At 72.1% G+C, this 56,387-nt stretch carries 51 protein-coding genes and 2 pseudogenes (2 of these 53 only partly in view); 28 read left to right on the top strand and 25 right to left on the bottom strand.

Features of this window, described 5'->3' with window-relative positions:
• The 13 genes and pseudogenes from ACIQV3_RS09230 to ACIQV3_RS09170 all read left to right on the top strand — a co-directional run.
• Positions 1-412, top strand: partial view of an ABC transporter substrate-binding protein gene (locus tag ACIQV3_RS09230; protein ID WP_403711301.1) — the final stretch only. 563 nt of this gene lie to the left of the window's left edge; the window shows 412 of its 975 coding nt (coding positions 564-975); its start codon lies beyond the left edge, outside the window; its stop codon occupies positions 410-412.
• 91 nt (positions 413-503) lie between these two features.
• Entirely contained in the window at positions 504-2,051 is a 1,548-nt protein-coding gene (locus ACIQV3_RS09225) for a sugar ABC transporter ATP-binding protein (RefSeq protein WP_403711299.1), read from the top strand.
• Complete coding sequence (locus ACIQV3_RS09220; protein ID WP_267840963.1) at positions 2,048-3,055, top strand: ABC transporter permease; 1,008 nt, start codon at positions 2,048-2,050, stop codon at positions 3,053-3,055. Before ACIQV3_RS09225 ends, ACIQV3_RS09220 begins: the two co-directional genes overlap by 4 nt.
• Complete coding sequence (gene yjfF / locus ACIQV3_RS09215) at positions 3,052-4,029, top strand: galactofuranose ABC transporter, permease protein YjfF (protein ID WP_403711297.1); 978 nt, start codon at positions 3,052-3,054, stop codon at positions 4,027-4,029. The genes ACIQV3_RS09220 and yjfF overlap by 4 nt, the downstream gene beginning before the upstream one ends.
• A 224-nt stretch (positions 4,030-4,253) precedes the next feature.
• Positions 4,254-5,384 carry an aldose epimerase family protein gene (locus ACIQV3_RS09210; RefSeq protein WP_403711295.1) on the top strand — a complete coding sequence of 377 codons (1,131 nt, stop codon included), beginning with the start codon at positions 4,254-4,256 and terminating at the stop codon, positions 5,382-5,384.
• Between the two features lie 29 nt (positions 5,385-5,413).
• A pseudogene (locus ACIQV3_RS09205) lies at positions 5,414-5,500 on the top strand (IS5/IS1182 family transposase); the annotation flags it as partial.
• A gap of 337 nt (positions 5,501-5,837) precedes the next feature.
• Positions 5,838-6,365, top strand: coding sequence for a SigE family RNA polymerase sigma factor (locus ACIQV3_RS09200; protein ID WP_403711293.1), 528 nt, complete (start codon positions 5,838-5,840; stop codon positions 6,363-6,365).
• 590 nt (positions 6,366-6,955) lie between these two features.
• Positions 6,956-7,207 (top strand): hypothetical protein, encoded by a 252-nt coding sequence (locus ACIQV3_RS09195; protein ID WP_403711291.1) that lies wholly within the window; start codon positions 6,956-6,958, stop codon positions 7,205-7,207.
• Between the two features lie 215 nt (positions 7,208-7,422).
• The gene (locus ACIQV3_RS09190) at positions 7,423-8,763 is read left to right on the top strand and encodes a pectate lyase (RefSeq protein ID WP_403711289.1); all 1,341 of its coding nucleotides are present in this window, start codon (positions 7,423-7,425) and stop codon (positions 8,761-8,763) included.
• 254 nt (positions 8,764-9,017) lie between these two features.
• Entirely contained in the window at positions 9,018-10,190 is a 1,173-nt protein-coding gene (locus tag ACIQV3_RS09185) for a right-handed parallel beta-helix repeat-containing protein (protein WP_403711287.1), read from the top strand.
• 29 nt (positions 10,191-10,219) lie between these two features.
• A pseudogene (locus ACIQV3_RS09180) lies at positions 10,220-10,422 on the top strand (cation transporter); the annotation flags it as partial.
• A 1,949-nt stretch (positions 10,423-12,371) separates the two neighbouring features.
• Positions 12,372-13,544: an exonuclease SbcCD subunit D gene (locus ACIQV3_RS09175; protein ID WP_403711285.1), complete on the top strand. Its 1,173-nt coding sequence runs from the start codon at positions 12,372-12,374 to the stop codon at positions 13,542-13,544.
• Positions 13,541-16,552: an AAA family ATPase gene (locus ACIQV3_RS09170; RefSeq protein WP_403711283.1), complete on the top strand. Its 3,012-nt coding sequence runs from the start codon at positions 13,541-13,543 to the stop codon at positions 16,550-16,552. Before ACIQV3_RS09175 ends, ACIQV3_RS09170 begins: the two co-directional genes overlap by 4 nt.
• Before the next feature lie 91 nt (positions 16,553-16,643).
• Here ACIQV3_RS09170 and ACIQV3_RS09165 read toward each other — a convergent pair whose 3' ends face one another.
• Together ACIQV3_RS09165 and ACIQV3_RS09160 are read right to left on the bottom strand one after the other, a co-directional pair.
• The gene (locus ACIQV3_RS09165) at positions 16,644-18,362 is read right to left on the bottom strand and encodes a DUF885 domain-containing protein (RefSeq protein ID WP_403711281.1); all 1,719 of its coding nucleotides are present in this window, start codon (positions 18,360-18,362) and stop codon (positions 16,644-16,646) included.
• A gap of 94 nt (positions 18,363-18,456) precedes the next feature.
• The gene (locus tag ACIQV3_RS09160) at positions 18,457-18,939 is read right to left on the bottom strand and encodes an Lrp/AsnC family transcriptional regulator (RefSeq protein WP_399453712.1); all 483 of its coding nucleotides are present in this window, start codon (positions 18,937-18,939) and stop codon (positions 18,457-18,459) included.
• A gap of 60 nt (positions 18,940-18,999) precedes the next feature.
• On the opposite strand from ACIQV3_RS09160, the gene ACIQV3_RS09155 reads away from it, so the two are divergent.
• On the top strand, positions 19,000-20,226 hold the full coding sequence (locus tag ACIQV3_RS09155) for a trans-sulfuration enzyme family protein (RefSeq protein WP_403711279.1): 1,227 nt from the start codon (positions 19,000-19,002) through the stop codon (positions 20,224-20,226).
• Between the two features lie 10 nt (positions 20,227-20,236).
• Here the strand turns inward: ACIQV3_RS09155 and ACIQV3_RS09150 are convergent, their stop codons facing one another.
• The 3 genes from ACIQV3_RS09150 to ACIQV3_RS09140 form a co-directional block, all read right to left on the bottom strand.
• Entirely contained in the window at positions 20,237-21,724 is a 1,488-nt protein-coding gene (locus ACIQV3_RS09150; protein WP_403711277.1) for a GNAT family N-acetyltransferase, read from the bottom strand.
• Positions 21,725-21,839: 115 nt separating this feature from the next.
• On the bottom strand, positions 21,840-23,438 hold the full coding sequence (locus ACIQV3_RS09145) for an alkaline phosphatase D family protein (protein WP_403711275.1): 1,599 nt from the start codon (positions 23,436-23,438) through the stop codon (positions 21,840-21,842).
• A gap of 137 nt (positions 23,439-23,575) precedes the next feature.
• The gene (locus ACIQV3_RS09140; RefSeq protein ID WP_403711273.1) at positions 23,576-24,415 is read right to left on the bottom strand and encodes an alpha/beta fold hydrolase; all 840 of its coding nucleotides are present in this window, start codon (positions 24,413-24,415) and stop codon (positions 23,576-23,578) included.
• 306 nt (positions 24,416-24,721) lie between these two features.
• Between ACIQV3_RS09140 and ACIQV3_RS09135 the strand changes: the two genes are divergently transcribed.
• The gene (locus ACIQV3_RS09135) at positions 24,722-25,480 is read left to right on the top strand and encodes a GntR family transcriptional regulator (protein WP_403711271.1); all 759 of its coding nucleotides are present in this window, start codon (positions 24,722-24,724) and stop codon (positions 25,478-25,480) included.
• A gap of 404 nt (positions 25,481-25,884) precedes the next feature.
• Here ACIQV3_RS09135 and ACIQV3_RS09130 read toward each other — a convergent pair whose 3' ends face one another.
• From ACIQV3_RS09130 to ACIQV3_RS09120, 3 genes are all read right to left on the bottom strand, one after another.
• On the bottom strand, positions 25,885-27,042 hold the full coding sequence (locus ACIQV3_RS09130; RefSeq protein WP_403711270.1) for an ROK family transcriptional regulator: 1,158 nt from the start codon (positions 27,040-27,042) through the stop codon (positions 25,885-25,887).
• Positions 27,043-27,154: 112 nt separating this feature from the next.
• On the bottom strand, positions 27,155-27,805 hold the full coding sequence (locus ACIQV3_RS09125; protein WP_403711268.1) for a response regulator: 651 nt from the start codon (positions 27,803-27,805) through the stop codon (positions 27,155-27,157).
• A gap of 4 nt (positions 27,806-27,809) precedes the next feature.
• Complete coding sequence (locus ACIQV3_RS09120) at positions 27,810-29,006, bottom strand: sensor histidine kinase (RefSeq protein ID WP_403711266.1); 1,197 nt, start codon at positions 29,004-29,006, stop codon at positions 27,810-27,812.
• A gap of 108 nt (positions 29,007-29,114) precedes the next feature.
• Between ACIQV3_RS09120 and ACIQV3_RS09115 the strand changes: the two genes are divergently transcribed.
• Positions 29,115-30,056: an ABC transporter ATP-binding protein gene (locus ACIQV3_RS09115; RefSeq protein ID WP_403711264.1), complete on the top strand. Its 942-nt coding sequence runs from the start codon at positions 29,115-29,117 to the stop codon at positions 30,054-30,056.
• Positions 30,053-30,802, top strand: coding sequence for an ABC transporter permease (locus ACIQV3_RS09110; protein ID WP_403711262.1), 750 nt, complete (start codon positions 30,053-30,055; stop codon positions 30,800-30,802). Before ACIQV3_RS09115 ends, ACIQV3_RS09110 begins: the two co-directional genes overlap by 4 nt.
• A 137-nt stretch (positions 30,803-30,939) precedes the next feature.
• Here the strand turns inward: ACIQV3_RS09110 and ACIQV3_RS09105 are convergent, their stop codons facing one another.
• The 6 genes from ACIQV3_RS09105 to ACIQV3_RS09080 all read right to left on the bottom strand — a co-directional run bounded on the left by ACIQV3_RS09105 (position 30,940) and on the right by ACIQV3_RS09080 (position 36,613).
• Positions 30,940-31,191, bottom strand: a complete 252-nt coding sequence (locus tag ACIQV3_RS09105) for an HAD family hydrolase (protein ID WP_403711260.1) — start codon at positions 31,189-31,191, stop codon at positions 30,940-30,942.
• A 60-nt stretch (positions 31,192-31,251) separates the two neighbouring features.
• Positions 31,252-31,812, bottom strand: a complete 561-nt coding sequence (gene mug, locus ACIQV3_RS09100; RefSeq protein ID WP_403711633.1) for a G/U mismatch-specific DNA glycosylase — start codon at positions 31,810-31,812, stop codon at positions 31,252-31,254.
• Entirely contained in the window at positions 31,809-33,242 is a 1,434-nt protein-coding gene (gene purB / locus ACIQV3_RS09095; RefSeq protein WP_403711258.1) for an adenylosuccinate lyase, read from the bottom strand. The genes mug and purB overlap by 4 nt, the downstream gene beginning before the upstream one ends.
• Before the next feature lie 139 nt (positions 33,243-33,381).
• Positions 33,382-34,173, bottom strand: a complete 792-nt coding sequence (locus ACIQV3_RS09090; protein WP_403711256.1) for an SGNH/GDSL hydrolase family protein — start codon at positions 34,171-34,173, stop codon at positions 33,382-33,384.
• Between the two features lie 83 nt (positions 34,174-34,256).
• Positions 34,257-35,276: a hemolysin family protein gene (locus ACIQV3_RS09085; protein ID WP_403711254.1), complete on the bottom strand. Its 1,020-nt coding sequence runs from the start codon at positions 35,274-35,276 to the stop codon at positions 34,257-34,259.
• Positions 35,273-36,613, bottom strand: a complete 1,341-nt coding sequence (locus ACIQV3_RS09080; protein ID WP_403711252.1) for a hemolysin family protein — start codon at positions 36,611-36,613, stop codon at positions 35,273-35,275. Before ACIQV3_RS09080 ends, ACIQV3_RS09085 begins: the two co-directional genes overlap by 4 nt.
• Before the next feature lie 399 nt (positions 36,614-37,012).
• On the opposite strand from ACIQV3_RS09080, the gene ACIQV3_RS09075 reads away from it, so the two are divergent.
• Positions 37,013-37,444 carry a GNAT family N-acetyltransferase gene (locus ACIQV3_RS09075; protein WP_389437129.1) on the top strand — a complete coding sequence of 144 codons (432 nt, stop codon included), beginning with the start codon at positions 37,013-37,015 and terminating at the stop codon, positions 37,442-37,444.
• Positions 37,441-38,142: a hypothetical protein gene (locus ACIQV3_RS09070; protein ID WP_403711250.1), complete on the top strand. Its 702-nt coding sequence runs from the start codon at positions 37,441-37,443 to the stop codon at positions 38,140-38,142. The genes ACIQV3_RS09075 and ACIQV3_RS09070 overlap by 4 nt, the downstream gene beginning before the upstream one ends.
• 522 nt (positions 38,143-38,664) lie before the next feature.
• Here ACIQV3_RS09070 and ACIQV3_RS09065 read toward each other — a convergent pair.
• The 4 genes from ACIQV3_RS09065 to bioB form a co-directional block, all read right to left on the bottom strand.
• Positions 38,665-39,531 carry a DMT family transporter gene (locus ACIQV3_RS09065; RefSeq protein WP_403711248.1) on the bottom strand — a complete coding sequence of 289 codons (867 nt, stop codon included), beginning with the start codon at positions 39,529-39,531 and terminating at the stop codon, positions 38,665-38,667.
• Positions 39,532-39,669: 138 nt separating this feature from the next.
• Complete coding sequence (gene bioD, locus ACIQV3_RS09060; protein WP_403711246.1) at positions 39,670-40,371, bottom strand: dethiobiotin synthase; 702 nt, start codon at positions 40,369-40,371, stop codon at positions 39,670-39,672.
• Position 40,372: 1 nt separating this feature from the next.
• On the bottom strand, positions 40,373-41,731 hold the full coding sequence (locus tag ACIQV3_RS09055) for an adenosylmethionine--8-amino-7-oxononanoate transaminase (RefSeq protein WP_403711244.1): 1,359 nt from the start codon (positions 41,729-41,731) through the stop codon (positions 40,373-40,375).
• Positions 41,724-43,025 carry a biotin synthase BioB gene (gene bioB, locus ACIQV3_RS09050; protein ID WP_403711242.1) on the bottom strand — a complete coding sequence of 434 codons (1,302 nt, stop codon included), beginning with the start codon at positions 43,023-43,025 and terminating at the stop codon, positions 41,724-41,726. The genes ACIQV3_RS09055 and bioB overlap by 8 nt, the downstream gene beginning before the upstream one ends.
• A gap of 157 nt (positions 43,026-43,182) precedes the next feature.
• Here bioB and ACIQV3_RS09045 point away from each other — a divergent pair, with 157 nt between their 5' ends.
• On the top strand, positions 43,183-44,358 hold the full coding sequence (locus ACIQV3_RS09045) for an 8-amino-7-oxononanoate synthase (protein ID WP_403711240.1): 1,176 nt from the start codon (positions 43,183-43,185) through the stop codon (positions 44,356-44,358).
• 44 nt (positions 44,359-44,402) lie between these two features.
• On the opposite strand, the gene ACIQV3_RS09040 is transcribed toward ACIQV3_RS09045, so the two are convergent.
• The gene (locus ACIQV3_RS09040) at positions 44,403-44,624 is read right to left on the bottom strand and encodes a DUF397 domain-containing protein (protein WP_403711238.1); all 222 of its coding nucleotides are present in this window, start codon (positions 44,622-44,624) and stop codon (positions 44,403-44,405) included.
• Positions 44,625-44,637: 13 nt separating this feature from the next.
• On the bottom strand, positions 44,638-45,525 hold the full coding sequence (locus ACIQV3_RS09035) for a helix-turn-helix domain-containing protein (protein ID WP_403711236.1): 888 nt from the start codon (positions 45,523-45,525) through the stop codon (positions 44,638-44,640).
• Between the two features lie 197 nt (positions 45,526-45,722).
• Here ACIQV3_RS09035 and ACIQV3_RS09030 point away from each other — a divergent pair, with 197 nt between their 5' ends.
• Positions 45,723-46,181: an ATP-binding protein gene (locus ACIQV3_RS09030; RefSeq protein WP_403711234.1), complete on the top strand. Its 459-nt coding sequence runs from the start codon at positions 45,723-45,725 to the stop codon at positions 46,179-46,181.
• A gap of 6 nt (positions 46,182-46,187) precedes the next feature.
• Here the strand turns inward: ACIQV3_RS09030 and ACIQV3_RS09025 are convergent, their stop codons facing one another.
• On the bottom strand, positions 46,188-46,577 hold the full coding sequence (locus ACIQV3_RS09025; protein WP_403711232.1) for a VOC family protein: 390 nt from the start codon (positions 46,575-46,577) through the stop codon (positions 46,188-46,190).
• A gap of 304 nt (positions 46,578-46,881) precedes the next feature.
• On the opposite strand from ACIQV3_RS09025, the gene ACIQV3_RS09020 reads away from it, so the two are divergent.
• The 7 genes from ACIQV3_RS09020 to ACIQV3_RS08990 all read left to right on the top strand — a co-directional run bounded on the left by ACIQV3_RS09020 (position 46,882) and on the right by ACIQV3_RS08990 (position 53,582).
• Positions 46,882-47,184: an urease subunit gamma gene (locus tag ACIQV3_RS09020; protein WP_266876111.1), complete on the top strand. Its 303-nt coding sequence runs from the start codon at positions 46,882-46,884 to the stop codon at positions 47,182-47,184.
• A 14-nt stretch (positions 47,185-47,198) separates the two neighbouring features.
• The gene (locus tag ACIQV3_RS09015) at positions 47,199-47,510 is read left to right on the top strand and encodes an urease subunit beta (RefSeq protein ID WP_403711230.1); all 312 of its coding nucleotides are present in this window, start codon (positions 47,199-47,201) and stop codon (positions 47,508-47,510) included.
• On the top strand, positions 47,503-49,224 hold the full coding sequence (locus ACIQV3_RS09010) for an urease subunit alpha (RefSeq protein ID WP_403711228.1): 1,722 nt from the start codon (positions 47,503-47,505) through the stop codon (positions 49,222-49,224). The genes ACIQV3_RS09015 and ACIQV3_RS09010 overlap by 8 nt, the downstream gene beginning before the upstream one ends.
• A 31-nt stretch (positions 49,225-49,255) precedes the next feature.
• Positions 49,256-49,930 (top strand): urease accessory protein UreF, encoded by a 675-nt coding sequence (locus ACIQV3_RS09005; RefSeq protein WP_403711226.1) that lies wholly within the window; start codon positions 49,256-49,258, stop codon positions 49,928-49,930.
• Positions 49,931-50,036: 106 nt separating this feature from the next.
• The gene (gene ureG / locus ACIQV3_RS09000; protein WP_403711224.1) at positions 50,037-50,732 is read left to right on the top strand and encodes an urease accessory protein UreG; all 696 of its coding nucleotides are present in this window, start codon (positions 50,037-50,039) and stop codon (positions 50,730-50,732) included.
• A complete protein-coding gene (locus ACIQV3_RS08995; protein ID WP_403711222.1) occupies positions 50,729-51,583 on the top strand; it encodes an urease accessory protein UreD in 855 nt (284 codons plus the stop codon). The genes ureG and ACIQV3_RS08995 overlap by 4 nt, the downstream gene beginning before the upstream one ends.
• 310 nt (positions 51,584-51,893) lie before the next feature.
• A complete protein-coding gene (locus ACIQV3_RS08990) occupies positions 51,894-53,582 on the top strand; it encodes an alpha/beta hydrolase (RefSeq protein WP_403711220.1) in 1,689 nt (562 codons plus the stop codon).
• Positions 53,583-53,626: 44 nt separating this feature from the next.
• On the opposite strand, the gene ACIQV3_RS08985 is transcribed toward ACIQV3_RS08990, so the two are convergent.
• The 4 genes from ACIQV3_RS08985 to ACIQV3_RS08970 form a co-directional block, all read right to left on the bottom strand.
• Positions 53,627-54,337 carry a lysophospholipid acyltransferase family protein gene (locus tag ACIQV3_RS08985; RefSeq protein WP_403711218.1) on the bottom strand — a complete coding sequence of 237 codons (711 nt, stop codon included), beginning with the start codon at positions 54,335-54,337 and terminating at the stop codon, positions 53,627-53,629.
• A 121-nt stretch (positions 54,338-54,458) separates the two neighbouring features.
• On the bottom strand, positions 54,459-54,617 hold the full coding sequence (locus tag ACIQV3_RS08980; RefSeq protein ID WP_403711216.1) for a hypothetical protein: 159 nt from the start codon (positions 54,615-54,617) through the stop codon (positions 54,459-54,461).
• A gap of 32 nt (positions 54,618-54,649) precedes the next feature.
• Complete coding sequence (locus ACIQV3_RS08975) at positions 54,650-55,588, bottom strand: cytochrome c oxidase assembly protein (RefSeq protein WP_403711631.1); 939 nt, start codon at positions 55,586-55,588, stop codon at positions 54,650-54,652.
• A 131-nt stretch (positions 55,589-55,719) separates the two neighbouring features.
• Positions 55,720-56,387 carry the 3' portion of a 6-phosphofructokinase gene (locus ACIQV3_RS08970; RefSeq protein WP_327307928.1) on the bottom strand. It continues 361 nt past the right edge of the window, so the window shows 668 of its 1,029 coding nt (coding positions 362-1,029); its start codon lies beyond the right edge, outside the window — the gene reads right to left on this strand; it ends in the stop codon at positions 55,720-55,722.

The raw sequence follows: 56,387 nt of genomic DNA, 5'->3' as shown, positions 1-56,387 counted from the left end.
GGCCGCCCGGCAGGACATCAAGATCGTGGCCACCCAGAGCGGAGACTTCACCCGCGCGGGCGGTAAGCAGGTCATGGAGGCCTTGCTCCGCTCCACGCCCGACATCGATGTCGTCTACGCACACAACGACGACATGGGACTCGGCGCCATAGAAGCGATCAAGGCCGCCGGCAAGACACCCGGCAAGGACATCAAGATCATCACCGTCGACGCGGTCAAGGCCGGCATGGAGGCCCTCGCCGCGGGCGAGATCAACTACATCGTCGAGTGCAACCCGCTGCTCGGCGACCAGCTGATGGACCTGGCGAAGAAGGTCCTCGCGGGCGAGGAGGTGCCGAAGCGCGTCGTCACCGAGGAGACCACCTTCACGCCCGAGCAGGCTAAGGCCGCCCTGCCCACGCGTCAGTACTGATCCGTACTGACGCGAGCCGCAGCCCCCGCCCCCTCCGTCTCGCGACCACTCCGGGGCGGGGGTTGTACCTCCACCGACGAAAGCACTGGTCATGACCGATCCCACAGCGTGCCACAGCAGCCCAGTGGTACAGATGCGCGGCATCAGCGTCGAATTCCCTGGTGTCAAAGCGCTTTCCGATGTCGACTTCCGCCTCCTGCCCGGCGAAGTCCACGCACTCATGGGCGAGAACGGCGCGGGCAAGTCCACGCTCATCAAGGCTCTCACCGGCGTTCACTCCCCGAGCGCGGGCGTCATCCACCTGAGCGGCGAACGCGTGACCTTCACGGCTCCCGGGCAGGCCCAAGCGGCGGGCATCAGCACCGTCTACCAAGAAGTGAACCTCTGCACCAATCTCTCCGTGGCGGAAAACATCATGCTGGGCCGCGAGCCGCGTCGCCTGGGCAGGATCGACGGCCGCGCCACCCGAGCCGAGGCTGCCGGACTGCTCGCCCGCATCGGCCTGACCATCGACCCCGCCTCGATCCTCGCCAGCCACCCGATCGCCGTCCAGCAGCTGGTCGCGATCGCCCGCGCCCTCGCGGTGGAAGCGCAGGTCCTGGTTCTGGACGAGCCGACCTCCAGCCTCGACGCAGACGAGGTCGAGGAACTCTTCAGGATCATGCGCGTGCTCCGCGCCGAGGGCGTCGCCATCCTGTTCGTGTCCCACTTCCTCGACCAGGTCTACGAGATCGCCGACCGCATGACCGTGCTGCGCAACGGCACTCTCATCGGCGAGTACCTGCCCGCCGAGCTTTCCCGGATCGAGCTCGTCTCCGCCATGCTGGGCCGCGAACTCGGCACCCTGCACGAAGTCCAGCGCCGGTCCGACGCACGTCACCCCCGGGCGGAGCCCGTCCTGGTGGCCAGCGGCCTGGGCCGCACCGGAGCCATCGAACCCTTCGATCTGGACATACGGGCCGGCGAGGTCGTGGGTCTGGCCGGACTGCTCGGTTCGGGACGCACGGAACTCGCGCGCCTGCTGTTCGGGGCAGACCGAGCCGACACCGGAACCCTCACCGTCAACGGTCAATCCGGCCGCCCCCGAGGACCGCGGTCGGCGATCGCCCAGGGAATCGCCTTCTGTTCCGAGGACCGCAAGGCCGAGGGAGTGGTCGCCGACCTGACCGTGCGCGACAACCTGGTGCTGGCCATGCAGGCCGCGCGGGGCTGGGCACGCCCCGTTCCGCGGCGCACGGCCGAGGCGGTGGTCGCCGAGTACATCGAGAAGCTCGACATCCGCCCCGCCGACCCGGAGGCGATCATGAGCACTCTGTCCGGCGGCAACCAGCAGAAGGTGCTGCTCGCACGGTGGCTGATCACGCGCCCCCGGCTGCTCATCCTCGACGAGCCCACCCGCGGCATCGACATCGGAGCCAAGGCGCAGATCCAGAAAGTGGTGGCCGATCTGGCCGCCGAGGGCATGGCGGTGCTGTTCATCTCCGCCGAACTGGAGGAGGTGGTGCGCGTGTCCGACCGGGTCGTCGTCCTGCGCGACCGGCGCAAGGTGGCAGAACTCACCGGTGACGACGTGTCCGTCGATCACGTGATGTCCGTCTTCGCCGCCCCCCACGCCCACACCGGCGCGGTGGCCTCATGATGCGCTCACGCCTGCTCTGGCCCCTGGTCGCGCTGGCCGCCCTCCTCGTACTGAACGTCGCCGTCACCCCCTCGTTCCTGGAACTGCGCATCCAGGACGGGCACCTCTTCGGCAGCACCGTCGACATCCTCCGCAACGGAGCGCCGACGGTACTCATCGCCGTCGGCATGACCCTGGTCGTCGCCACCCGCGGCATCGACCTGTCGGTGGGAGCCGTGGCCGCGATCGCCGGCTCCATCGCGTGCACCTATATCGCGGGCGGCGGCAGCGCCGTCACCGCGGTCCTGCTGGCCCTGAGCGTGTGCGTCCTCCTCGGCCTGTGGAACGGATTCCTCGTCTCCGTCCTCGGCATCCAGCCGATCATCGCCACCCTGGTGCTGATGACGGCCGGCCGCGGCGGCGCCATGCTCCTGACCGAGGGGCAGATCATCACCGTCAAGAGCTCGCTGTACCGCGAGATCGGAGCCGGCTTCCTGATCCTGCCCATCGCCATTCTGATCAGCCTCGCCGTTCTGGTCGCAGTGGCGCTGCTGACCCGCCGCACCGCCCTCGGCATGCTCATCGAAGCGGTGGGCGTGAACCCCATGGCGAGCAGGCTCGCCGGCGTGCACTCCCGCACCATCATCTGGACGGTGTACGTCTTCGCCGCCCTGTGTGCCGGCGTGGCCGGCCTGATGATCAGTTCCAACGTCAGCGCCGCCGACGCGAACAACGCCGGCCTGTGGATCGAGATGGACGCGATCCTCGCGGTGGTCATAGGCGGAACGTCACTGGCCGGGGGACGCTACTCCCTGGCGGGAACCCTCCTCGGAGCGCTGGTGATCCAGACGCTGACCACCACCGTCTACACCATCGGAGTTCCGACCAACGTCACTCTGGTGTTCAAGGCGCTCGTCGTGATCGCCGTATGCCTGCTCCAGTCCCCTCGGACAGCGCAACTCCTCCAGAAGCGGCGCAAGTCCCCCCGTTCCACATCCCGTTCCCCGGAGGTGGCCGCCGGATGAGCACCTTGGCTCTTTCGCCCACACGTCTTCCCCAGCGGTTCCTTCCCGTGATGGCCACCTTCGTGGTCTTCGTGATCACTTTCGGGGTCGGCTCGTTCCGCTACGAGGGCTTCGCCTCCGGGCAGGTCGTCGCGAACCTCTTCGTCGACAACTCGTTCCTGATCGTCCTCGCGGTCGGAATGACCTTCGTGATCCTCACGGGGGGCATCGATCTGTCCGTGGGCGCCGTGGCCGCACTGTCGACGATGATCGCGGCAGCCGCTCTGGACGCCGGATGGCCGCCCTTGCTCGCAGTCCTCGCGGTGCTGGCCACCGGCACCGGACTCGGCCTGCTCATGGGCCTGGTCATCCACCACTTCGACGTCCAGCCCTTCATCGTCACGCTGGCCGGCATGTTCCTGGCCCGCGGACTGTGCTTCCTCATCAGCGTGGAGTCGGTGTCGATCGACGATCCCTCCTTCCGCGCCCTCGCGACCGGAACCATCGCGCTGCCCGGCGGCGTGACCCTCACCTACAGCGTGCTCATCGCCCTGGCCGTCGTCCTGGCGGCCGTGTACGTCCTCCACCTGACCCGCTTCGGCCGAACGGTCTACGCGATCGGCGGCAGCGAGTCCTCGGCGCGTCTGATGGGCCTGGCCACGACCAGGGCCAAGGTGGGCGTCTACATGGTCAGCGGCTTCTGCTCCGCGCTGGGCGGCTTGCTGTTCAGCCTGTACATGCTCTCCGGCTACGGCCTGCACGGGGTCGGCATGGAACTGGACGTCATCGCTGCCGTCGTGATCGGCGGAACCCTCCTCGCAGGTGGATCCGGCTACGTTGCCGGCTCGGTCGCCGGAGTACTCGTCCTCGGCACGGTGCAGACGCTCATCTCCTTCGAGGGCACGCTCAGCTCGTGGTGGACCAAGATCGTCATCGGGGTGCTCCTGCTCGCCTTCATCGCGCTCCAGCGACTCGTCGTACGACGACGGCCATGACCCGCCATCCGCTCCCCGTCCGTGAGGCGCGCCGATCCCGAGCGCCTGCCTCCTGACCGCCTGCCTCCGGAGTGCCCGCCTCCCGAGTGCCCGCCTCCCGATGGCCGGCCTGCTCCTCGCCCCGAGGAGCGGGCCGGGGCCGGGCAGTGGCATTCGGGCAGACCCCAACCGCGAGTGTCGCCGCCGTCGACGAAGACGCCCCCGCGACCCGCGGCCTCCTCGTCATGCTTTCGGTAGGAGAAGACGAAGTGACTCCCCGCACGCAACCGGCGTCCATGGCGGACGACGCTGCCCGCGCCACCCCCCGCGCGGAGCCCTTCGGCACCCTGCCCGACGGCACCGTGGTGGACCGCTGGACGCTGTCATCGGGTGGAATCACCCTCCGGGTGCTGTCCTACGGCGGGATCGTTCAAGCCCTGGAGGCTCCCGACCGCCAGGGTCGGCCGGCCAACATCGCCCTCGGCTTCGACAGCCTCGGCGCGTACGCAGCCTCCAGCACGTACTTCGGCGCGCTGGTGGGCCGCTGTGCCAACCGCGTCGCCGGTGGATCCTTCACGCTCGACGGAGTCACCCACCGCCTGGACGTGAACGAGGGCGAACACTGCCTGCACGGAGGAAGAGGCGGTTTCGGCACACGCCTGTGGAACGTCCAACCGAGCGGGTGCGACATCGGAACAGGGCTACGACTGCGTCACGTCAGCCCCGACGGCGACATGGGATTTCCCGGGGAACTCGATGTCACGGTCGATTACATCCTCACGTCCTCCCGTGAATTCATCATCGATTACCGGGCCACGACCGACAGGCCGACCATCGTCAATCTCACCAACCACACCTATTTCAATCTCGCGGGAGAAAATTCGGGAAGTGTCGATGGGCATCTTCTGGAAATAGCGGCCGGCCGTTTCACCCCCGTCGGTGAAGGGCTCATACCCAGTGGGCAGATCGATGCCGTAGCGGGTACCCCGCTGGACTTTCGGCGCGCCAAGGCGATCGGCAGGGATGTCCGTGCAGGGCATCCGCAGATCACCCGCGCGCAGGGCTTCGATCACAACTTCGTCCTTGACAAGGGTGCCACTGCCGACCCGCAGCCCGCCGCCACGCTCCACGATCCGGGCTCCGGCCGGACGATGGCCCTCAGCACGACGGAACCGGGGCTCCAGTTCTACAGCGGCAACTTCCTCGACGGCAGCCTGGCCGGTTCCTCGGGACGCGTCTACCGCCAGGGTGACGGTCTGTGCCTGGAGTCCCAGCACTTTCCCGACGCACCGAACCAGCCGTCGTTTCCCTCCGTCGTACTCAGGCCGGGACAGATGTACCGCTCGACGACCGTGCACGCATTCAGCGCGCAGTGACACCGGCCCCGGTCCGCGGGTCACGCCGCGGACGCGGACGGCACAAGCCCGGCAAACTCCACGCCGACAAGGGCTACGACCACGCCCACCTGCGGAGATGGTTACGTGGCGCGGCATCAAGCACCGCCAAGCCCGAAGGATCTCGTTCGATCTGGGCTCTCTCCCATCCCGATTGGCAACCTTGCGCCGTACTGCGGCAATTGGCTGCCGGGCGGAATGGTCCGACTGACCGTGCGCTCCAGGCCCACACCAAGGGACTTGGGGCGCGATCGTGGCATGTACGGGAAGGCGAACGGAGGGAGTCAGGCTGTTCCACGGCATACGCCGGACGGAAACGCCGAACGAGATGCGGGTACCCTACTGCCCGGTACGTGGATTGGCCGTGCGCCCTACGGTGCTCCCGCTGCCCGAAGGCGGGATGTTTCTGACCCGGCGAAAGGCTGTACGACACGCATGAGCGCAGACGATGCGTCTGCGGAGTTCCGCGACTTCTTCGAACGTCACCATGCCGGACTCTCGCGCCTCGCCTATCTCCTGACCGGCGAGCCCGACGCTGCCGACGACCTGGCCGCGGATGCCATGGTCGCCCTGTGGCATCGCTGGCCCGAAGTCCGCCAGGTCGACTCTCCGGTGGCCTACGCCCGGGGAACGGTGGCCAACCTGGCGCGTGAACGGGTCCGCGCCGCCGTGCGCGAGCGTAAGCGAATCCGGCTGTTCTGGTCGCGCGGCTCCGAACCCGCCCATGGCCCGGACGTCGCCGTCGTGGTCACCGTGCGCGCGGCGCTGGAGCGCCTGCCGTTCCGCAAGCGCGCCTGCGTTGTGCTGCGGTATGCCTTCGACCTGCCGGAGAAGGAGGTCGCGCAGGTCCTGGGCATAGCCGTGGGTACGGTGAAGAGCCAGACCTCGAAGGGTGTGGCGGAGCTTCGTCGGCTGCTCGGTCCCACGGCCGCGGAACAACTGGTGGTGAGGAGCAGCCGATGACGGACGATGTCCGCGATCTACTGCGGGAAGCAGGCCGGAACCACTGTCCCGACCGCGCCCGGATGCTGGCCCGGGTCGAACGAGGCATGTCTGCCCCATCCATCGCACCCCGCCGCGCACGGACCCCCGGTGGCCGGCCCAGAGTGGCGTTCGCCGCCCTGGCGGTGGCCGGGGTGATGACGGCGGCCACGATCGTAGTCGCGGCTGTGTCCACCTTGCCCGTGCCCGCACCCGCTCCGCCCGCTGCGGTGTCCCACTCGCCGGTCGCACTGCCGACTGCCCCGGGAACGGCAGCGGGCTCGGACAGGCCGCCGTCCGAGCCCTCGACGACGCCCGCTCCCGGCAGGAGCCGCACCGGCGTTGCTGTGCCGTCGCCCACGGTGCCGGGCGAGCCGTCAGCGTCTGCCGCCACCGGGGCCGCCGGTACTCCGGCCCCCAGCCGGCGCGCCGAGGACGGAACGCTGTGGTCGGATGGCTCGGTGTCCCCCCACAGTATTTCCTCGTGGTCGCAGAGCAACGTCACTCTCAAGACACGGGAACCACTGACGGCCCTCACAGTCGAACTGCGGATCGGACTCACTCCCGGAGTAATGGACACAGGCCACTGGCAGACGAGCCCCGCCGACGATTTCACGGTCACGGCCCGTGAGGCGGGCGGCTTCCTGGTCTACCGATGGGTGCTCCGGCCGGGCCGTACGATCCCTGCCGGCGAGCAGGTGTTCGCCGGCCAGTACAACCACGCCGACGGCGGACGCGACGCCGGCACCGATGCCTACCGCGCCGAAGCCGCCACATCGATCGGCAAGGCCTCGGTGTGGGGAGACTTCGCCCCGGCCCGCTGAGGCAGTCTCACCCGCTCGTACGGCGTGCTCTGCGCGATGCCGCATCCTGGCGACGAGGTTATCGAAGCGCGGCAACCTTTCGGGTCTCGGCGGCAACCAGTGAGCGGCACCGCGCCGAGAGATGGGGCAGGCCGAGCGGCACACCGCCGTCGCGGCCTGTCCGCCTTCTTGCGGCGAGGGGCCTTTCCCCCGCATCCGCCAAGGAGCCTTGAGACATGACCAAGAGAACCATCCGTGCCAAGCGCGGCCGGACCGCGGCCCTGGGCAGCGCGGTCGCACTGCTTGCGGCTGGTATCAGCGGCGGCCTCTGGGCCGGTGCGAACGCTGTCGCTCCGACACTGCAGCCCGGCGTCTACATCCTGGTCGGCGCGGCCGGCGGGCTGTGTCTGAGCGCTCCGGCCGACGACGACCGGGACGGCGTACAGCTGGAGCAGCAGCCTTGCGGGAAGGAGCGTCAGCGCTGGCGGCTGGCCGCCGCGGGCGACGGCTACACCCTCACGGCCGACGGCGGCGCCTGCGCCGGTGTGCAGGAGGCCCGGACCAGCGCAGGCGCCGCTGTACAGCGGGAGCCCTGCCGGAAAGGTGCTCCCTCACAGAGCTGGATCACGAAGGCCGTCGACGGCGGCCACCAGCTGGTGAACGCCGGCAGCGGAAAGTGCCTCGCCGTCGAGGACGGTTCGGGTGAACCGGGAGCGCGGGTGCAGCAGAACTCCTGTGACTCGGCGGCGGCCAAGCGGTGGACGCTCAAGGCCACGAACGCCGCGAGGCCGCCAACGCCCGGAGGAACGCCCACACCCACCGCGACCGCGAAGCCGACTCCGACCGTCAAGCCCACTGCCACCACTGCCCGCCCCCCGGGCAGCTTCCCGGACTGGCCCGATCCCAAGGGCGAAGACGTGCCGCTGACCGCGACCCAGAAGGTGACCACCGTCTTCGACGGCGGCGGCCGGCGTTTCGTCGGCAAGGGGGCGCTGGGCGGCTCCGGCCAGTCGGAGAAGCAGCCCGCCATGTTCGAACTCGCCCACGGGGCGGTGCTCCAGGACGTCATCCTGGGGAACACCGCGGCCGACGGCGTGCACTGCAAGGGCAGCTGCACCCTGCGCAACGTCTGGTGGGAGAACGTGGGCGAGGACGCCGCGACCTTCAAGTCGGACTCGCCGTCCCAGACCATGACCGTCAACGGCGGCGGCGCCCGCGACGCGGCCGACAAGGTCTTCCAGCACAACGGCCCCGGCACCTTCGTGATCAGGAACTTCCAGGTCGAGGACTTCGGAAAGCTCTACCGCTCCTGCGGAAACTGCAAGACCCAGCACAGCCGCCACCTGGAGATCGACAATGTGCGCGTGACCGCCCCGGGCAAGGCGGTCGCCGGCATCAACTCCAATTTCGGGGACACCGCCAAGATCTCCCGACTCGTCATCGAGGGCAGCGGCCATCCCATCACCGTGTGCCAGCGCTTCCAGGGTGTCACCAGGGGCGAGCCGAAGCCCATCGGCAGCGGCCCGGACGCTTCTCACTGCCTCTACACCCCGGCCGACGTCACCCACCGGCCCTGACGCAGGCCGCCCGCTCCCCGGGGCCTTCAGTGCCGAGCTGATCGTGGCCCAGGGCGGGCCAACACGGTTACGGATCCCGTTGAAGCGGTGACCCCGGCCGCGTCGGTGCGGGCGTCGCGGGCTCGCACGCTCCGTGATCGGCCTCAGTCTGTCCCACGCCGGCGGCAACCTTCTTGCCGCCGGCGGCAACTGATGTCCAGGAGCCACAGTCCGACCGGTTGTGCTTCTCGACCACGGAAGAAGGACCACTACACGTGAGCATGAACAACGGACGCCACCGAAGGACCCGTACGCTCTCAGTCACGGTCTCCGTTGCCTTGGCTGCAGGAGGTATCGGCATGTACATGGTCTTCGCACCCGACGACGCGGGCGCAGCCGTAGCCGGTCCGGTCGTGGTGGTCTCCACGACCGCGGCACTGGAAAAGGCATTCGCCGAAGCACGCCCGGGCACGACCATCCAGCTCAGGGCCGGCACGTACTACCCGGCGAAGAGCCTCAAGGGCCAGGCGAACGGCACCTCGAAGAGCCGGATCACCCTCACCGCCCATGGCAAGGAGAAGGCGACCGTCGATGGATCGAAGCTGCCGCAGGGAGAGTGGCTGGTCGCCCTCGGCGGTGACTACTGGACGCTGTCGAACCTGACGTTCCGCAACTCTCCCGCACAGGGCGTCGTCGCGACCTCATCGACTGGGGGCGTCTTCAGGAACCTCACCACCCACGGCAACGCCGACTCCGGCTTCACACTGCGCGGCGACGACACCAACGACAACCTGATCGAAAACCTGGACTCCTACAACAACTACGACCCCAAGAACCACGGTCAGAACGCGGACGGCCTGGCCATCAAGTTTGGTTCGGGCAGCAACAACCGGGTGATCGCCGCAAGACTGTTCAACAACGCGGACGACGGCGTGGACTTGTGGCAGTGGTCGAGCCCGGTCCGAATCGAGCGGAGTTGGGCGCATGGCAACGGCGTGAACCGGTGGAAGGATCCTGCCTTCGAGGGCAATGGCAACGGCTTCAAGCTCGGCGGCGGCGGTGCCAGCGCCGCGCACGTCATCACCGGCAACGCCGCGTGGAACAACACCCAGCACGGATTCACGGAGAACAGCAACCCGGGGGCGCTGCTGCTCCACCGCAATACCGCCTACGCCAACGGCGCCGATGGGTATTTCTTCCTTAAGTCTCCGTCCCGTATGTCGAGGAACCTCGCCGTTCAGAACGCCAGTGCCACCGCCAAACTCGGCGGCCGCGTCGTGAGTGCCGCGAACACCTGGGACACGGATCCCGAGGGGCGCAACGCCAGGTCCCTTCTGCGGAGCACCGACCCGGCCACGGCATACGGACCGCGGCGACCGGACGGCTCCCTGCCCGCAACACGTTTCCTCACCACCGGCACCACGGCCATCGGCGCGGCCATGCAGTGAGACACGTCGGCATACGGCGGCGGGAGCAGGCTAAGCAGACTCTGCTGTGCACCTACCTGTCCGGAGTCCTGCTGGCCGGTCTCGTTGTGAACTCGGTGCTCGGCTGGGCTTGGGCCGACCCCATCGCGGGCCCTCGATCGCCGCCGTCGCCGTCAAGGAGGGCCGCGACGCCTGGCGTGGCGACGCCTGCTGCACGGTGCCCGCAGCCCCTGCCCCAGCCGTCACGGACGGGGTAGGGGGTGCGGCCCTCACCTGGGTCAGCGCGGTTCTCTGGCCCCCTCACGGAGCTCGGCGCTTGCCTCCGCCCAAGACTGGCTTCCCGTACGACATGGGGCCCTGTTCGCCCGACCGGGGGCGGGCAAACGTCAGCGTGCTGTACATACCGCCCTTTCACGGCTGGCGGGTGGCCTTTCGGCACTGCTCGATTGAGGTAGGGCAGCGCGGCATGGGCGCAGCCTGTGTGCTGGGGGTCACCTGGATCGAACGGCGGCACGGCGTCCCGGGCACCCTGTTGCTCGAACCTGGTGTCAAGTGGCTGGCGTTCGGCCGATGCGATGCGGGATCGTTGGCTCCTGATGATCGACGACGAATCTACGGTCGCCGACGGCGTAGAGCCAACGGAGCCTGCCAAAAACTCGGTCGCCCTATAGCGAGCGGCCCATCGCGCGCGCCCGGCAGGTCAAGGCGCAGGAACTGATCGAGCGGCTCGTCGCGGAGGGGCGCGTCCGGATTGCTGATCCCGCTGATGACGAGGTCGCTGAGTGGCGGCGCGTCGTCAATTACGCGAAGCGCCACGGCCTGGAGCCGGCGGGCAAGCGCATCGAGAAGGTCCCTTATGGCGGGCCGGGGTTGGAGCTGTTCCTTGCGGAGGGCCCGCATCCTAACGCGCGGAGCCAGCGGCCGCAGGTGGGCGGGGGCCCGTTCCTGCCCCGCTCGGCTGGGTCACCTGCATCCGGTGGTGGCTGTGCTCAAAGACGACGGGCGTCGGTTAGTGCTGCCGCCTGCGCTGCGCCGTAGGTCGCTTCTGCTGTTACAGGGTCTGGCGGCTGAGGCGGTTCGGCGAGGGTATGAGGTGCGCCGGGCAGAGTCGTTCTTCTCCCGGCGCGAGGGCGGAGTGGACGTCACTGTCGATGGCTTTGCGTACACCGTCTCCGTCAGGCAGGAGTTCCCGGAGTCCACGCATCCGGAGCGCTCCGCTCGTCTCGTAGTGGAGCTTGCCCATGGTCTGACCGGTCTCAGTGCGTACTGCATGGAGTCACACCTAAGGGGATGGAACCCCCACGAACCGGAACCGCGTCGCTGAGGGTGGCGGCGCAGTGGGCCCGGGCCAGGCGGGGTCCTGCTTCAGGGCCAGCGTGATGCTGACCGTCCTTTCGTAGGTGCCGGACGCGATGGCCTCCTGAGCGGACGGCCCGATTTCCAGCGGCATGGAGATGGACGCGCCGGGCAGGGGTCCGTCGAACAGGTCATCCGCGGCGAAGACGGTCTCCTTCCCGGACAGCTCGCAACCGGCACTCGCAGCGGCGCGGCGGTGGCAGCCTGCTTGGCCGCGAGCGGTGCCAGCTTCGGAAGGTCGGCCAGCCCTACGGCGATGTCCTGGTCCGCGCTGTCTGGCAGGTTCCCGAGCAGGCACCCCGTGCCGTCCTTCCTGCGGCGGAGATCGCCTCGTGCGGGACATCGGCGCGGGGCGCCGGCGGTTGTCGTTCGAGGCACGTTGACGCGGAGCAGTTCGCCGCGCGCGGCTGCGCCATCGACTGGGGGAGCGGCCCCTGTGGTGACTGTTGCTGGATAGTCACCTACTGAGCGAAGATCACAGCGACCTGTGAAGTGATCACCGGTAGTGAGCACCGTCTTCCTACTTCGAGCCGATGTGGGGCGAGGGGCGTGCGCCGGGTCGCAGAGGCCACCAAGCGTGGTGCGCACCCGGACACCGTTCCACTGGGGAGGACTGCGGAAGCGTGTAGGACCCGGGCGTGCTGCTGCTGCCGGCCTCTTGTCGGTAGTAGCAGGGGATCGACGGCTCGAAGAATTGTCCTTCAATTTTTCGGGGTGATCTGAGGTGAGTGGCGGATCAAGGGGCGCCATGAGTTAGCGTGGCAAGCGTTGATGGCGAGCCCCCGTGCTGGTTCGTGCTGGTTTTTGAGGCGCAGTAGGGGTAAACGTGCAGGTCAGGGCGATTTCATGAGATTCCTGCACACCTCCGACTGGCACCTCGGCCGGTCCTTCCACCGGGTGAACCTGCTCGGGGCCCAGGCCGCCTTCATCGATCACCTCGTCGAGACCGTGCGGGAGCACGAGGTCGACGCCGTCCTCGTCGCCGGTGACGTGTACGACCGTGCCGTGCCCCCGCTGCCCGCCGTGGAGCTGTACGACCGGGCCCTGCACCGGCTCGCCGACCTCGGCGTGCCCACCGTGATGATCTCCGGGAACCACGACTCCGCCCGCCGCCTCGGCGTCGGGGCCGGGCTGATCGGGCGGGCCGGGATCCACCTGCGGACCGACCCCGCCGGATGCGCCGACCCCGTGGTGCTGGCCGACGTACACGGTGACGTGGCGCTGTACGGGCTGCCGTACCTGGAGCCCGCCCTGGTCAGGGACGAGTTCGGCGCCGGCAAGGTGAGCCACGAGGCCGTGCTGGGCGCGGCCATGGACCGGATCCGGGCGGACCTGGCGGGCCGCGCGCCCGGGACCCGCTCCGTCGTCCTCGCGCACGCCTTCGTCACCGGCGGGCAGGCCAGCGACAGCGAGCGCGACATCACCGTCGGCGGGGTCGAGGCGGTGCCGGCCTCCGTCTTCGACGGAGTCGACTACGCCGCACTCGGCCACCTCCACGGCTGCCAGACGATCAACGAACGGGTCCGCTACTCCGGTTCCCCGCTCGCCTACTCCTTCTCCGAAGCCGACCACCGCAAGAGCATGTGGCTCGTGGAGCTGGGCGCGGAGGGGGAGATCCAGAGCGCCGAGCGCGTCGACACCCCCGTGCCGCGCCGCCTCGCCCGGGTCCGGGGACCGCTGGAGGAGCTGCTCTCCGATGGCGCGTACGCCCGGTACGAGGACTCCTGGCTGGAGGCCACCCTCACCGACCCCGTCCGGCCGGAGGACCCCATGGCCCGGCTCGCCGTCCGCTTCCCGCACACCCTCAGCCTGGCCTTCGATCCCGAGGGCCGCACCGAGGACGGCGCGGGCTCGTACGCCCAGCGGCTCAGGGGCCGCAGCGACCAGGAGATCGCCGAGGACTTCGTCGCCCACGTCCGCGGGAGCGGTGGTTTCTCCGACGAGGCCGAACGGGCCGTGCTCCAGGGCGCCTTCGACGAAGTGCGGACCGAGGACAGCCGGCAGGAGACCCACCGATGAGGCTGCACCGGCTGCGCATCACCGCCTTCGGGCCCTTCGCCGAAACCCAGGAGATCGACTTCGACGCCCTCTCCGGCGCCGGGATCTTCCTGCTGCACGGTCCCACCGGCGCGGGCAAGACCTCCGTCCTGGACGCCGTCTGCTACGCCCTGTACGGGTCCGTGCCGGGCTCCCGGCAGGCCCCGGGGACCAGTCTGCGCAGCGACCACGCGGCCTCGGACACCCCGACCGAGATCACCCTCGAACTCACCGCGGGCGGGCGGCGCCTGGAGATCACCCGGCGCCCCGAACAGGACCGGCCCAAGAAGCGCGGGACCGGGACGACGAAGGACAAGGCGCAGAGTTGGCTGCGTGAGTACGACGGGGAGAAGTGGAGCGCGCTGAGCCGGTCCCATCAGGAGATCGGCGAGGAGATCGAGCAGCTGCTCGGCATGAGCCGCGAGCAGTTCTGCCAGGTGGTGCTGCTGCCCCAGGGGGAGTTCGCGCGCTTCCTGAGGGCCGACGAGGCGGCGCGCGGCCGGCTGCTGGGCCGGCTCTTCGACACCCGCCGCTTCGCCGCCGTCGAAACCCTCCTCGGCGAGCGCCGCCGCGCCGCCGAGGCCAAGGTCCGCGCCGGAGACGAGCAGGTGCTGCACACTGCCCAGCGGCTCGCCCAGGCCGCCGGGGACGCCGCCGACCTGCGCGCCTGGCCGCTGCCCCGGCACCAGCCGGGCGACCCCGGGCTGGCCGGGGCGATCCGTGCCTGGGCCGCCGTCGCGCGCTGCTCCGCCCGGGAGCGGCTCACCGTCGCCGAGTACGCCCTGGCCGCCGTCGAGGGGCGCTACCACGCCGCCCGCCGGGCCGCCGAGGAGGCGCGGGAGCTCGACCGGTTGCAGCACCGGCACGCGGAGACCACCCGGCGGGCGGCCCTGCTCACCGAGGCCGGTCCGGAGCGGGAGCGGGTGCGGGCCCTGCTCGACCGGGCCCGGCGCGGCGCTCTGGTCGCCCCCGCCCTGGAGCTGCGCGGAGCCGCCGCCGGCGCCCACATGGCCGCCGCGCACGCGGAGTCGGTGGCCCGGGCGGAGCTGCCGCCGCAGCTCGCCGAGGCGGGGACCGAGCAGCTGGCCGCGGTGGAGCAGCGGCTGCGCGAGGATCTGGGAGCCCTCGGAGCCGCCCGCCGCGCCGAGCAGCGCAGCGCCGAGATCGGTCGCGAACGGGCCGACCTGGAACGGGAGTCCCGGGCCGCCGAGGAGCAGCAGCACGAGACCGCCGAGTGGCTCGGCCGCTGGGACGCCACCCGGACCGAGCTCACCGGGCGTGCGGAAGCCGCCCAGCAGGCCGCGACCCTGGCCGAGCAGCTCGCCGGCAAGCTGGAGCCCGCCCGGCTGCACCTGCACGCCGCCCGGAGGCGCGACGCCCTCGACGCCGACGCGGAGCGGGCCTCGGGCGAACTGCTCACCGCCCGCGAGGAGTCGGCCGTCGCCCGGGAGCGCTGGCTGGAGCTCAAGGAGACCCGGCTGCGCGGGATCGCCGCGGAGCTCGCCGCCGCCCTGGTGGCCGGGGAGCCCTGCACCGTGTGCGGGGCCGCGGAGCACCCCGCTCCCGCCCGGCCCGCCCCCGGTCACGTGGACCGGGCCGCCGAGGAGGCGGCGCACGCCCGCTTCGAGGCGGCGGAGGAGCGCAGGGCCGGCGTCGAGCGCAGGCTGGCCGCCGTCCGGGAGGCCCGCGCCGAGGCCGAGGCCGCCGCGGGGGAGGCCACCACCGCCGAACTCCTGGAACTGACCTCCGCGCTGAGTTCCCGTCACGCCGAGGCGCACGCCGCGGCCGCCGGACTGCACACCGCCCGGGAGCGGCTGGCCCGCGCCGAGCGGGAGCACGCCGTGCGCAGCGCCGAGCGGAGCGAAGCCGAGGCACGGGCCGCGGCGAGGGCTTCGCGCCGCGAGGCGCTCGACCGGGAACGGGCCTCGCTGGAAGCGGAGCTGGCCCTCGTGCGGGCGGACGCCCCCAGCGTCGCGGCCCGTGCCGGAGTCCTGGAGGACCGGGTCCGCATGGTCACGGCGGCGGCGGCCTCGCTGCGCCGGGCCGAGACCACCGCTGCCCGGCTGAAGGAGGCCGACGACCAGCTCGCCGACGCCTCCTTCAAGGCCGGCTTCGACACCACCGAGGAGGCGGCCGAGGCCGTGCTCCCCGAGTACGAACGCAGCGCGCTCCAACGCCGCACCGACGCCTGGCAGGCGGAGGAGGCCATGCTGGCCGACCGCCTCGGCGAGGCCGACACCGCCGCGGCGGCGGCCCTGCCCCCGGCCGCGCCTGAGGCGGCCGAGGCGTACGCGGCGCTGGCCGCCGCGAAGCTTCGTACGGCCGGGTCCGCCGTGGACGCGGCCCGGGTCCGGTGCAAGGACCTCGACGGGCTCTCCCTCCAGGCCGAGCGGGAGCTGCGCTCCCTGGGACCGCTGCGCGAGGCCTACGAACGGGTGGCCCGGCTGGCCGGACTCACCGCGGGCACCTCCGCCGACAACGAGCGCAAGATGCGGCTGGAGGCCTACGTGCTCGCGGCCCGGCTGGAGCAGGTCGCCGCCGCGGCGACCGTACGGCTGCTGCGCATGTCCGGCGGCCGCTACACCCTGCTGCACTCCGATGCCAGGGCGAGCGGACGCGGGCGTTCCGGGCTCGGGCTGCACGTGGTCGACGCCTGGACCGGCAGCGAGCGGGACACCGCCACGCTCTCCGGCGGCGAGACATTCTTCGCCTCGCTCGCCCTCGCGCTGGGCCTGGCCGACGTGGTCACCGACGAGGCGGGCGGCATGCGGCTCGACACCCTCTTCATCGACGAGGGTTTCGGCAGCCTCGACGACCAGGCGCTGGACGAGGTGCTCGACGTCCTGGACTCGCTGCGCGAACGCGACCGCAGCGTCGGCATCGTGAGTCACGTCGCCGACCTGCGGACCCGGGTGCAGGCCCAGTTGGAGATCGTGAAGCAGCGCGGAGGTTCGGTGGTGCGGCACCGCACGGCGGGCGCGCCGGGCTGACCTGCCACGACCGGCCACACCCCCCCGCATGGACGGAGGGGCCGGCTCCCTCGTGGAGCCGGCCCGTCCGTGCGTCAGGGGATCCTGCCGGTCAGAGCTTGGAGAGCTCGTCCACCAGGTCGTCCAGGCCCAGCGAACCCTGGGACAGGGCCGCCATGTGCCAGGTCTTCAGGTCGAAGGAATCACCGTGCGCGGCGCGCGCGTTGTCACGGCCCTGCAGCCAGGCGCGCTCGCCCAGCTTGTAGCCGATCGCCTGCCCCGGCATCGACAGGTAGCGGGTCAGCTCGCTCTCGACGAAGTCGCCCGGACGGCCGCTGTGCAGGCCGAAGAACTCCTGCGCCAGGTCCACCGTCCAGCGCTCGCCCGGGTGGAACGGCGAATCCGCCGGGATCTCCAGACCCAGGTGCATGCCGATGTCCACGATGACGCGCGCGGCGCGCATCATCTGGGCGTCCAAGTACCCGAGGCGCTGCTCGGCGTCCTTGAGGTAGCCCAGCTCGTCCATCAGCCGCTCCGCGTACAGCGCCCAGCCCTCGCAGTTGGCGCTGACGAGACCGATGCTGGCCTGGTAGCGGGAGAGCTGGTCCGCCACGTGCGCCCACTGCGCCAGCTGGAGGTGGTGGCCCGGAACGCCCTCGTGGTACCAGGTGGACACCAGGTCGTAGACGGGGAAGCGGGTCTCGCCCATCGTCGGCAGCCAGGTGCGCCCCGGACGGGAGAAGTCCTCCGAGGGGCTCGTGTAGTAGGGGGCCGCGGCGCCGCCCGGCGGGGCGATCCGCGACTCCACGCGCTTGACCCGCTCGGCGAGTTCGAAGTGGGTGCCGTCGAGGTTCTCGATGGCCTCGTCCATCAGGCCCTGCAGCCAGGCCTGGACCTCGTCCACGCCCTCGATGTGGGTGCCGTGCTCGTCGAGGTGCTTGAGGGCCTCCCACGGACCGGCGCCCGGGAGGATCTTGGCGGCTTCGGTCTTCATCTCCGCCAGCAGCCGGTGGTACTCCGACCAGCCGTAGGCGTACGCCTCGTCCAGGTCCAGGTCGGCGCCGTTGAAGTAGCGCGACCAGAGGGCGTAGCGCTCGCGGCCCACCGGGTCGGGCTTCCCCTCGACCGCGGGGGCGTACACGTCCCGCATCCAGTCGCGGAGTTCCACGACGGCGGCGGTCGCGCCGGCGGCTGCCTCGTCGAGCTCGGCGCGCAGCGCCTGGGGGCCGGTGGCGGCGAACTCCGCGAAGTAGCCGTCCTTGCCCTCGCTCTCGGAGCCCTCGCCCTCGCCCGCCCACGCGGTGAGCTGCTCGATGAAGGTGGCGGTGGGGCGCGGGCTCCCGAACAGGCCGCGGTCCAGGCCGAGCGCGAGGGACTCGCGGTAGCCCGCGTACGCGGCCGGTACGGCGCGCAGCCGTTCGGCGATCGCGGCCCAGTCCTCGTCGGTCTCGGCCGGGGTCAGGGAGAAGATCTCGCGGACCGAGTGCGCGGGGGAGTGGATGTTGCTGACCGTGCGCAGGGCCTCGTCGGCTTCGAGGACGGCGAGTTCGGCGTTGAGCCGCTCGCGCAGCAGCCGGGCGCAGCGGCGCTCGATCTCGCTGTCGGCGCCCGGCAGCAGCTCGGCGGCGTCGAGCTTGGCGAGGGTGGTGCGGCAGAGCTCGGCGGTCGCCGCCTGGCCGGCCGGGGAGAGGTCCGGGAGCTTGCCGGAGCTCGCGGCGACACCGAGATAGGTGCCCGTGATCGGGTCGAGGGCGATGAGGTCGTCGACGTAGGCATCGGCGATCTGACGGGGCAGCCGCGCGATGCTGTCACTGGTGATGGTGTCTGACATGTGGACATCTTCGTATGCGGGAAGGGCCCGCGTCATCACCAAAGATCTTCAGCCTGCTGACAGGAAGATCTTCAGCCTGCTGACAGGAAGGTCATCAGCCCGCTGCCGTAGGGGGCAGCAGCGGCCCGCAGTCCCATTCCTGGAAGATCAGTCTGGTCTCCACCCGGGCCACTTCGCGGCGCGAGGTGAACTCGTCGAGGACCAGTCGCTGGAGTTCGCCGGGATCGGAAACGGCCACGTGGACGAGGTAGTCGTCCGGGCCCGTCAGATGGAAGACGGCCCGCGACGCCGGCAGCGAGCGCACGCGCTCGACGAAGGGACCGATCAGCTCGCGCCGGTGCGGGCGCACCTGCACGAGGAGCAGCGCCTCCAGCCCGCGCCCGAGTTTGGCCGGATCGAGCCGGAGCCGGTTGCCGAGGATGATTCCGGAGCGGCGCATCCGGGCCACCCGGTCCAGACAGGTGGACGCGGCGATCCCGACCTCGGCGGCGAGATCGCGGTACGTGGTCCGGGCGTCGTTCTGCAGGAGGCGCAGAATCTGCAGATCGACCGGGTCCAGAGCGACGGATTCGGACATTGACCGAACGTAGCACGGAGATTTCCCGCCGGAGCCGTCGCGCTGCGCACAGTACGGCGCATGGAGACGAACGCCCCGACCGTACGACGGTCACTGGCCACAGAAGCGGTTCATGCCGGACGCGAGGACCTCGCCGGGCTCGGACTGCACGCGCCTCCGCTCGATCTGTCGACGACCTACCCGTCGTACGACAGCCGGGCGGAGGCCGCCCGCATCGACGCGTTCGCCACGACGGGAGCCCGGCCCGAGGGCCCGCCGGTCTACGCCCGGCTGGACAATCCGACCACCGCCCGGTTCGAGACGGCCCTGGCCCGGCTCGAAGGCACCGAGAGCGCCGTCGCCTTCGCGAGCGGGATGGCCGCGTTGTCGGCGTGCCTGCTGGTGCGGGGGATGAAGGAGCTGCGTCACGTGGTCGCCGTACGGCCGTTGTACGGGTGCAGTGACCACCTGCTGAGCAGCGGCCTGCTGGGATCCACCGTGACCTGGGTGGACCCGGAGGGCATCGCCGACGCCATCCGGCCCGACACCGGTCTCGTCATGATCGAGTCGCCCGCCAATCCGACGCTCGCGGAGATCGATCTGCGCGCCGCCGCCGAGGCCTGCGGGGAGGTGCCGCTGCTGGTCGACAACACCTTCGCGACGCCCGTCCTGCAGCGCCCGGCCGAGAGCGGGGCCCGGCTGGTGCTGCACAGCGCCACCAAGTACCTCGGCGGCCACGGGGACGTGCTCGGCGGGGTCGTCGCCTGCGACGAGGAGTTCGCCCGGCAGCTGCGCCAGGTGCGGTTCGCCACCGGCGGAGTCCTGCACCCGCTGGCCGCCTATCTGCTGCTACGAGGGCTCTCGACGCTCCCCGTACGGGTCCGGGCGGCCTCCGCGAGCGCCGCGGAGCTCGCCGGGCGGCTCGCTGCCGACCCTCGGGTGCTGCGCGTGCACTACCCGAAGATCGGCGGAGCCATGGTGGCCTTCGAGACGGCCGGCGACCCGCACGAGGTGATCGCCTCCGTACGGTTGATCACCCCGGCGGTCAGCCTGGGCAGTGTCGACACCCTCATCCAGCACCCGGCCTCCATCAGCCACCGCATCGTGGCCGAGGGGGACCGCCACGCCTCGGGCGTGAGCGACCGGCTGCTGCGCATGTCGGTCGGGCTGGAGGACGTGGACGACCTGTGGGCCGATCTGGACCAGGCGCTGGACCGGGCGATGGCTCGGGAGGGGGCTCGTGAGGAGGCTCGGGCGACGGCCCGGGAGGGGGCGGGCGTCGGCGCGGCGGTCGGCGCCGGGGTCTAGGCCGTCTCGGTCACTGCCGGCCGCGGGGCAGGCCGCGGGATTCGCCCGGGAGCTCGTACGGCAGCCGGGAGCTGACCGGGGTGGCGTCGAGCCGGGCCGTGATCACCAGGGTGCCCTCCTCGATCTGGTAGTCCAGGGGGAGGCCGAGACCGCGCATGGCGGCGACCATGCCGGTGTTGTGGGCCTGGGTGACGGCGTACACGCTGTCGCACCCGGCCTCGACGGCCATCCCGATGAGCCGCCCCAGCAGCTCGGAGCCGATGCCGCGGCGCTGCCAGTCGTCCTCGATGAGCAGCGCCACCTCGGTCTCGTCGCCGTCCCAGAGCAGGTGGCCGAGGGCGACGAGCTTGCCGGAGGCGGTGGTCGCGGCGAGGGTGCGGCCGAAGCGCGGGCTCAGCAGGTGGCCGAGGTAGCGGTCGGCGTCGGCGACGGGGCCGTGGTAGCGCAGGCCGAGGGTGCGTTCCGAGCAGCGGTCGTGCATGGCGCGGGCCGCGGGCAGGTCGGAGCCGTCGGCGCGGCGCACGGTGATCTCGTTGCCCTCGGGGAGGGTCAGTACGTCCCGGCTGCGCGGGACCCGCGGCCCGAGCCGGGCGTCCAGCTCGACGAGGGCGCGGGCGCGCGCGAACTCGGTCGGGGTGAAGGGCAGGTACGGCCGCTCGATGGTGATCGCACCGCCGGACGGGTCGCGCAGCCGCATGACCGTGGCCTCCAGGACGCCTTCGACCGGCGCGTCGGCGCCGGCGTTGGGACGCCCGGAGAGGGTGGTCGCCGGGATCGAGTGGATGGTGCAGCGGCCGAGCAGCTGGCGCAGGGCGAGCGGCAGCTCGGCGGCGTCCAGAGCGGTGCGGGTGGCCAGTCCCAGGACCCGGGTCGGGGTGTCGACCAGGTCGTGGGCGTCGGCGCGCTCGATCCAGGTGCTGTGGCCGCCGGCGCCGGCGATGGCCCGGGTGAGGTCGGCGGAGGGGAGTTGCTGCGGGGCGCGCAGGAGGAACTCGTCCACCGTGCCGCCCTCGGGCAGGGGGTGCGTCTGCAGGGTCAGGATGTCGACCCCGCGGCCGGCGAGTGCGGTGCAGAGCGCGGCGAGGCTGCCGGGTTCGTCGCGCACGGTCGTCCGCATCCGCCACAGGGCGGAGGCCAGCGCGCCGTCCGTGGCGGTCTTGTCCGTCGTACCGGCGGCCGTGCGGTCCGTCTCCGCGAAGGCGACGTCGACGGCGCCCGCGACCGTCCCGGTACCCGTGGCCGGGTCCGGGAGGCCGGTGTCCGCGGGCGGCGGCGCATGGCTGTGGCGGCGTGCCCACCAGGTGTGGAACGCCGCCGTGACCAGGAGCGCGACGGCCGAGGCGACGAGCAGGACCGGGCCGCGGGGGCCGTGCACGACGAGATTGGCGATGGCGTCGGCGACCGCGACGGCGCAGAAGAGAGCGGCGAGTTCGACGACGTCGCGGCGCCAGTGGTGGCGGTGGGGACGCTGGGCAGGGGCAGGAATACGCTCAGTCATGCAGACCACTGTGACGCAGGGGTGTTGCGTGATCACGAACGATCTGTGACCGACTGGTTAAGGATCAGTCTGGCCGATTTCGCCCTGTTTTCCGGCTGATTTCAGATTCCGGACCCTACTGACCCACCCGTCCGGGCTGCAGGGTCCGCGTGAAGAGTACGCCGCCTCCCTGGCGGCGCAGCCGGACCGTCAGCTCGCCGCACTCCCCGTCGATCTCGACCTCCCCGTAGTACGGGGGGTTCTCGGACGGGGACATGTTGGCGAAGGGCGCGGACTGGACGTAGACCATCTCCGGGCCGAAGGTGGCGTCCAGCCGGCCGGCCGGGAACCCGCCCGCGCCGATGGGGCCGGACACGAACTCCCAGAAGGGGGCGAAGTCGCTGAAGGCGGCCCGCTCGGGCGCGTAGTGGTTCGCGGCCGTGTAGTGGACGTCGGCGGTGAGCCAGAGGGTGCCGGTGATGCGCTGGTGCTTGATGTGGCGCAGCAGCTCGGCGATCTGCAGCTCCCGCCCGAGCGGCGCGCCGGGGTCGCCCTGGGCGACGGCCTCGAAGTTCGCGGCCCCGTCGGTCACCACGATGCCCAGCGGCATGTCGGCGGCGATGACCTTCCACGTGGCGCGGGAACGCGACAGCTCGCGCTTGATCCAGGCCAGCTGCTCGGGACCGAGGATGCCGACGGGGTCGTCGGTCTGGCGGCCGGGGGAGTTCGCGTCGCGGTAGGTGCGCATGTCGAGGACGAACACGTCGAGCAGCGGGCCGTAGCGCATGACGCGGTACATCCGGCCCTCGGCGCGGCCGCCGCGCAGGTCGGTGACCGGGAAGTACTCGCCGAAGGCCCGGCGGGCCCGGCCGGCGAGGGTGTCGACGTCCTTCACGGTGTAGCGGGGGTCGTCGAGGATCTGGCCCGGGTACCAGTTGTTGCGCACCTCGTGGTCGTCCCACTGGGCGAGGACCGGCACCTGGGCGTTGAAATCGCGCAGGTTGCGGTCGAGCAGGTTGTAGCGGAAGTTGCCCCGGTACTCGGCGAGGGTTTCGGCGACCTTCGCCTTCTCCTCGGTGGTCACGTTGTGCCACAGGGTTCCGTCGCGCAGCGGTACGGAGGCCTGGATCGGGCCGTCGGCGTAGATGGTGTCGCCGCTGAACAGGAAGAAGTCGGGGTCCCGCAGCCGCATTTCGTCGAAGACGCGGTAGCCGCCGAGCTCCGGGTTGATGCCCCATCCCTGGCCGGCGAGGTCCCCGGACCACAGGAAGCGCACGTCGCGGCGGCGGGAGGCGGGGGTGGTCCGGAAGGTGCCGTGGACCGGCTCGCCGCTGCGGCGCGGGTCGTCGGGGTCGGCGAGGGTCACCCGGTAGTGGATCTGCCGGCCGGGCGGGAGCTCGCGCAGCGTGGTGGTGCCCGTGAAGTCGGTGTCCGGGCCGAGCAGCGGGCCGCGGTGGCGGCGCACGGCGTAGCGGAACGACTCGCTGGGGGAGGTCTCGACGTACATCCGCGCGGGGCGGTCGGAACGCGTCCAGACGGTGGCGGAGTGGGCGGTGATCTCGCCGGACTGAACGCCCCAGAAGGCGTTCGGGCGGTCCGAGCGGACGAAGGCGGGCACCGCCGCGTGGGCGGGAGTGGTCAGGGCGCCCGTGAGGGCGCTGGACAGGGCGAGACCCACGGGAACGGCGAGGGAACCGCCGAGCAGGGAGCGTCGGGTGTACGGCAGAGGTGCCATCGGTGCGTCTCCAGAGGCCGGCGGGGACGGGCCGGACCAGTGTGCTGCCGTACACCGGCCGCACACCGGACCGCCCGCGTCGCGCACGCGAACCATGCGTGAACACTGATGCGCGTGGCTGACGGCTGGTCAGCACCTCACCGGGCGAGCTTGGTTGTGTCCAGGATGACGCGGGCGACCAGGGCCGGGTCGTCGTTCATGGGGACGTGGCCGCAGCCGGGGAGCGTGACGAGGCGCGCGCCGGGGATGGTGTGCTTCGCGCGGACGCCCTGGCGGCGCAGGAGCAGCCGGTCGCGACTGCCCCAGGCGATGGTGACGGGCAGGCCGGGCAGGTCCGCGGTGAACCGTACGGAGCCGCCCGCGGCCAGGGTCTGCTCGAAACCGGTGGCCTCGCGCAGGGCGACGGTCTCGGCGACCACGGAGCCGGGCGAACGCCGTCCCGGGCGCGCGTAGATGCTGCCGGTCAGTGCGGCGCGTCCGGCGGAGCTCCGGGCGAGCCTCTCCACGGCGGAGAGGGGCAGCGCGCCGGCTCCGGCGCGCATCGCGCGCAGCGCGGTGAAGGCGTAGCGGCGTTCGCCCTCCGACCAGAACCCGGCGGGGGAGAGGGCGGTGACCGAGCGTGCCAGGCCGGCGCGCCCCATCTCCAGGGCGAGCAGTCCGCCGAGGGAGTTGCCCGCGATGTGCGGCCGCTCCATGCCGAGCGCCGCGCAGAGCGCGTTCAGCGCCGAGGCGACGGTGTCCAGATCGTACGGAACCCCGTGCGGCAGCGGCTCCGAGACGCCGAAGCCGGGCAGGTCGACGGCGATCACGTCGTACTCGGCGGCCAGGATGTCGGTCACCGGGTGCCAGGCCTGGAGGTGGTGGCCGATGCCGTGGAGCAGCAGGAGCGGCTCGCCCGCGCCCTTGCGCTCGTAAGCGGCGGTGATGGTGCGGGGGCCCAGCGGCGAATCGATCGTGAAGGAGACCGTGGCGGTCATGCTGCTCCTCGTCGGGGTCGGGCGGCTTCGGCGGCCGTGTGAGACGGCTTGTCAGTAGTGTCTCTCGGCCGGTTACCGCCCGGTAGCCCCCGGGGCCCGGGAGTTCGTCTTTCGAGGTGCTCGCGAACATCCCGTGAACAGCTTGATGCATATGCCCGATCTGCCCGGTAAAGGGGCGAGCATTGGTCTTGACCAAGGGGGTGCGCCGTCCTATCGTCGCAGGCATAGTGCAGGAACCTTTAATAAACAAAGGCGCGGAACTCACGCTGGAACACGGCGAGTGCGGCGATTGCAGGAGGAGTCAGGGTGGGGACCATGCAGCTCGAATCGGTGCCGGAGCCGAAGTACTTGCACCTCAAGACCGTCCTCAGTGAGGCGCTCGACCAGGACTTCGCCGTGGGCGAGATCCTGCCGAACGAGCGCGAGCTCGCCGCCCGCTTCGGCGTCGCCCGGGCGACCCTGCGCCAGGCCCTGGAGCAGCTCGAACTCGAAGGCCGCCTCCAGCGCCGCCGAGGCGTCGGCACCACCGTCGCCCCGCCGCGCGTGGGCGTCGACGTCGGCGGGGCCCAGCACAGCTGGCCCGGCGAGAGCGTTGACGGGTGGGAGCCGGTCGACGCGGCGGAGGCCGTCGTGCCCGCCGGCGTCCTGAAGCTCCTCGGAACGGCCCCCGGCGAACTGGTGCTCGCGGTGCGCCGCAGCCGCGTCGAGCAGGGCCAGGTCCTCGCGGCCGAGCTGCTGTACGTGCCCGCCTCCTCGGTGCAGGGCCTCTCCGCGATCGACGCCCCGGCCGGTCCGGCCCGCGCCCGCGCCGTCATGCGCGAGCTGCAGAAGCTGGCCCTCGACGGACAGGACCGCTCGGTGGAGCTCGGCTCCGCCCGCGCCGACGACGCCAAGGAACTGGACCGGCTGCCCGGGGCCCCGGTCCTGCTGGTCACCACCCGCTACTTCACGGCGGCGGGCACGGCGGCCGTCTCGGTGGCCACCTACCGGGCGGACACCTGCCGGCTGACCTTCGGCGACTCGGGCGACGTACAGATCACGCACGACACGCGGGTCGCGTCCTGACCACCGGCTGACGGGCCCCGGGGCGGCGGAGCCCCGGGGCGGCGGAGCCCCGGGGCCCGTCAGCCGTCCGGCGTTTGAGACCCGGGTCCGGGGCGGAGCCCCAGGGTGGTCGGGCGCAGCCCGGTACCCCTCCAGCCCGTCCGGCGTTTGAGGGCCGGGGTCCGGGCAGCGCCCGGGGAACGGTGGAAGGGCGGGTAGGGGACTCCGCCCCGCAGGGACTCGCCGACGCCGCCCCGCAGGGACCCGCCGACGCCGCCCCGCAGGCTCGACCGGCGCCCGGGCCCTGAGCGGCAGCGCGTGCGCGGATCCGCAGCCGCGGCGCCGGCGGTGCGGAGCTGTCGGTACCGGGCCCCCGGGGGATCAGCGGCGGCGGACCCCGGTGTCCGTACCGACCCCGGAGGGGATCAGCGGCGCCGCGCGGTGACCGTCTTCTCCACCGCGAACAGTTCTTCCTCCACGTGGTCCAGCGCCAGCCGCAGCGCTCCGGTGGCCACCGCCGCCTCGCCCAGCAGGGACAGTGCCACGCGCGGCGGCCGCAGGCAGTACCGCTCCAGCTCCCGGCGCAGGGGATCCAGTACGCCGTCCAGCCCGGCGGCCCAGCCGCCGACCACGACCAGCTCCGGATCCATGGCCAGGACCAGCGCGGCCACGTCGTGGACCAGCCGCTGGATGAACCGCTCCACCGCCGCCACCGCGCCCACGTCCCCGCGCCTGGCCATCGCGAAGACCTCCGCGACCGCCCGCTCGTCCAGGGGGTGCAGCGGTTCGCCGGTCGTCGACAGCAGCTTCTCGGGCGTGGCCTCGCGCCCCAGCAGGTGCAGTGCGCCGATCTCCCCCGCCGCCCCGCCGAACCCGCGGTGCAGCCGGCCCCCGATCAGGGAGCCCGCTCCGGGGCTGAGCCCGGCCATCACGAAGACCATGTCGTCCGTGTCGGTCGCGGCGCCCTTCCAGTGCTCGGCGACCGCCGCGGCGTTGGCGTCGTTCTCCACCTGCACCGGGCAGCGGAACGAGCGCCGGAGCCGTTCCCCGAGCGGTAGCCCGGTCCAGCCGGGCAGGGCCGTGCCGAGGCGGACGGTGCCGTCGGCCTCCACGATCCCGGGGCTGCCCACGCCGACCGCCCGCAGCGAGTCCCGGGGTACCCCGGCGCGGCGCAGCAGGTCGGCCACCGCACCGCGGACCCGTTCGAGCCGTTCGTCGGCGGAGGCCGTCTCCGCGACATCCTTGGTGCCGGCGCCGATCACCCGGCCGTCCAGCCCGGACAGCAGCACCGCGATCCGGTGCGCGCCGATCTCCACGCCGAGCAGGTGCCCCGCCTCCGCGCGGAAGCGGAACCGTCTGGCCGGGCGCCCCTGGCGCCGGGCGCCCTCCTCCGCGTCCGCCTCGACGACCAGGCCCGTCCCGATGAGCCCTTCGACGACCCCCTCGACGGTGGGCCGCGAGAGGCCGGTGACCCGGGTGAGGTCAGTGAGCGTCGGCGATTCGGCCGCACGCAGGGCCCGCAGCACCACGGCGGAGTTGATCCGCCGCAGCAGAGAGGGGTCCCCGCCGGTCAGCTGCCCCAACGTGTGTCCTCCCAGCGAGCGAGCATGTCAGCCGGATCGTACTGCGCACCGGCCGCGGCGGCGAGAAGCGGCCCCCCATCGGCCGGAATCCGCCCTTCCCCTGGTGGGCCGGTCAGGCGGGAGCGACGAAGCCTGACTCGTACGCGGTGATCACGGCCTGGGTCCGGTCCCGCGCCCCCAGCTTCGCCAGGATCGCGCTGACGTGGGACTTCACCGTCTCCGTGCCCACGATCAGCTCGCGGGCGATCTCGATGTTGGTCAGCCCCTTCGCCATCAGCCGGAGCACGGCCTCCTCGCGCTCGGTCAGCGCCGCCCGCTCCAGTACCGTCCGTGCCTGCCGGTTGCCGTACTCGGCGGCCAGCGCGCGGACCGCCGAGGGAAAGAGCAGGGTCTCTCCCTCCGCCACCAGCCGGACCGCGTGAACGATCTCCGACGGACGGGCCCGCTTCAGCAGGAACCCGTCCGCGCCGGCCCGCAGCGCCTGGTAGACGTACTCGTCGTTCTCGAAGGTGGTGACCACGAGGATCTTCGGAGGCGAGTCCACGCTCCGAAGGACCGCCCGGGTCGCCTCGATCCCGTCGAGCAGCGGCATCCGCACGTCCATCGCCACCACATCGGGGCGCAGTTGCCGTACGAGCGGGACCACCGCGGCTCCGTCGGCGGCCTCTCCGATCACCTCGATGTCGGGCTGGGCGTCAAGGACGGCGCGCAGACCCGCGCGCACCAGGGGTTCGTCATCGACGAGCAGTACGGTAACCGGCATCCGGTCAGCGTATTCGCTCCAGCGGCAGCCGCGTACGCACCCGCCAACCGCCCTCGTACGGACCGGTCTCGGTGGTTCCGCCGAGCAGGGCTGCCCGCTCCCGCATCCCGCGCAGTCCGGTGCCGCCACCGGTGATGACGGAAGGCCGGTCCGGCAGCGGATTGGTCACCTCCAGGTCCAGCCGGTCGGCGACCATGCCGATCCGCACCTTCACCGGTACGGGGCCGCAGTGCCGCAGCACATTGGTGAGCGCCTCCTGCAGGATCCGGTACCCCTCCTGGCTCACCGGGTCGGGCAACTGGTCCAGGGGGCCGATCAGTTGCGCGTCGACGGTGGCGCCGGAGGCGCGCGCGGACTCGAACAGCCGGTCGGCCTCCACCAGGGTCGGCCGCTGGGACGGCCGCTGACCGGACTCGCGCAGGACGCGCAGCACCCGGTCCAGGTCCTCCAGCGCGGCCCGGCCCGTCTCCTCGATCGCGGTCAGCGCGCGGTCGGTGAACTCCGGATCTCCGGCCGCCCGCGCGGCGCCCGCCTGGACGACGGCCACGGTCAGGGCGTGGCCGATGGAGTCGTGCAGCTCCCGCGCGATGCGGGTGCGCTCCAAGAGCTGCTCGGTCCGCGCCTCCAGGGCGGTGACCCGCTCCGCGGCCGAGGGGCCCAGCAGCCGGCGGGCGACGGCCGTGATCATGTCGCCGAGCAGGACCACGACGACGATCAGGAGGACCGGCGGCAGCGGAGCCAGCGCCCACGCGGCCCAGACCGGGAATCCGGCGGGTATCACGTTCTCCTGGGTGACCCTGCCGCCGAGTCCGGCCGTGACCAGCTGGACCGTCAGCATCGGCAGCCACACCGTGGCCATCATCGCGGCCAGGGAGACGACGAGCCGTATCTCCAGCCACAGCAAGGTCCGCCAGCGGTCGCTCCAGGTCTGGGACCCCACGGTGCTGAAGCTGTGCTCCCCGGGCTCCTCCCGCGCGCCGCGGGCACCGCGCTCGGAGGGGGCGAGGAGGAACTGCGCCTGGAGCCCTTCCGCCACCCGCATCCAGGGCAGCAGGCCCAGCGGTATGACGAGGACGAGGGGTACCCACGGAGCAGCGGGCTCTATGAACATCCAGACGGCCAACATCAGCATGGGCACGCACAGATGCACCCAGCGCGAGTAGGTCACGGGGCGCAGCGCGGCGCGGAACAATCGGTGCATCTCCTCATCGTTGCAGCTGGGGGCGGTGCGGCTCCTCCCCCACGTGGGGGAGAAGGAACCCTCGCATGGGGGAGGAAGGAGGGTGGGGCCGGCGGCGAACCTTGAGACATGAACAGCATCGAGATCCGAGAACTGACCAAGGAGTTCGGCCGCACCCGGGCCGTGGACCACCTCACCTTCGATGTCATGCCCGGTCGTGTCACCGGCTTCCTCGGGCCCAACGGGGCCGGGAAGTCGACCACGATGAGGCTGCTGCTCGGCCTGGACCGGATCACCTCCGGGACGGCCACCATCGGCGGCCGGCGGTACGCCGAACTCCCCGACCCCCTCCACCAGGTCGGGGCCCTGCTGGACGCGCAGTCGGCGCACGGCGGCCGCACGGCCCGGGACCACCTGCGCTTCCTCGCCGCCGCCAACCGGATCCCGATGAGCCGGGTGGAGGCGGTCCTGGAGCAGTCCGGAATCGCCCCGGCGGCCAAGCGGCGGATCAAGACCTTCTCCCTGGGCATGCGTCAGCGCCTCGGCATAGCGGCCGCGCTGCTCGGAGACCCCGAAGTGCTGCTCCTGGACGAGCCCACCAACGGCCTCGACCCCGAGGGCATCATCTGGATCCGCGAGCTCATGCGCGGCCTCGCCGCCGAGGGACGTACGGTCCTCGTCTCCAGCCACCTGATGACCGAGACCGCGGCCCTCGTCGACCACCTGGTCGTGCTCGGGCAGGGCAGGCTGCTGGCCGACACCTCCATAGAGGAGTTCATCGACTCCCGCAGTACCCCGAGGGTGCGGCTGCGCACGACGGACCCCGTCCGGCTCCGGGCCGCCCTGGCCCGGGACGACTTCGAACTGGTCACCGCCGAGGGCGGGCGGTGGACCGTGGACGGCATGCAGGCCGAGCAGCTCGGTGTCATCGCCGCCCGCGAAGGCATCCCGATGCTGGAACTGATCGACGAGCGGGCCTCGCTGGAGCAGGCCTACCTCGATCTCACCGCGGCCAGCGCCCAGTTCGCCGCCACCCGCTGCCCCGTCCCTTCCCAGGAGGCCTCCCCATGAGCATCGCTCTGCCCACCGTCCCCGTCCTGCACTCGGAATGGATCAAGATACAGTCCCTGCGCGGCACCTTCGGGGCGCTGATAGCCGTCTTCGTCGCCACGGTGGGCATCCAGGTACTGACGGCCTCGCTCATCGGCGACGCAGAGGCCGGCAGCATGGGGGACGACCCGCTCCTCGCGGCCTTCTACAGCCTCAACTTCGGCCAGGTCGCCGCCTTCGCCTTCGGTGCGACCGCCCTGTCGTCCGAATTCCACAACGGCGCCCTGCGCACGTCACTCGCGGCGGTACCGAACAGAGCGCGGCTCTACCTCTCGAAGATGGCCGTGATCGGCGGGCTGGCCTTCGTGGTGGGACAGCTCACCGCACTGGCGACCTTCCTCGGCGGACAGGCGTTCATGGGCCCCTACACCCTGGAGCTCGGCAGCCCCGGCACCTACCGTGCCGTCTTCGGCTGCGGCGCCTACCTCGCGATGATGGCCCTGTTGTCGGCCGGACTGACGGCGGTGCTGCGCAGCGCTTCGGCCGTCCTGTGCCTTCTCATACCCTTCACGCTGATCGTGTCGTTCGTACTCGCGGCGCACGCCGGGGGCGTAGCCCAGTACCTGCCTGACCGTGCGGGCCAGATGACGATGCGGCTGGACACCTCGGTGGGCCTCGCCCCCTGGGCCGGGTTCGGGGTCATGGTCCTGTGGGCGCTGGTCGCGGTGGGCGGCGGCTGGCTGGCGGTCCGGCGGCGGGACGCCTGACGCCGGAGCGGCTCGGCGGATCGGCTCGACCGACCGGCTCGGCGGGGTGGACGAACTCCCCGCCGAGCCGAGCCGGTCCGTTCCGGCCGGCGGGCAGACGGGCAGGCCGCGCAGCCCCGGCGGGATCGGCCGGCGGGTCAGCGGCCCGTGAGGAGCGCGGGCAGTTGGCGCATGTCGTCGAAGACGACGGTTCCCGGGCCTTCGAGCTGATGGGCTGCGGTCAGACCACCGGCGTAGCCGAGGGCCCGCATTCCGGCGGCGCGGGCCGCCTGGACGCCGGGACGGCCGTCCTCGACGACCGCGCAGGCGGCGGGATCCACACCCATCCGCTGCGCGGCGTACAGGAAGAGGTCCGGAGCGGGCTCGCCGGTCGACGAGGCCCCCGTCACAGTCGAATCATCACGAGCTCTATCGGCTTGATGATCATCCCCGGAGGCCGGGACGGGGGTCTAGGCGTCGGCGTCGGCAGGGCCGGGGTGTTCGGCGGCCGCGCGGAGGCGGGCGTACTCCTGGGCCATGGAGGCGGCCGTCCAGTGGGCGTTGAGGCCGCTGGGGTTGGGCAGGGCCCAGACGCGGGTGGTGCCGATGGTGCGGTCCTGCGGGCCGATCTGGGCCTTTCGCTCGCCGAAGGCGGTGCGGTAGGCGGTGACCCCGACCACGGCCAGCCACTGGGGGCGCAGGAGCTCCACCTTGGCCGTCAGGAGGCGGCCTCCCTCGCGGAACTCCTCGGCGCTCAGCTCGTCGGCGCGGGCCGTGGCACGGGCCACGACGTTCGTGATGCCGAGGCGGTAGGTCAGCAACTCCTCCTGCTCGGCGGGCGAGAGGAGGCGCGGGGTGAAGCCCGACTTGTGGAGGACCGGCCAGAAGCGGTTGCCCGGGCGGGCGAAGTGGTGGCCCGTCGCCGCGGAGAGGAGGCCCGGGTTGATGCCGCAGAAGAGGACACGAAGACCGCCCGCGACCACGTCCGGGAGGACGCGGTTGCGGGCGGCGTTCAGCTCGTCGGGAGTCAGAGGATCGACCCGGGGGCGTAGCCCGCGGCCTCGGGGTGCTCCTTGGTGATCTTCTCGATGCGGGAGAGGACCGCTGCGACCTGGTCGCCCGCCGCACCGGTGAAGGACAGCTTGTCGGCCATCAGGGCGTCCAGCTGGGCCCGGTCCAGCGGCATGCGCTCGTCGGCGGCCAGCTTGTCCAGCAGCTCGTTGCGCTCGGCACCCTGCTCGCGCATGGCGAGGGCGGAGGCCACTGCGTGCTCCTTGATGACCTCGTGGGCGGACTCGCGGCCGACCCCGGCCCGCACGGCGCCCATCAGGACCTTGGTGGTCGCGAGGAACGGGAGGTAGCGGTCCAGTTCGCGGGCCACGACGGCGGGGAAGGCGCCGAACTCGTCGAGGACCGTCAGGAAGGTCTCCATCAGGCCGTCGAGAGCGAAGAACGCGTCGGGCAGGGCGACCCGGCGGACCACGGAGCAGGAGACGTCGCCCTCGTTCCACTGGTCGCCGGCCAGCTCGCCGGTCATCGACGCGTAGCCGCGCAGGATGACCATCAGGCCGTTCACGCGCTCGCAGGAGCGGGTGTTCATCTTGTGCGGCATCGCGGAGGAGCCGACCTGGCCCGGCTTGAAGCCCTCGGTCACCAGCTCGTGGCCGGCCATCAGACGGATCGTCTTGGCGATCGAGGAGGGGGCGGCGGCCAGCTGCACCAGGGCGGTGACCACGTCGTAGTCGAGCGAGCGCGGGTAGACCTGGCCGACCGAGGTGAAGGCCTGGCCGAAGCCGAGGTGGGCCGCGATCCGCTGCTCCAGGTCGGCCAGCTTCGCGGCGTCGCCGCCCAGCAGGTCGAGCATGTCCTGCGCGGTGCCGACCGGGCCCTTGATGCCGCGGAGCGGGTAGCGGGTGAGGAGGTCGTCCAGGCGGCCGTACGCGACCAGCAGCTCGTCGGCGGCGGTGGCGAAGCGCTTGCCCAGGGTGGTCGCCTGAGCGGCGACGTTGTGGGAGCGGCCGGCCATGACCAGCTCGGCGTGCTCACCGGCCAGCTTGCCGAGGCGGGCGAGGACGGCGACCGTGCGGTCCCGCGCCAGTTCCAGCGAGAGCCGGATCTGGAGCTGCTCGACGTTCTCGGTGAGGTCGCGGGACGTCATGCCCTTGTGGACGTGCTCGTGTCCGGCGAGGGCGTTGAACTCCTCGATGCGGGCCTTCACGTCGTGCCGGGTGATCTTCTCGCGCTCGGCGATGGAGGCGAGGTCGACGGTCTCCAGCACGCGCTCGTAGTCGGCGAGGGCCTCGTCGGGGACCTCGATGCCGAGATCCTTCTGGGCGCGGAGCACGGCGAGCCACAGCCGCCGCTCCAGCGTCACCTTGTACTCGGGGGACCACAGGACGGCGAGCTCCGCGGAGGCGTAGCGGCCGGCCAGGACATTGGGGATGCGGGGCTTGGCAGTCACGTGGAGGGATTCTACTTGGGCCGCGGCTGTGCGTTTACGCAGGTAGGGGACCCGGCCGGGATTGTGCCTTGCTACGAGAGCAGGCAGGGGGTGACGGGGGCCGGCGGGAGCGGGCGGTGGTGCGCCCCGGCCCCGCCGGCTATACGAGCCGGTCGCCCGCCGGAGCCCCGTACGGCAGCAGTTCCGGGCGCTTCGCGGGCCGGCCGTCCCCGCTGGAGCGGCCCGTCAGGCGGCGGCCGACCCAGGGGAGCAGGTGCTGCCGGGCGAAGCTGAGGTCCTGTGAGCGGCGCGCCGTCCAGCCGGGAGGGGCGGCGGGCGGCAGTTCGGCGTTCCAGTCCGCCTCGAGCGGCAGGCCCAGCGTCTGCCAGACCGCCTCCGCGACCCTGCGGTGGCCTTCGGCCGTCAGGTGCAGCCGGTCCACGTCCCACATCCGCGGATCGCCGAGCGCGGAGGACCCGTACAGGTCGACCACGAGGGCGCCGTGTCGCGCGGCGAGCTCCTCGATGATGACGAAGAGTTCCTCCATGCGCGGGCGGAAACGTTCCATCACGGGTCCGTTGCGGCCCGGCGAGCGCATCAGGACCAGCGTCCCGCAGGCGGGCGCCAGCAGGCCGACGGCCTCTTCCAGGTGCCCGCGCACCCGGCCCATGTCCACTTTGGGGCGCAGGGTGTCGTTCAGCCCGCCGACCAGGGCCACGAGGTCGGCGCCCATGCCGGCGGCCGCGGGCGCCTGCTCCCCGGCGATCTGCCCGATCAGCTTGCCGCGGACCGCGAGGTTCGCGTAGCGGAAGCCCGGCTCGCGGGCGGCGAGGCGGTCGGCGAGCAGATCGGCCCAGCCCCGGTAGGAGCCGTCGGGCAGCAGGTCCGACATGCCCTCGGTGAAGGAGTCGCCGACCGCGACAAAACTGGTGTAACGCGCATTCATCTCCATGGCGGGAGCGATGCTACCGCGCGGTACCCCCACCCCGCAGGCGGGGCCGGGGTACCGCGCGCACCCGTACCGGGCTCCGGCCGCTACGTCGCGGCCGGCCGGCCGAACAGCTCCCGCAACACGTCCTCCATCGTGACCAGACCCGTCATGACCCCGTCCGGCGCGAGCACCGCCGCCAGGTGCGTACGGCTGCGCCGCATCGCGGTCAGCGCGTCGTCCAGCGGCGTTTCCGCCCGGACCTGCGCGATCGGCCGCAGCGCGGTGACGGGGAAGGGCTCGTCCCGCTCCGTCGCGTCCAGCGCGTCCTTGACGTGCAGGTATCCCAGGATCCGGCCCTGCGCGTCGATCATCGGGAACCGGGAGTACCCGGACTCGGCCGACAGCCGCTCCAGGCCGGCCGGTGTGATGCCCTCACGGGCCGGCACCACCCGGTCCGCCGGCAGCACCACGTCGGTCACCGGCCGCCGCCCCAGTCCCAGGGCGTCGTGCAGCCGCTCGCTCGCGCGGTCGTCGATGAGTCCCGCGTCGCTGGAGTCCTTGACGATCCGGGCCAGCTCGTCGTCCGAGAAGGTCGCCGCCACCTCGTCCTTGACCTCCACCCGCAGCAGGCGCAGCAGGGTGTTGGCGAAGGCGTTGATGGCGAAGATCACCGGCTTCAGCCCCCGGGTGAGGGCCACCAGCGGCGGCCCCAGCAGCAGCGCCGTCCGTACCGGCTCGGCCAGCGCCACGTTCTTCGGGAGCATCTCGCCGAAGAGCATGTGCAGGTACGTGGCCAGGGCCAGCGCCACCACGAAGGAGATCGCGTGGGTCAGCCCGGACGGCACCCCGAAGAAATCGAAGGCCGGGGTCAGCAGGTGGGCGATGGCCGGCTCGGCCACCACACCCAGCACCAGGGTGCACAGGGTGATGCCCAGCTGGGCCGCCGCCATGAGCGCCGACACGTGCTCCAGGCCCCACAGCACGGCACGCGCCCTGCGGTCGCCCTGCTCGGCGTGCGCCTCGATCTGGCTGCGCCGCACGGAGATCATGGCGAATTCCGCGCCGACGAAGAAGGCGTTGACGACCAGGGTCGCCAGGCCGATCAGCAACTGGACGGCGGTCATCGGGTCTCCTCCACACCATCACCGGGGGTCGCTTCGACCGGCACGTGCAACAGCACCCGCGCGGCCCGCCGCCCGCTCGCGTCCACCACGTCCAGGCGCCAGCCGTCGAGCTCCAGGCTGTCGCCCACCAGCGGGATCCGCCCCAGCTCGGTCGCTATCAGACCGGCCAGCGTCTCGTACGGGCCGTCCGGCACGCGCAGTCCGATCCGCTGGAGATGGTCGGTGCGTGCGGAGCCGTCCGCGGAGAACAGGGTGCGCCCGGAGCCGTCCTCCCCGGCCGGGGCCAGGTCGGGAGTCTCGTGCGGGTCGTGCTCGTCGCGGACCTCGCCGACCACCTCTTCGACGATGTCCTCCAGGGTGGCCACGCCGGCCGTGCCGCCGTACTCGTCGATGACCACGGCCATGGTCTGCTTCCCGGACAGCCGGTCCAGCAGCCGGTCCACGGTCAGCGACTCCGGTACGAGGAGGGGTTCGCGCAGCAGCTGCGACACCGGGGTGCGGTGCCGCTCCTCCGCCGGCAGGGCCAGTACGTCCTTGATGTGGACGGTGCCGACGACGCTGTCGAGGCTGCCCCGGTAGACGGGGAACCGGGACAGGCCCGTGGCGAGCGTCGCGTTCGCCACGTCCTCGGCGGTGGTCTGCAGGTCGAGGGCGGTGACCTGGACCCGCGGGGTCATGACGTTCTCCGCGGTCAGGTCGGCGAGGTTCAGGGTCCGCATGAACAGCTCGGCGGTGTCCTTCTCCAGGGCGCCGGCCCGCGCGGAGTGCCGGGCCAGGGCCGCGAGCTCCTGCGGGGTGCGTGCCGAGGCGAGTTCCTCGGCGGGCTCCATGCCGAACCGGCGCACCATGTGGTTCGCCGTGGTGTTCAGATGGCTGATCAGGGGCCTGAAGGCACGGCTGAAGACCCGCTGGAAGGTGGCGACCCGCTTGGCGACGGCCAGTGGGGAGGAGATCGCCCAGTTCTTGGGGACGAGCTCGCCCACGACCATCAGGACGACGGTCGACAGCACGGTGCCGAGGACCAGGGCGGTGGAGGACGCGGCTCCGGCGGACAGCCCCATGGCTTCGAAGGGACCCTTGAGGAGGGCGGCGATCGAGGGCTTGGAGATCATGCCGATGACCAGGCCGGTCACGGTGATGCCGAGCTGGGCGCCGGAGAGCTGGAACGTCAGGCTGCGGACCGCGGCCAGGGCGCTGTCGGCGCCGCGGTCGCCGCGCTCGACGGCCCGTTCCAGTTCGCTGCGCTCGATGGTGGTCAGCGAGAACTCGGCCGCGACGAAGACTCCGCAGGCAAGGCAGAGCAGCAGCGCCACGACGAGCAGGAGCACTTCGGTCATCGGTCCTTCACCTCCGTCCCATGATCAGCCAGGAGGAGGGGTGTCGCGCGCTGTCGCGGACGGGGAGGGAGGGGACTGGGAGGCTCGCCCATGGACGGACGCTCACACCTTTCGTTCGGGGAAGGATTCGGGGGACAGGAGGAACAGCTGCCTACAGGGTAAAGGAAGAGCAAAGTGGGCGGATCGTTCCTTCGGCGGACCCGCCCGGCCCCCCGGGGGCGTGCTGCCCCGATGGGGTCGGATACGAACGATCCTCGCATCCCGCCCGCGTCGGCGTCCGGGAGACGGGCGCGGACGAAGCCGCGGCACGTCCCGGCCGCGGCGCGTCTCGCCGCCGGCGCGTCTCGGCAGACGGAAGTCGGTGGCGGGCCACCGGCCGTGCGTGCTTGGCTCCGGAACATGACCGATCTGCACATGCGGGCCGCCGTGCCGGCCGACGCCGAGACCGTCCTCGCCTTTTGGAAGGAGGCCGCGGAGGGCACCTCGATCACGGACGACGCGGACGGGGTCACCCGGCTCGTCACCCGCGACCCCGAGGCGCTGATCCTCGCGGAGAGCGACGGGGTCCTGGTCGGATCCGTGATCGCCGGCTGGGACGGCTGGCGGGCTTCCCTGTACCGGCTCGCCGTACTGCCTTCCCGGCGTCGCCAGGGGATCGCCACGGCGCTCCTGGAGGCGGCCGAACGGCGCTTCGTCGCCGCCGGGGGGCGCCGCGGCGACGCGATGGTCCTCGAAGCGAACGAACGCGCGCAGCGGGCCTGGGCCGCGGCCGGCTACCACCGCGAGGATCACTGGCGGCGCTGGGTCAAGCCGCTGGTGGAGACGCCGTGACGCCGGGACCCCGATCCCGCACGCGTGTCGACACCCGCACGCGTGTCGCGGCCCTCCTCGCCGCCGGAGCGATCGTGCTGACCGGTTGCGGCACGCGGACCGCGGGCTCCGGGGATCCGGCCGCGCCGTCGGCGCCCTCGACGGCTCCCTCCGTGGACTACGCGGCCCGGGAAGCCGCGGCGGTCGCGCGCCACGACAAGCTGTTCCCCGCGATCGCCGCGCGGTGCGGGGACGCGGGCGCGGGCGCGGGTACGGGTACGGGTACGGGTGAGGGGGCCGACGCGGGCGGAAGCAAGGGCGGCGCGAGCCCCGGGGCCACCGGGGGCGAGCTGCCCGCGGATCCCGAGGCACGCAAGTACGCGGAGAACCACGCCTTCAAACAGCAGGTGCGGCTCACCCCCGGGGCCCGGTGCCGGGGCGACGCGCACGCCGAACGGATCAAGGCGGCGCTGGCGGGCGGCTCCGGCGCGAAGGCCGCGCCGCACACGGCGGAGGAGCTCCGCGCGGTCCTGGCCGGACTGGGGTACGGGTTCGACGGCGGGGGTGTCTACGGCTCCGGGGCGGTGAACGTCTCATTCGTCCTGTCGGTCCCCGAGAGCGGCCCGTGCGTGACGGGCCGGCTGGGCCCGCCGACGACCGTGCAGGCCCACGGAACGTACGCCGAGGGCGGCTGCCTGGAGCCTCGCGGGGGCCACTGACGGGGCGATGGCCACTGACCCGGCGGAGGCTACGGACCCCTTGGGGGCGGGCGCCCCCGCGGGGCAGGGACCCCTGGGGTGACTGTTTCCTCGGGGCAGCGACCCGCCGGGGGCCACTGACCCCCGGCGGGGTCCGCCGACCCGGCGTGGGCCACTGGCCCCTGGCGTGGGTCGCCGACCCGGCGTGGGCCACTGACCCCTGGCGGGGTCCGCCGACCCGGCGTGGGCCACTGACTCCCGGCGGGGGTCGCCGACCCGGCGTGGGCCACTGACCCCGCAGGGGCAGCTGAACCCTCGGGGGGCATGGCCCCCTGGGGGTGGCCGGTTCGTCGGGCAGCGACCCCGAGAGGGCCCCGAGAGGTCCCCGAGAGGGGCTCGGCCCCGCGGCGGTCGGGTCGTCGCGGCGTGCCGCCAGGGCCCCGGGCCCGGCGGAGTCGGGGCGAGGAGGCGGCGCACGCACAGCACCGACCTGCGGAGGCCACTGGTCCGGTGGGAGCTGCCCCCAGGGCCCGGCCGGCCGGGTCAGGTCGCGTCGGGTTCGACGCTCGCGCCCTCCCTGGCCAGGGTGAGGACTCCGGCGCAGATCAGGGACAGGCCCAGCAGCTGCGGCAGCAGCCACCAGTGGGCCCGGAGCTGTTCCTCGTACAGCAGCACGCCCAGGGCGACGCTCACGCCCGCGTCGCCGAGCGTCAGCGCCGGCTGCGAGGCGACCAGCGGGCCGCCCTGCATGGCGTGTTCGAGGAGCAGGAGGGCGCAGATGCCGGTCGCGCCGAAGGCGTAGGTCTCCCAGGTGCGCAGGAAGGCGCCGATGCCGTGGTCGTCGAGCACGTGCATGGCCGACTTCATCAGCGCGGCGGTCAGCGCGTAGCAGACGGCGGTGGCCGCGCCGAGGCAGCCGGCCCGCATCCGGCCGGGCCGACGCCGCAGGCCGGCCACGGCGAGCACCGCCACCGCGACCGCACACGCCGCCAGGGCCAGGATCCACCGGTCGGCCGGGACGTCCGTACGGTTCCCCGTCGGTGAGGCGGCGACCAGGACGATCCCGAGTCCGCCCACCACCGCTCCCATGGCCAGCCACAGCGGCCCCGGCATCCGGGTCCGCGTCACCAGCGAGGCGATCAGCAGCGCGAGCGGCAGCTCCAGTACGAACAGGGGCTGTACGAGGGCCAGCGGGCCCGTGGCCAGCGCCACGGCCTGCCCGGCGCCGGCGGCGATCACCGCCAGGATCCCGCCGACCCAGAGCGGCCGGCGCAGCAGATCGAGCACCAGCGCGAAGCGGAATCCGTCGCTCTGCGGCACCGTGAGCGCCGCCCGCCGTTGGAGCACGGTCGCGAGCGCGTTGCTGAGCGCCGCGAACAACGCGAAGAGGACCGGCACGAGGAAGCCCACGCCCCGATCCTCATGTGCCCCGCCGCCACGGCCCACCACGACACCGCCGGGTCACCGCGCGGCGGCGGCCGTTCCCCCGTCCGGCCCCACGGACGGGGCAGCTGGACCGTACGGACCGGTCCGCCCGCGGCGGCGGGGTCAGCCGGAGGGCGCCGTCCAGGTGCCGTGGAGGGCGGCGGCGAGCCAGTCGGGCGCCGAGGTGCGGAAGGCCGCCGGGGGGAAGGTGCCCGCGCCGGCCGGGACCGCGCCCAGGAGGGGGAGTCCGGAGACCGAGGGCAGGTCGGCCAGGTTGCAGCGGGCGGCCAGGTCGGGCTCGGCCGGCCAGCTGCCGATCACCACGCCCGGGGAGGTCAGGCCGCGGGCCCGGAGGGCCTCCGCCGTGAGGGCGGTGGAGTTGAGGGTGCCGAGGCCCGCCGGAGCCACGATCAGCACCGGGGCGCCGAGCAGGCGGGCCGCGTCCGCCAGGGTGTGGCCGGCCTCGTCGAAGCGGACCAGGAGGCCGCCCGCGCCCTCGACCAGGACCAGGTCGTGGGAGAGGGCGAGCTCGCGGGCCGCCTCCGCGATCCGCTCCGGGGAGAGCGTCGGGAGCCCCGAGCGCCGGGCCGCCGTGTCCGGGGCCAGCGGCTCCGGATAGCGGGCGAGCTCCACCGTGGTGACGGCGGAGCCGGCCAGCCGGCCGACCTCCGCCGCGTCTCCGGGTTCGTCCGGGCCGACGCCCGTCTGGGCCGGCTTCAGCACGGCCACCGAGAGGCCCGCGGCGAGCGCCGCCGCCGCGACGGCCGAGGTGACGACCGTCTTGCCGATCTCGGTTCCCGTCCCCGAGACCATCAGGACCGCCATCTCAGGCCTCCCTCGCTGCCGCGACCACGGCCCGGCAGATGCGGGCCACGTCGGCGTCGCCCGTCACGAACGGGGGCATGGTGTAGATCAGGTCCCGGAACGGGCGCAGCCAGACGCCCTCCCGGACCGCCGCCGCCGTGGCGCGGGCCATGTCGACCGGGTGGTCGAGCTGGATGACGCCGATGGCGCCCTGGACCCGTACCTCCTGGACGCCCGGCAGTTCCGCGGCCGGGGCCAGGCCCTCCAGGAGGGCGGCCTCGATGCGCTTGACCTCGCCCTGCCAGTCCTGGCCGAGCAGCAGGTCGATGGAGGCCAGGGCCACCGCGGTGGCCAGCGGGTTGCCCATGAAGGTCGGCCCGTGGGCCAGGACGGGGACCTCGCCCCGCGAGATGCCGTCCGCGACCCGCTCCGTGCAGAGCGTGGCGGCGAGCGTGAGGTAACCGCCGGTCAGCGCCTTGCCCAGGCACATCACGTCCGGGGTGATCCCGGCGTGGTCGGCCGCGAACAGCGCGCCCGTACGGCCGAAGCCGGTGGCGATCTCGTCCAGGATGAGCAGCACGTCGAACTCGTCGCACAGCTCCCGCAGCACCCGGAGGTAGCCCGGGTTGTGGAAGCGCATGCCGCCCGCGCCCTGGACGACCGGCTCCACGATCACGGCCGCCAGTTCGTCCCGGTGCGCGGAGAACAGGGAGCGCAGGTGGGCGGCGTAGGACTCGTCGACCGGTGCGGAGAAGCCGCTCGGCGGGGCGTCCGCGAAGAGCTGGCGCGGGAGGATGCCCGACCACAGCTCGTGCATGCCGCCCTCGGGGTCGCAGACGGCCATCGGCTGCCAGGTGTCCCCGTGGTAGCCGCCCCGCCAGGTCAGCAGGCGGCTCTTCCCGGGGCGCCCCACCGAACGCCAGTACTGCAGGCACATCTTCACCGCGACCTCGACGGAGACCGAGCCCGAGTCGGCGAGGAAGACGTGCTCCAGGCCGGGCGGGGTGAGCTCGACGAGCTTCGCGGCCAGCCGGACGGCGGGCTCGTGGGTGAGCCCGCCGAACATCACGTGCGACATCCGGCCGAGCTGGCCGGTGACCGCCTCGTTCAGCGCCGGGTGGTTGTACCCGTGGATCGCCGACCACCAGGAGGACATGCCGTCGACCAGCTCGTCCTGCCCCTGCGAGGGCTCGGCCAGCCGCAGGCGGACCCCCGAGGCGGAGGCGACGACGAGCGGCTCCTGCCGCCCGGGCATCGGGCCGTACGGGTGCCAGACGTGCTGCCGGTCCAGCGCGAGCAGTTCGGCGGCCGGCAGCACCTCGGGCGAGTGGTGCGCGCGGGGTGAGTGGAGCGGGTCGTGCGCGGGGTGCTGGTCAGGCATTGGGCGCGAGATCCGTTCCCGCACCGCGACGGCGTACCGCCACCAGACCGGGCCGGACCTCGCCCGCTTCGGCCTGCGCCGGTACGGGTCCGTCGGCCGGAGCGGCCACGGAGGCGGATACGGAGGCGGCCACGGAGGCGGCCGCGGGGGCCTCGTGCCCGGAGTGTCCCGAGCAGCCGCCGCACGCCGAACCGCAGCCGGCCTCCTCCGCCGTGGCGGACGAGCCGCAGACGGAGGCGCCCGGGCCCTTCGAACCGCAGCCCCCGCCGGTGGCCGCCGCCGCGATGTCGGAGCGGTGCGCGGGAAGGGTCGTCGTACCGGCGCCCTCCACCTCGAAACCGGCGTCCGCGATCATCTCGAGGTCGGCCTGTCCGGCCTGGCCCTCACTGGTCAGGTAGTCGCCCAGGAAGATCGAGTTCGCCACGTGCAGCGCCAGCGGCTGCAGGGTGCGCAGGTGCACCTCGCGGCCGCCCGCGATGCGGACCTCGACGTCGGGGCAGACGAAGCGGACCATCGCGAGGATGCGCAGGGCGCGCTGCGGGGTGAGGTTCCACTCCTTGGCGAGCGGGGTGCCCTCGAAGGGGATCAGGAAGTTGACCGGGACCGAGTCGCTGTCGAGCTCGCGCAGCGCGTAGACGACGTCGACGAGGTCCTCGTCGCTCTCGCCCATGCCCGCGATCAGGCCCGAGCAGGCCGACAGGCCGGCGGCGTGCGCCTTCTGCACCGTGTCGACCCGGTCCGCGTAGGTGTGGGTCTTGGTGATCTGGCCGTACGTGGCCTCGGAGGTGTTCAGGTTGTGGTTGTAGGCGTCCGCGCCCGCGTCCTTCAGGCGCTCGGCCTGGCCGTCCGACAGCAGACCGAGGCAGGCGCACACCTCGACGCCCTCGTTCTGCTCCTTGATGGCCGCGATCGTCTTGCCGACACGGTCCACGTCGCGGTCCGTCGGACCGCGACCGCTCGCCACCAGGCAGACCCGCTTGGCCCCGCCGGCGACGCCCGCGGCGGCGGCCTGGGAGGCCTCCTCGGGCTTCAGCCACGTGTACTTGAGGATCTCGGCCTTCGATCCCAGGCGCTGGGAACAGTACGAGCAGTCCTCGGGGCAGAGCCCCGACTTCAGGTTGACCAGGTAGTTCAGCTTGACCCGGCGCCCGAACCACTGTCGGCGCACCTTGCCGGCCGCGGCCACCACGTCGAGCAGTTCGTCGTCAGAGGTCGCCAGCACGGCGAGTGCCTCTTCGCGGGTCGGCAGCTCACGCCGCAGCCCCTTGTCCACGAGGGTGTTCAGCAGGTCCATGATGCCGATCCTGTCCCACCCGGGCACTCCCGGCCAAGGAGAGATCGAACAACATGGCCGGAAGAGAGTGTGTGTATCGCCACACCTGACGCAGGGGTCACGGGCGGTTAGGGTCGGGCAGGTCTGTGGACTGCCGACAAAAACCCGAGGACCGTCGATGCCGCACCAGCACACCCCCGCTCCCGTGGACGTCTTCTCCTGGATCGACGAAGCGGAGCGGGCCAGGGAGCAGGCCGGACTCGTCCGGACGCTGCGTCCGCGTCCGGCGCACTCCCCGCTCCTGGACCTCGCGAGCAACGACTATCTCGGCCTGTCCCGGCACCCGGAGACGGTACGGGGCGCGCGCGAGGCCGCCGAGCGCTGGGGCGCGGGGGCCACCGGATCGCGGCTGGTCACCGGCACCACCGAACTGCACGCCGAACTGGAGCGGGAGCTGGCGGCCTTCTGCGGGTTCGAGGCGGCGCTGGTGCTCTCCTCCGGTTACGCGGCGAACCTGGCCGCCGTCACCGCGCTCAGCGACCGGGGCACCCTGGTGGTCTCGGACGCGGGCAACCACGCCTCGATCGTGGACGGCTGCCGGCTGTCGCGCGCCGACATCGCCGTCGTCCCGCACTCCGACCCGGACGCCGCGCGCAAGACCCTCGCCGCCCACCAGGGGCGGGCGCTGCTGGTCACCGACTCGGTGTTCTCGGTCGACGGGGACGCCGCCCCGCTCGCGGCCCACGCCGAGGCGTGCCGGGCCGAGGGCGCGGCCCTGCTCGTGGACGACGCGCACGGCCTCGGGGTCCTGGGCGAGGGCGGCCGCGGGGCGCTGCACGCCGCCGGGCTCGCGGGAGCCCCCGGGGTGGTCGCGACGCTGACCCTCTCGAAGTCCCTGGGCAGCCAGGGCGGCGCGGTGCTCGGCCCGGCCAAGGTGATCCGGCACCTGGTCAACACGGCGCGGACCTTCATCTTCGACACCGGGCTGGCCCCGGCCGCGACGGGCGCCGCGCTGGCGGCCCTGCGCCTGCTGGAGCGGGAACCGGAACGCGCGGACCGTGCCCGCGCGGTGGCCGCCGAACTGTACGGGCGGCTCACCGCGTCCGGCCTGACCGCGGCCCGGCCGGACGCGGCCGTGGTGTCGGTACGGGCCCCGTCGGCGTCGGCGGCACTGCGCTGGGCCGCCGACTGCCGCGAGGCAGGTCTGTCCGTGGGGTGCTTCCGGCCGCCGTCGGTGCCGGACGGCATCTCCCGGCTGCGACTGACCGCGCGGGCGGATCTCACGGGGGCAGAGATCAGCCGTGCGGTCGAGACGATCCTGGGGACCGCTCCGGCCGGTGCCACGGACCGCTGAACGGAGCCCTTACGGGCGCTCCGGCGTTGCTGAGAGCCGCATTCCTACGTCCCGAGATCCGCACGGACGGAGACGAGGAAGCCGTCCCAGGCATGCCCGGTGAAGAGCACGGCCGGGCCGTCCGTCCGCTTGGAATCGCGGACCGCGAGCAGGCCGCCGCTGAGGACGGCCGTTTCCACACAGTTGTTCATTCCGGTGCTGCGGCTGCTTCGCCGCCACCGTGCGCTGTTCAGAAGTCCGCCTGTGGATAAGGGGGTTGCGGACACGGGGGGTGCCTCCTTACGCGTCGTCAGCGAGGGCGCTGATGAGATCCGACGAGTCGCGGGGCGGGAGGGCGTGCGCCTGGATGGTGCGGAACGCGGCGCTGTACGCCTCAAGGTCTTCCTTCCGCTCCAGATAGAGGCTACTCGTCAAATGGTCGAGTACCACCACATCCAGATCGGCGATGTTCGGAAATGAGAAGATGACGAACGGTCCTGTGAGGCCGAGATGTCCCCCCACGCTGAACGGCAGTACCTGAAGCCGCACTTGGGGCAAACGCGCCACCTCCACCAGGTGCCTCAACTGCTCCTCCATCACCCCGGACCCGCCGATCGTGCGCCTCAGCACCGCCTCGTCCAGCACCGCGCTCAGCTCCAGCGGCGGATCGGCCCGCAGGACCGACTGACGCGCCAGCCGTACGTCGACCAGCGCGTCCACCTTCGGCTCCGGCAGCCCGCCCAGCGCGGCCCGGGTCACGGCGCGCGCGTACCCGGGGGTCTGCAGCAGTCCCGGCACCACCGAGAGTTCGACGGTGCGGGCCGAACGGGCACCCGCCTCCAGGCTGATGAAGTCCCGGTACTCCTGCGGCAGCAGTCCCCGGTAGTCGTGCCACCACTGGCGCCCGCGCCCGGTGTCGGCGTCCGGGGCGGGGCCCGCAGCCGAGGCCGAGAGGGCTTCCAGCAGGGCGCGCTGCTGTGCGCTCACGACGTCTTCCCCGTAGACGTCGAGCAGGATCCGGATGTCCTCCACCTTGACGCCGCTGCGCCCCGTCTCGATGCGGCTGATCTTCGACTGGTGCCATCCCGCCAGCCGGGCCGCCTCACCGCTGGTGAGTCCGACCCGGTCGCGAAGGGCACGCAGTTCCTCGCCGAGCTTGCGCCGACGCACTGCGGGACCGTGCTGCACACCCGCCTCCTTCCACCGGCACAGGTCGCACCATTCTGCCGTCCGAATACGCTCTTCCGTAGCAGAGTTCACCGCATTGAGCGACAGATATATGCATATCTTGAGGGATCGGCGGAAACGGCGGGACGATGGGTGGCACTCTGGCGTCCAGCGCAGATCCGGGGCGGCTTCGCCCCGGTGGGAAAGGGACCGTCGCCATGGCAGATCACCAGGAAGCATCCGTCACTCTGCCGAGCGATCCCGCCTCGGTCGCGGCCGCCCGCCGCTACGTCGCGGAGGTACTGGGCGAGTGGGGACTGTCCGACGGGACCGAAGCCGCCGACAGCATCCGGCTCATCGTCTCGGAACTGGCCACCAACTCCGTGCAGCACACCTTCGGCAAGTCGCCGACCTTCACGGTGGACATCCGCCTGGAGCGCGAGGAGTGGCTGCGCATCGGGGTCACCGACAGCCACCCGCGCTGGCCCAAGCGGCTCCCGGCCGCCGTCCAGCAGGACAACGGCAGGGGGATGGTCATCATCCGCTGGCTCGCCGCGGAGGCCGGCGGCCGGCTCTCGGTCAGCCCGACCGAGGACGGCGGCAAGACCGTGTGGATCGCACTGCCCTGGACGGCCACGGCCGCCGGTGCTCCGGCGAGGTCCGCGACCGGCTGTTGAGGCAGCTCAGGCTCCGGCGCGCTCCGACGCGCTGCGCTCGATGCACAGTTCGTTGCCCTCGGGGTCGGTCAGGGTGACCCAGCCCGTGCCGTCCTCCCTGCGGTGGTCGCCCTGCAGCTTCGCGCCGAGCCCGAGGAGCCGCTCGACGTTCTCGTCGCGGGTCCCCGTCACGGGCTGGATGTCCAAGTGCACCCGGTTCTTCACGGACTTGCCCTCGGGCACCCGGATGAACAGCAGTCCGGTCACCCCCGGCTGCCCGGGCACCAGAGAGATCTCGGGGTCGTCCGCCAGGTCGTCCGGGTGAATGGGCCAGCCGGTGACCTCGGACCAGAACTGCGCCAGCGCGTACGGTTCCTGCGCGTCGAAGGTGATGTGGTGGACGGGGTTGACGAACATGCTGCTCCTCTTGAGCGGTTCCGTATACGGAACCGGGCCGTGCGGCGCCCGGAGTTGAACCGGGTACCTGCCCGAAACGTGGGTTAACTCAGCGGAAAAGCGCGGCCCCTAGCGTGGCGGCCACGTTCCTTCCGCCAATGGTCACCCATACGCCGGCAAAGCGGCGGTGGGCGGGACGGAAAGCCTTTCCCTGTGTTGGGCAAGACACGCTTGGCTCGGATATGCGCAGGTCAACAAAGTGTTGACGGCCCATAGGGTCGGCTCGGCGCGATGTTGATCATGTCCCGAAAGCTTGGTGATTGCTGTGCAGCTGACCCCCCACGAGCAGGAGAGACTGCTCATCCACGTGGCCGCCGACGTGGCCGAGAGACGCAAGGCGCGGGGCGTGCTCCTCAACCACCCCGAGGTGATAGCCCTGATCACCGCGCACATCCTCGAAGGGGCCCGCGACGGGCGGACGGTGGCCGAACTGATGGCCTCCGGGCGGACCGTGCTCTCCCGCGAGGAGGTCATGGAGGGGATACCCGAGATGATCCACGACGTCCAGGTCGAGGCGACCTTCCCGGACGGCACCAAGCTCGTCACCGTCCACGACCCCATCGTCTGAGAGCGAGTACCCGCATGATCCCCGGCGAAATCGCCTACGGGGACGGCCCGGTGCGCCTCAACGAAGGCCGGCCCGTCACCCGACTCACCGTGCTCAACGCCGCCGACCGGCCCGTCCAGGTCGGCTCGCACTACCACTTCGCCGAGGCCAACCCCGGCCTCGACTTCGACCGTACGGCCGCCCGCGGACTGCGCCTCGACATCGCCGCCGGCACCGCGGTCCGCTTCGAGCCGGGCATCCCGGTCGCCGTGGCCCTCGTACCGCTGGCCGGGCTGCGCGCCGTACCCGGACTGCGCGGGGAGACCGGAGGGCCGCTCGATGGCTGAGATATCGCGCCAGGTGTACGCCGACCTCTTCGGGCCCACCACGGGCGACCGCATCCGCCTCGCCGACACCGACCTCTTCGTCGAGATCGAGCAGGACCTCGCCGGCGGCCCCGGCCGGGCCGGCGACGAGGCCGTCTTCGGCGGCGGCAAGGTCATCCGCGAATCCATGGGCCAGGCCCGCACGACCCGGGCCGAGGGCGCCGCCGACACCGTCATCACCGGAGTGGTGATCCTCGACCACTGGGGCATCGTCAAGGCCGACGTGGGCATCCGCGACGGCCGGATCTGCGGCATCGGCAAGGCCGGCAACCCCGACACCATGGACGGCGTCGACCGCGCGCTGGTGATCGGCCCCGAGACCGAGATCATCGCCGGCAACGGGAAGATCCTCACCGCCGGCGCCGTCGACGCGCACGTGCACTTCATCTCCCCGACCGTGATCGAGGAGGCCCTCGCCTCCGGCATCACCACCCTCGTCGGCGGCGGCACCGGCCCCGCGGAGGGCACGAAGGCCACCACCGTCACCCCCGGACCCTGGCACCTGGCCCGGATGTTCGCCGCGCTCGAGGCATACCCCGTCAACATCGGCCTGCTCGGCAAGGGCAACACCATGTCCCGCGCGGGCATGTACTCCCAACTGCGCGGCGGAGCACTCGGCTTCAAGCTCCACGAGGACTGGGGATCCACCCCGGCCGTCATCGACGCCTGCCTCACCGTCTGCGAGGAGACCGGCGCCCAGGCCGCCATCCACACCGACACCCTCAACGAGGCCGGGTTCGTCGCCGACACCCTCGCCGCCATCGGCGGACGGACCATCCACTCGTACCACACCGAAGGCGCCGGCGGCGGGCACGCCCCCGACATCATCACCGTGGTCTCCGAGCCGAACATCCTGCCCAGCTCCACCAATCCGACCCGGCCGCACACCGTCAACACCGTCGAGGAACACCTCGACATGCTGATGGTCTGCCACCACCTCAACCCCGCCGTCCCCGAGGACCTGGCCTTCGCCGAGTCCCGGATCCGCCCCTCCACCATCGCCGCCGAGGACGTCCTGCACGACCTCGGAGCCATCTCGATCATCTCCTCCGACGCCCAGGCCATGGGCCGCGTCGGCGAGGTGATCCTGCGGACCTGGCAGACCGCCCACGTGATGAAGAAGCGCCGCGGATCCCTTCCCGGCGACGGACCCGCCGACAACCACCGGGCCCGGCGCTATGTCGCCAAGTACACGATCAACCCCGCCGTCGCCCAGGGCCTGGCCCGCGAGATCGGCTCCGTCGAAACCGGCAAACTCGCCGACCTGGTGCTGTGGAAGCCCGCCTTCTTCGGGGTCAAGCCCGAACTGGTCATCAAGGGCGGCCAGATCGCCTACGCGCAGATGGGCGATGCCAACGCCTCCATCCCCACCCCGCAGCCGGTCCTGCCGCGCCCGATGTTCGGGGCGTACGGCCGGGCCCCCGGGCTCAACTCGGTCAACTTCACCGCCCAGGCCGCCCTCGACGACGGACTGCCCGAACGGCTTGGACTCGGAAAGGAGTTCGTCGCCATCGAGAGCACCCGCAAGGTGACCAAGGCGGACATGCGCAACAACGACGCCATGCCGCGGGTGGAAGTCGACGCCGACACCTTCACCGTCACCATCGACGGCGAGGTGGTGGAACCGGCCCCGGCGACGGAACTCCCCATGGCCCAACGCTACTTCCTTTTCTGATGGGGCCTCTTCTGAGGGGAGGAGTCGTCCGATGAGCCTCGCCACCCTCCTCGTCCTCGCCGACGGCCGCTTCCCCGCCGGAGGGCACGCCCACTCCGGCGGGGCCGAGGCCGCCTGCAAGGCGGGCCGGATCCACGACGCCGCCACCCTGGCGGAGTTCTGCCGGGGCCGGCTGCACACCGCCGGGCTCGTCGCGGCCGGTCTCGCCGCGGCGGCCGCCCTCGGGATCGACCCGGCGGCCCTCGACGAAGCCGCCGACGCCCGGACCCCGTCGCCCGCGCTGCGCGCCGCCGGGCGGCGGCTCGGCCGCCAGCTGATGCGGGCCGCCCGCGCCACCTGGCCCGGCGCGGAACTGGACGCGCTGGCCGCCGCGTTCCCGCGCGGGGCGCACCAGCCCGTGGTGCTCGGGGTCACGGCCCGGTCGGCGGAGCTCCGGCCGCTGGACGCCGCGCACGTGGCGGCGTACGAGAGCGTCAGCGGGCCGGCCACCGCCACCGTACGGCTGCTCGGCCTGGACCCCTTCGAGGCGACCCGGGTACTGGCCGGGCTGGCCCCCGAGCTGGACTCCGTGTCCCGGCGAGCCGAGCGGGCCGCGCTGCGGGCCCGCACCGACGGTCCGCACACCCTGCCCGCGGCCTCCTCGCCGCTGCTGGACATCGCGGCGCAGGCCCATGCCGACTGGCCGGTACGGCTGTTCGCCTCCTGAGCCGCCCGCACGCCCTACGCCTCCGCACGCCTCCGCCCGTCCCGGCACGGCACCGCACACCCCCGCACGCCCCGCACCCCCCTGCTTCGGCTCAAGGAGATCTGCCATGCACCTCGACCACAGCGTGACCTTCCCGCACCGGCACACCCACAGCGCCGAGCCGCTGCGCGCGGACGGCACCCGCAGGGCCCTGCGCATCGGCCTCGGCGGGCCCGTCGGCTCCGGCAAGACCGCCACGGTCGCCGCGCTCTGCAGGGTCCTGCGCACGGAGCTGTCCATGGCCGTGGTCACCAACGACATCTACACCCGGGAGGACGCCGAGTTCCTGCTCCGCGAAGCCGTCCTGCCGCCCGAGCGGATCAGCGCCGTGGAGACCGGCGCGTGCCCCCACACCGCCATCCGCGACGACATCTCCGCCAACCTGGAGGCCGTGGAGGAACTGGAGGAGGCCTTCCACGGGAACGGACGGCTCGATCTGATCCTCGTCGAGTCCGGCGGCGACAACCTCACCGCCACCTTCTCCCGGGGCCTGGTCGACGCCCAGATCTTCGTCATCGACGTGGCCGGCGGCGACGACATCCCGCGCAAGGGCGGCCCCGGCGTCAGCACCGCTGACCTGCTGGTCGTCAACAAGACCGACCTGGCCCCCCACGTCGGCTCGGACCTGGGCCGGATGGCCCGCGACGCCGCCGAGCAGCGCGGCGAACTGCCCGTGGCCTTCCAGTCCTTGCGCGGCGAGGAGGGCGTGGCCCCGGTGGCCGCCTGGGTGCGCGAGCGGATCGCCGCCTGGACCGCCCGATGAGCCCTACGGTGATCCCGGCGGCGATTCCCCCGGTGATCCCGGCGGCTCCCCCCACGGTGACGGGCGCGCCCCCCGCCCGCCCCCCGGCCCCCGCTCCGGCCGGCCTGCGCGCCACCGCACGGATCGCCGCCGCCGCGGACGGGCGGGGCTCCACCGTCCTGCCGCTGCTGGCCGGGGAGGGACCGCTCGCCCTGCGCCGCACCCGGGGCGGGCCCGGCGAGGCGGGCGTCATGCTGGTCGGCGCCATGAGCGCCCCGCTGGGCGGCGACCACCTCGGGATCGAGGCCACCGCCGGGCCGGGCGCCCGGCTGGTGCTCCGCTCGGCGGCGGCCACCCTGGCGCTGCCCGGCCGGCACGGGGAACCCGCGCGGTACGACGTACGGCTCCGGCTCGGCGACGGGGCGGCCGTGCGCTGGCTGCCGGAGCCCCTCGTCTCGGTGCGCGGCAGCGACCTGCGGGTCAGCACCCGCGCCGAACTCGCCCCCACCGCGCGGCTCCTGCTGCGCGAGGAGCAGGTGCTCGGCCGCACGGGGGAGGCGCCGGGCCTGCTGCGCGCCCGGCTCAGCGTGACCCGGGGCGGGAAGCCGCTGCTGGAGCAGGAACTGGCGTGCGGACCCGGCGCACCCGCCGGCTGGGACGGTCCGGCGGGACTCGCGGGCCACCGGGCGCTCGGCCAGCTGCTGGTGGTGGACCCGGAGTTCGCGAAGGCCCCGCCACGGGCCGGGATGCTGGGGGAGTTCGCGGCGCTCACCCCGCTGGCGGGCCCCGCCGTCCTGGTCACGGCCCTGGCCCCCGACGCGCTGCGGCTGCGCGAACTGCTCGACTCCGCCTGCGCCGCCTACGGTTGGTGACCTCCGGCGGCGCCCGGCGGCGGACGACATCCGCACGGGGGACCCACCCAGGACCAACCCGTGACCAGCCCCGGGCCAGCCCAGGACCAACCCGTGACCAGCCCCGGACCAGCCCCGGACCGACCCGGGAGAAGCCAGACACCGCTCAGCGGTACACGCATTCCCGGATATCGGGTTGGCAAAGAACCGGCCCGTGCTCTGTCGCCCGCTCCTGGTCAGGCGGAAGTATCCCCTGCACATGCCGACGCATCTCCACACCGGCATGAACCACGCCGCCCACGGCGGCAGATGACGCAGGGGGAACAACCACGTGATACGCAACGCGGCGCTGGGGAGCGCCGCCACTCTGATCACCGGCACGCTGGCGGCGGGCCTGCTGCTCGCCCCGTCCGCGTCGGCCTCGCAGAACTTCGAGTCCGGTTCCTACGGCCGCGACAACCCGGTCGCCGAGGCGTTCGGCACCCGGATCGCCGCCGCCCGCGCGGCCCGCGCCGGGATCGACTGGAAGGACTGTCCGCCCGACTGGGGCTTCGCGGCGCCCATCCAGTGCGGCTGGGTGAAGGTCCCGCTGGACTACAGCAAGCCCTTCGGCAAGACGATCGACCTCGCCGTCGACCGCGCCGTCAGCACCGGTACCAAGGAAGAGCGCCAGGGCGCGCTCATCTACAACCCGGGCGGCCCCGGCGGCTCCGGCATGCGCTTCCCCCGCCGCACCACCACCAAGAGCCCGCTGTGGGTGAACACCGCCAAGGCGTACGACTTTGTCGGCTTCGACCCGCGCGGCGTCGGCCACTCCGCGCCGATCTCCTGCATCGACCCGCAGGAGTACGTCAAGGCGCCCAAGGCCGACCCGGTGCCGGACAGCAAGGCCGACAAGGACGCCCAGCGCAAGCTCGCCGAGGAGTACGCGGACGGCTGCAAGGAGCGCAGCGGCGAGATGCTGCCGTTCATGACCACGCCGAACGTCGCGCGTGACCTGGACGTCATCCGTGCCGCCCTCGGCGAGAAGAAGCTGAACTTCCTCGGCGTCTCCTACGGCACCTACATCGGCGGGGTCTACGCGACGCTGTTCCCGACGCACGTGCGCCGCATGATCGTCGACAGCGTGGTGGACCCGTCCCGCGACAACATCTGGTACGAGGCCAACCTCGGCCAGGACATCGCCTTCCAGACGCGCTGGAACGACTGGCAGGACTGGGTCGCCAAGAACGACGCCTCCTTCCACCTCGGCACCACCCGCGCCGCGGTCGAGGCCAAGTGGCTGACGCTGCGCGCCAAGGCCAAGGCCAACCCGCTCGGCGGGATCGTCGGCCCGGCCGAGCTCATCGGCTTCTTCCAGAGCGCCCCGTACTACGACTCCTCCTGGGTGCCCGTCGCCCGGACCTGGGCCGCGTACGAGGCCGGCGACGAGCAGGCGCTGATCGACGCCATCGCCCCCGACATGAGCGACATCCAGGGCAACGCCTCGGCGGAGAACGGCACCGCGGTCTACACCGCCGTGGAGTGCGCCGACGCCAAGTGGCCCACCAGCTGGTCCAAGTGGGACCGGGACAACACCAAGCTGCACGCCCAGTACCCCTTCATGACCTGGGCCAACGCGTGGATGAACCTGCCCTGCGCCACCTGGAAGTCCAAGCAGCACCACGCGATCGAGGTCGGTGTCGGCGACCACCGCGGCCTGCCGCCGGTGCTGATCGTGCAGTCCGAGCGTGACGCCGCCACGCCGTACAAGGGCGCGGTCTCCCTGCACAAGCGGCTCGCCGGCTCGCGTCTGATCACCGAGAAGGACGCCGGCTCGCACGGCGTCACCAACCTGGTGAACCCCTGCATCAACACCCGGGTCGACACCTACCTGCTCACCGGCAAGGTCGACGCCCAGGACGTGACGTGCGCTCCGCACGCCACCCCGGTTGCCCCGGCCCCCGTCGCCGCCAAGCTGATCGCGCCGGCCCCGGCCGCCGACCAGCGGGCGATCGACGAGCTTCCGGCCATCCGCTAGCCGGACTGCGGGCGGGAACGCCCGCACACCGCACGGGAGAGGGTTCAGCGCGTCCTGCGCCGGGCCTTCTTCCGTGCTTCCTCCGCCTCCGCCTTGACCTCGCCGGCGTACCGGTCCACGTACTCCTGGCCGGACAGGGCGAGGACCTCGTACATGATCTCGTCGGTGACGGCCCGCAGCACGGCCCGCTCGCCCTCCATCCCCGCGTACCGGGAGAACTCCAGCGGCCGTCCGAAGCGGATCGTGACCCGGCGGATGCTGGGGATCTTCTGTCCGGGCGGCTGGATCTCGAAGGTCCCGACCATCGCGCACGGGACGACGGGCACCCCGGCGCCCAGCGCCATCGCGGCCACGCCCACCTTGCCCTTGTAGAGCCGCCCGTCGTGCGAGCGGGTGCCCTCCGGGTAGATGCCGAGCAGCTCGCCCTTGGACAGCACCCCGAGCCCCTCGCGGAGCGCCGCCTGACCGGCGTCCTTGCCGGAGCGGTCCACCGGGATCTGGCCGGCGCTGCGGAAGAAGGCGGCCGTGAGCCGTCCCTTCACGCCCGGTCCGGTGAAGTACTCGGCCTTGGCGAGGAAGGTGATGCGCCGGTTGAGGATGGCCGGCATCAGGAAGTGGTCGGAGAAGGAGAGGTGGTTGCCCGCGATGATCGCGGCCCCGTCCTCCGGAATGTTCTCCAGTCCTTCGATGCGGGGCCGGAACAGGAGCCGCAGCAGCGGCCCCAGGATCACGTGCTTGAGCAAGTGGTAGAACACCAGGCGGCTCCCGTCGACGTCCCGTGGTCACGGACATCCTACGGACGGCTCGCCAGGGGGGTGCAGGGCGCGGCTACTCAGGCACCTACTCAGGTACTGCGCTCCTCGGGCGCTGCCCTCCTCAGGTACTGCCCGAGGCGGCCATGCCCGCGGTGAGCAGCCCCAGCACGACCCAGCCGAACCACAGCCAGCCGTTGCTTCCGAGGGCCACGGAATACGTGGCGATCGCCACCAGAGAGGCGAAGGTCATCAGTGCCATAGCCTTCACGGATCCGGTCATGCCCCATGGTGGCGCCTGAAGGTGGTCCGGCGCTACTGGCCACGCGCTTGGAGCGAGGCGAGATACGAGTTGTAGGCCGCCAGCTCCTGGTCGCCGTTGCGGTCCTCGGACCGGTCGGAGCGCTTCGCAGCCCGCTGTTCCGAGTGGTACCACTGGTAGACCAGCGCGATCAGCACCAGTACCGAGGGGATCTCGCTGAAGGCCCAGGCGATGCCGCCGCCCCACTGCTGGTCGAGCAGCGGGTCGATGCCGAGGGAGGCGGGCGGGTTCGCGTACGTCTTGATCATCGGCTCGCTGCCCATCATCAGGGCGATGCCGAAGAAGGCGTGGAAGGGCATTCCGGCGAACAGCTCCAGCATCCGCATCACGTAGCCGGGGCGGTGCGGGCCCGGGTCCACACCCATGATCGGCCAGAAGAAGACGAGGCCGACGGCGAGGAAGTGCACCATCATCGCGATGTGACCGGTCTTCGACCCCATCAGGAAATCGAAGAGCGGGGTGAAGTAGAGGCCGTAGAGGCTCGCGATGAACATCGGGATGGTGAACACCGGATGGGTGATCACCTTCATGTACCGGCTGTGCAGGACCAGCAGCAGCAGCTCGCGCGGCCCCTTGTGGCCGCGGGCGGCCGGCGCCAGCGCGCGCAGCGCCAGCGTCACGGGCGCGCCCAGCAGCAGCAGGATCGGGCTGAGCATGCTGATCACCATGTGCTGGACCATGTGCACGCTGAACATGACCATGCCGTAGTCGTTCAGCTTGGTGCACATCATCAGGGCCACGCTCAGCACGCCGATGGTGAAGGCGACCGTCCGCCCGACCGGCCAGGCGTCCCCGCGCCGGCGCAGCCGCACCACGCCCCACCCGTACAGCGCGAGGCCGAGGAGCGAGCCGATCAGGAAGAAGGCGTCGAAGGAGAACTCCAGCCCGCGCCCGAGGGTGAAGGGCGGCAGGTCCATGTCGTGCATGTCCATGCCGTCGTGCGCGAGGTAACTCAATCTCTTCACTCCCTTGACCGTGGTGCCCCACCACAGTAATGCCGCCCCCGGACGGGAATCGTCCGGGGGCGGCCATTACGGGAGTGACGCGCGGAAAGGGGGAAAGATCACAGGACGTTCTGCGCCTCGTCGTAGCGCTCCGACGGGACCGTCTTCAGGGTCTGCACGGCCTCGTCGAGCGGGACCATGACGATGTCGGTGCCGCGCAGGGCCGTGAGCATCCCGAACTCGCCCCGGTGGGCCGCCTCCACCGCGTGCCAGCCGAAGCGGGTCGCGAGGACGCGGTCGTACGCCGTGGGCGTGCCGCCGCGCTGGACGTGGCCCAGGATGACCGGCCGGGCCTCCTTGCCGAGACGTTCCTCCAGCTCGACGGCGAGCCGGTTGCCGATGCCGGCGAACCGCTCGTGACCGTACATGTCGGTGCCGCCCTCCTCCAGCGCCATCGAGCTGCCCTCGGCGGGCTTGGCGCCCTCCGCGACCACGACGATCGCGAAGCGCTTGCCCTGCTCGAAGCGCTCGCCGACGACCGCCGTCAGCTCCTCGATGTCGAAGGGGCGCTCCGGCACGACGATGGCGTGCGCGCCGGCCGCCATGCCCGAGTGCAGGGCGATCCAGCCGGTGTGGCGGCCCATGACCTCCACGACCATGACGCGCTGGTGGGACTCGGCGGTGGTCTTCAGCCGGTCCAGGGCCTCGGTGGCGACCCCGACGGCGGTGTCGAAGCCGAAGGTGACGTCGGTGGAGGCGATGTCGTTGTCGATCGTCTTCGGGACGC

Origin of the sequence: Streptomyces sp. NPDC099050 (assembly GCF_044759865.1) — a bacterium.
In the GTDB taxonomy this organism is placed as follows: domain Bacteria; phylum Actinomycetota; class Actinomycetes; order Streptomycetales; family Streptomycetaceae; genus Streptomyces.
The sequence above is the reverse complement of the archived record's forward strand: the minus strand, read 5'-3'. Positions and strand labels throughout refer to the sequence as shown.

Excerpts from the sequence above, each read along its gene's own strand:
- ACIQV3_RS09080 (WP_403711252.1), bottom strand. The coding sequence starts at position 36,613 with ATGACCGAAGTGCTCCTGCTCGTCGTGGCGCTGCTGCTCTGCCTTGCC.
- ACIQV3_RS09145 (WP_403711275.1), bottom strand. The coding sequence starts at position 23,438 with ATGGCACCTCTGCCGTACACCCGACGCTCCCTGCTCGGCGGTTCCCTC.
- ACIQV3_RS09025 (WP_403711232.1), bottom strand. The coding sequence starts at position 46,577 with ATGTTCGTCAACCCCGTCCACCACATCACCTTCGACGCGCAGGAACCG.
- ACIQV3_RS09030 (WP_403711234.1), top strand. The coding sequence starts at position 45,723 with ATGGCAGATCACCAGGAAGCATCCGTCACTCTGCCGAGCGATCCCGCC.
- ACIQV3_RS09165 (WP_403711281.1), bottom strand. The coding sequence starts at position 18,362 with ATGTCAGACACCATCACCAGTGACAGCATCGCGCGGCTGCCCCGTCAG.
- ACIQV3_RS09190 (WP_403711289.1), top strand. The coding sequence starts at position 7,423 with ATGACCAAGAGAACCATCCGTGCCAAGCGCGGCCGGACCGCGGCCCTG.
- ACIQV3_RS09155 (WP_403711279.1), top strand. The coding sequence starts at position 19,000 with ATGGAGACGAACGCCCCGACCGTACGACGGTCACTGGCCACAGAAGCG.
- ACIQV3_RS09170 (WP_403711283.1), top strand. The coding sequence starts at position 13,541 with ATGAGGCTGCACCGGCTGCGCATCACCGCCTTCGGGCCCTTCGCCGAA.
- ACIQV3_RS09010 (WP_403711228.1), top strand. The coding sequence starts at position 47,503 with ATGGCTGAGATATCGCGCCAGGTGTACGCCGACCTCTTCGGGCCCACC.
- ACIQV3_RS09015 (WP_403711230.1), top strand. The coding sequence starts at position 47,199 with ATGATCCCCGGCGAAATCGCCTACGGGGACGGCCCGGTGCGCCTCAAC.
- ACIQV3_RS09005 (WP_403711226.1), top strand. The coding sequence starts at position 49,256 with ATGAGCCTCGCCACCCTCCTCGTCCTCGCCGACGGCCGCTTCCCCGCC.
- ACIQV3_RS09220 (WP_267840963.1), top strand. The coding sequence starts at position 2,048 with ATGATGCGCTCACGCCTGCTCTGGCCCCTGGTCGCGCTGGCCGCCCTC.
- ACIQV3_RS09160 (WP_399453712.1), bottom strand. The coding sequence starts at position 18,939 with ATGTCCGAATCCGTCGCTCTGGACCCGGTCGATCTGCAGATTCTGCGC.
- ACIQV3_RS08975 (WP_403711631.1), bottom strand. The coding sequence starts at position 55,588 with ATGGACATGCACGACATGGACCTGCCGCCCTTCACCCTCGGGCGCGGG.
- ACIQV3_RS09085 (WP_403711254.1), bottom strand. The coding sequence starts at position 35,276 with ATGACCGCCGTCCAGTTGCTGATCGGCCTGGCGACCCTGGTCGTCAAC.
- ACIQV3_RS09075 (WP_389437129.1), top strand. The coding sequence starts at position 37,013 with ATGACCGATCTGCACATGCGGGCCGCCGTGCCGGCCGACGCCGAGACC.
- ACIQV3_RS09210 (WP_403711295.1), top strand. The coding sequence starts at position 4,254 with ATGCTTTCGGTAGGAGAAGACGAAGTGACTCCCCGCACGCAACCGGCG.
- ACIQV3_RS09175 (WP_403711285.1), top strand. The coding sequence starts at position 12,372 with ATGAGATTCCTGCACACCTCCGACTGGCACCTCGGCCGGTCCTTCCAC.
- ACIQV3_RS09225 (WP_403711299.1), top strand. The coding sequence starts at position 504 with ATGACCGATCCCACAGCGTGCCACAGCAGCCCAGTGGTACAGATGCGC.
- yjfF (WP_403711297.1), top strand. The coding sequence starts at position 3,052 with ATGAGCACCTTGGCTCTTTCGCCCACACGTCTTCCCCAGCGGTTCCTT.
- ACIQV3_RS08995 (WP_403711222.1), top strand. The coding sequence starts at position 50,729 with ATGAGCCCTACGGTGATCCCGGCGGCGATTCCCCCGGTGATCCCGGCG.
- ACIQV3_RS09090 (WP_403711256.1), bottom strand. The coding sequence starts at position 34,173 with ATGGAGATGAATGCGCGTTACACCAGTTTTGTCGCGGTCGGCGACTCC.
- ACIQV3_RS08980 (WP_403711216.1), bottom strand. The coding sequence starts at position 54,617 with ATGACCGGATCCGTGAAGGCTATGGCACTGATGACCTTCGCCTCTCTG.
- ACIQV3_RS09125 (WP_403711268.1), bottom strand. The coding sequence starts at position 27,805 with ATGCCGGTTACCGTACTGCTCGTCGATGACGAACCCCTGGTGCGCGCG.
- ACIQV3_RS09120 (WP_403711266.1), bottom strand. The coding sequence starts at position 29,006 with ATGCACCGATTGTTCCGCGCCGCGCTGCGCCCCGTGACCTACTCGCGC.
- ACIQV3_RS09045 (WP_403711240.1), top strand. The coding sequence starts at position 43,183 with ATGCCGCACCAGCACACCCCCGCTCCCGTGGACGTCTTCTCCTGGATC.
- ACIQV3_RS09110 (WP_403711262.1), top strand. The coding sequence starts at position 30,053 with ATGAGCATCGCTCTGCCCACCGTCCCCGTCCTGCACTCGGAATGGATC.
- ACIQV3_RS09055 (WP_403711244.1), bottom strand. The coding sequence starts at position 41,731 with ATGCCTGACCAGCACCCCGCGCACGACCCGCTCCACTCACCCCGCGCG.
- ACIQV3_RS09200 (WP_403711293.1), top strand. The coding sequence starts at position 5,838 with ATGAGCGCAGACGATGCGTCTGCGGAGTTCCGCGACTTCTTCGAACGT.
- ACIQV3_RS09195 (WP_403711291.1), top strand. The coding sequence starts at position 6,956 with ATGGACACAGGCCACTGGCAGACGAGCCCCGCCGACGATTTCACGGTC.
- bioD (WP_403711246.1), bottom strand. The coding sequence starts at position 40,371 with ATGGCGGTCCTGATGGTCTCGGGGACGGGAACCGAGATCGGCAAGACG.
- ACIQV3_RS09150 (WP_403711277.1), bottom strand. The coding sequence starts at position 21,724 with ATGACTGAGCGTATTCCTGCCCCTGCCCAGCGTCCCCACCGCCACCAC.
- ureG (WP_403711224.1), top strand. The coding sequence starts at position 50,037 with ATGCACCTCGACCACAGCGTGACCTTCCCGCACCGGCACACCCACAGC.
- ACIQV3_RS09115 (WP_403711264.1), top strand. The coding sequence starts at position 29,115 with ATGAACAGCATCGAGATCCGAGAACTGACCAAGGAGTTCGGCCGCACC.
- ACIQV3_RS09140 (WP_403711273.1), bottom strand. The coding sequence starts at position 24,415 with ATGACCGCCACGGTCTCCTTCACGATCGATTCGCCGCTGGGCCCCCGC.
- bioB (WP_403711242.1), bottom strand. The coding sequence starts at position 43,025 with ATGGACCTGCTGAACACCCTCGTGGACAAGGGGCTGCGGCGTGAGCTG.